The sequence below is a fragment of the Marinoscillum sp. genome, assembly GCF_965229915.1.
Classification (GTDB): Bacteria; Bacteroidota; Bacteroidia; order Cytophagales; family Cyclobacteriaceae; genus Marinoscillum.
On record NZ_CBDDJZ010000001.1, the window covers coordinates 1,587,501 to 1,645,171 of the forward strand.

The 57,671-nt window shown below is 41.7% G+C and carries 48 protein-coding genes and 1 tRNA gene (2 of these 49 cut by a window edge); 16 read left to right on the forward strand and 33 right to left on the reverse strand.

Going from position 1 to position 57,671, the window contains the following annotated elements:
• The 3 genes in view from ACO067_RS06875 to ACO067_RS06885 are tightly spaced (at most 46 nt apart) and all read right to left on the reverse strand, a layout consistent with a single transcriptional unit that may run on beyond the window.
• Positions 1 to 286, reverse strand: partial view of an STAS domain-containing protein gene (locus ACO067_RS06875; RefSeq protein WP_421872312.1) — the 5' portion only. The gene continues 53 nt to the left of window position 1, outside the view; only the first 286 of its 339 coding nucleotides appear in the window; the start codon lies at positions 284 to 286; its stop codon lies beyond the left edge, outside the window.
• Positions 276 to 743, reverse strand: coding sequence for a Fur family transcriptional regulator (locus ACO067_RS06880; protein WP_421872315.1), 468 nt, complete (start codon positions 741 to 743; stop codon positions 276 to 278). Before ACO067_RS06880 ends, ACO067_RS06875 begins: the two co-directional genes overlap by 11 nt.
• A gap of 46 nt (positions 744 to 789) precedes the next feature.
• Positions 790 to 2,991, reverse strand: a complete 2,202-nt coding sequence (locus tag ACO067_RS06885) for a RelA/SpoT family protein (protein WP_421872318.1) — start codon at positions 2,989 to 2,991, stop codon at positions 790 to 792.
• Between the two features lie 69 nt (positions 2,992 to 3,060).
• Between ACO067_RS06885 and ACO067_RS06890 the strand changes: the two genes are divergently transcribed.
• The 4 genes from ACO067_RS06890 to clpX all read left to right on the forward strand — a co-directional run bounded on the left by ACO067_RS06890 (position 3,061) and on the right by clpX (position 6,549).
• Positions 3,061 to 3,142 (forward strand) — tRNA-Leu (locus tag ACO067_RS06890).
• Between the two features lie 87 nt (positions 3,143 to 3,229).
• A complete protein-coding gene (gene tig / locus ACO067_RS06895) occupies positions 3,230 to 4,552 on the forward strand; it encodes a trigger factor (RefSeq protein WP_421872320.1) in 1,323 nt (440 codons plus the stop codon).
• A 91-nt stretch (positions 4,553 to 4,643) separates the two neighbouring features.
• Positions 4,644 to 5,318, forward strand: coding sequence for a ClpP family protease (locus tag ACO067_RS06900; protein ID WP_421872323.1), 675 nt, complete (start codon positions 4,644 to 4,646; stop codon positions 5,316 to 5,318).
• A 1-nt stretch (position 5,319) separates the two neighbouring features.
• Complete coding sequence (gene clpX, locus ACO067_RS06905; RefSeq protein ID WP_421872326.1) at positions 5,320 to 6,549, forward strand: ATP-dependent Clp protease ATP-binding subunit ClpX; 1,230 nt, start codon at positions 5,320 to 5,322, stop codon at positions 6,547 to 6,549.
• Here the strand turns inward: clpX and lpxB are convergent.
• Both lpxB and ACO067_RS06915 read right to left on the reverse strand, forming a co-directional pair.
• Positions 6,535 to 7,638: a lipid-A-disaccharide synthase gene (lpxB, locus tag ACO067_RS06910; RefSeq protein ID WP_421872329.1), complete on the reverse strand. Its 1,104-nt coding sequence runs from the start codon at positions 7,636 to 7,638 to the stop codon at positions 6,535 to 6,537. The two genes, clpX and lpxB, sit on opposite strands and share 15 nt — an antisense overlap.
• Before the next feature lie 2 nt (positions 7,639 to 7,640).
• On the reverse strand, positions 7,641 to 8,060 hold the full coding sequence (locus ACO067_RS06915; protein ID WP_421872332.1) for a 6-pyruvoyl trahydropterin synthase family protein: 420 nt from the start codon (positions 8,058 to 8,060) through the stop codon (positions 7,641 to 7,643).
• Between the two features lie 83 nt (positions 8,061 to 8,143).
• Here ACO067_RS06915 and rfaD point away from each other — a divergent pair, with 83 nt between their 5' ends.
• Positions 8,144 to 9,034: an ADP-glyceromanno-heptose 6-epimerase gene (rfaD, locus tag ACO067_RS06920; RefSeq protein WP_421872336.1), complete on the forward strand. Its 891-nt coding sequence runs from the start codon at positions 8,144 to 8,146 to the stop codon at positions 9,032 to 9,034.
• Positions 9,035 to 9,114: 80 nt separating this feature from the next.
• Positions 9,115 to 11,523 (forward strand): TonB-dependent receptor, encoded by a 2,409-nt coding sequence (locus ACO067_RS06925; RefSeq protein WP_421872339.1) that lies wholly within the window; start codon positions 9,115 to 9,117, stop codon positions 11,521 to 11,523.
• Positions 11,524 to 11,549: 26 nt separating this feature from the next.
• Here the strand turns inward: ACO067_RS06925 and ACO067_RS06930 are convergent, their stop codons facing one another.
• From ACO067_RS06930 to ACO067_RS07005, 16 genes are all read right to left on the reverse strand, one after another.
• A complete protein-coding gene (locus ACO067_RS06930) occupies positions 11,550 to 12,260 on the reverse strand; it encodes a hypothetical protein (protein WP_421872341.1) in 711 nt (236 codons plus the stop codon).
• Entirely contained in the window at positions 12,257 to 15,619 is a 3,363-nt protein-coding gene (locus tag ACO067_RS06935) for a S8 family serine peptidase (RefSeq protein WP_421872344.1), read from the reverse strand. Before ACO067_RS06935 ends, ACO067_RS06930 begins: the two co-directional genes overlap by 4 nt.
• Before the next feature lie 67 nt (positions 15,620 to 15,686).
• Entirely contained in the window at positions 15,687 to 16,475 is a 789-nt protein-coding gene (locus ACO067_RS06940; protein WP_421872347.1) for a Calx-beta domain-containing protein, read from the reverse strand.
• 8 nt (positions 16,476 to 16,483) lie between these two features.
• Positions 16,484 to 17,887: a RagB/SusD family nutrient uptake outer membrane protein gene (locus ACO067_RS06945; RefSeq protein ID WP_421872351.1), complete on the reverse strand. Its 1,404-nt coding sequence runs from the start codon at positions 17,885 to 17,887 to the stop codon at positions 16,484 to 16,486.
• Positions 17,888 to 17,905: 18 nt separating this feature from the next.
• Positions 17,906 to 20,938 (reverse strand): SusC/RagA family TonB-linked outer membrane protein, encoded by a 3,033-nt coding sequence (locus ACO067_RS06950; RefSeq protein WP_421872354.1) that lies wholly within the window; start codon positions 20,936 to 20,938, stop codon positions 17,906 to 17,908.
• Positions 20,939 to 21,308: 370 nt separating this feature from the next.
• Positions 21,309 to 24,713: a PKD domain-containing protein gene (locus tag ACO067_RS06955; RefSeq protein WP_421872357.1), complete on the reverse strand. Its 3,405-nt coding sequence runs from the start codon at positions 24,711 to 24,713 to the stop codon at positions 21,309 to 21,311.
• Positions 24,714 to 25,009: 296 nt separating this feature from the next.
• The gene (locus tag ACO067_RS06960) at positions 25,010 to 26,497 is read right to left on the reverse strand and encodes a SusD/RagB family nutrient-binding outer membrane lipoprotein (RefSeq protein WP_421872360.1); all 1,488 of its coding nucleotides are present in this window, start codon (positions 26,495 to 26,497) and stop codon (positions 25,010 to 25,012) included.
• A gap of 11 nt (positions 26,498 to 26,508) precedes the next feature.
• Positions 26,509 to 29,754, reverse strand: coding sequence for a SusC/RagA family TonB-linked outer membrane protein (locus ACO067_RS06965; RefSeq protein WP_421872363.1), 3,246 nt, complete (start codon positions 29,752 to 29,754; stop codon positions 26,509 to 26,511).
• Between the two features lie 234 nt (positions 29,755 to 29,988).
• Positions 29,989 to 31,911, reverse strand: a complete 1,923-nt coding sequence (locus ACO067_RS06970; RefSeq protein WP_421872367.1) for an OmpA family protein — start codon at positions 31,909 to 31,911, stop codon at positions 29,989 to 29,991.
• Positions 31,866 to 32,501, reverse strand: coding sequence for a 7-carboxy-7-deazaguanine synthase QueE (locus ACO067_RS06975; RefSeq protein ID WP_421872370.1), 636 nt, complete (start codon positions 32,499 to 32,501; stop codon positions 31,866 to 31,868). The genes ACO067_RS06970 and ACO067_RS06975 overlap by 46 nt, the downstream gene beginning before the upstream one ends.
• Entirely contained in the window at positions 32,476 to 33,354 is an 879-nt protein-coding gene (locus tag ACO067_RS06980; protein ID WP_421872373.1) for a bifunctional 5,10-methylenetetrahydrofolate dehydrogenase/5,10-methenyltetrahydrofolate cyclohydrolase, read from the reverse strand. The genes ACO067_RS06975 and ACO067_RS06980 overlap by 26 nt, the downstream gene beginning before the upstream one ends.
• Before the next feature lie 59 nt (positions 33,355 to 33,413).
• A complete protein-coding gene (lepA, locus tag ACO067_RS06985; RefSeq protein WP_421872375.1) occupies positions 33,414 to 35,204 on the reverse strand; it encodes a translation elongation factor 4 in 1,791 nt (596 codons plus the stop codon).
• Between the two features lie 75 nt (positions 35,205 to 35,279).
• Positions 35,280 to 35,729, reverse strand: coding sequence for a D-aminoacyl-tRNA deacylase (gene dtd / locus ACO067_RS06990; protein WP_421872377.1), 450 nt, complete (start codon positions 35,727 to 35,729; stop codon positions 35,280 to 35,282).
• Complete coding sequence (locus ACO067_RS06995) at positions 35,726 to 36,406, reverse strand: oxidoreductase (protein ID WP_421872380.1); 681 nt, start codon at positions 36,404 to 36,406, stop codon at positions 35,726 to 35,728. Before ACO067_RS06995 ends, dtd begins: the two co-directional genes overlap by 4 nt.
• 19 nt (positions 36,407 to 36,425) lie before the next feature.
• The gene (locus tag ACO067_RS07000; protein WP_421872382.1) at positions 36,426 to 36,815 is read right to left on the reverse strand and encodes a YkvA family protein; all 390 of its coding nucleotides are present in this window, start codon (positions 36,813 to 36,815) and stop codon (positions 36,426 to 36,428) included.
• Positions 36,816 to 36,818: 3 nt separating this feature from the next.
• Positions 36,819 to 37,340 (reverse strand): hypothetical protein, encoded by a 522-nt coding sequence (locus ACO067_RS07005; RefSeq protein WP_421872384.1) that lies wholly within the window; start codon positions 37,338 to 37,340, stop codon positions 36,819 to 36,821.
• 56 nt (positions 37,341 to 37,396) lie between these two features.
• On the opposite strand from ACO067_RS07005, the gene ACO067_RS07010 reads away from it, so the two are divergent.
• On the forward strand, positions 37,397 to 37,693 hold the full coding sequence (locus ACO067_RS07010) for an iron-sulfur cluster biosynthesis family protein (RefSeq protein WP_421872386.1): 297 nt from the start codon (positions 37,397 to 37,399) through the stop codon (positions 37,691 to 37,693).
• Here ACO067_RS07010 and folB read toward each other — a convergent pair whose 3' ends face one another.
• The 3 genes from folB to ACO067_RS07025 are packed head-to-tail and all read right to left on the reverse strand — an operon-like array spanning position 37,694 to position 39,762.
• The gene (gene folB, locus ACO067_RS07015) at positions 37,694 to 38,044 is read right to left on the reverse strand and encodes a dihydroneopterin aldolase (protein ID WP_421872389.1); all 351 of its coding nucleotides are present in this window, start codon (positions 38,042 to 38,044) and stop codon (positions 37,694 to 37,696) included. It lies immediately after the preceding gene.
• A complete protein-coding gene (locus ACO067_RS07020) occupies positions 38,044 to 38,826 on the reverse strand; it encodes a DivIVA domain-containing protein (protein ID WP_421872393.1) in 783 nt (260 codons plus the stop codon). Before ACO067_RS07020 ends, folB begins: the two co-directional genes overlap by 1 nt.
• A gap of 24 nt (positions 38,827 to 38,850) precedes the next feature.
• Positions 38,851 to 39,762, reverse strand: coding sequence for a WD40 repeat domain-containing protein (locus tag ACO067_RS07025; protein WP_421872397.1), 912 nt, complete (start codon positions 39,760 to 39,762; stop codon positions 38,851 to 38,853).
• 48 nt (positions 39,763 to 39,810) lie between these two features.
• Here ACO067_RS07025 and ACO067_RS07030 point away from each other — a divergent pair, with 48 nt between their 5' ends.
• Positions 39,811 to 40,416 (forward strand): 4'-phosphopantetheinyl transferase family protein, encoded by a 606-nt coding sequence (locus tag ACO067_RS07030; protein ID WP_421872400.1) that lies wholly within the window; start codon positions 39,811 to 39,813, stop codon positions 40,414 to 40,416.
• Here the strand turns inward: ACO067_RS07030 and ACO067_RS07035 are convergent.
• From ACO067_RS07035 to ACO067_RS07070, 8 genes are all read right to left on the reverse strand, one after another.
• Positions 40,413 to 40,763 carry a hypothetical protein gene (locus ACO067_RS07035; RefSeq protein ID WP_421872402.1) on the reverse strand — a complete coding sequence of 117 codons (351 nt, stop codon included), beginning with the start codon at positions 40,761 to 40,763 and terminating at the stop codon, positions 40,413 to 40,415. The genes ACO067_RS07030 and ACO067_RS07035 overlap by 4 nt on opposite strands.
• A 7-nt stretch (positions 40,764 to 40,770) precedes the next feature.
• Positions 40,771 to 41,526 carry a LytR/AlgR family response regulator transcription factor gene (locus ACO067_RS07040; RefSeq protein ID WP_421872405.1) on the reverse strand — a complete coding sequence of 252 codons (756 nt, stop codon included), beginning with the start codon at positions 41,524 to 41,526 and terminating at the stop codon, positions 40,771 to 40,773.
• Positions 41,527 to 42,534 carry a sensor histidine kinase gene (locus ACO067_RS07045; RefSeq protein ID WP_421872409.1) on the reverse strand — a complete coding sequence of 336 codons (1,008 nt, stop codon included), beginning with the start codon at positions 42,532 to 42,534 and terminating at the stop codon, positions 41,527 to 41,529. It lies immediately after the preceding gene.
• A 78-nt stretch (positions 42,535 to 42,612) separates the two neighbouring features.
• Positions 42,613 to 44,538: a fasciclin domain-containing protein gene (locus ACO067_RS07050; protein ID WP_421872412.1), complete on the reverse strand. Its 1,926-nt coding sequence runs from the start codon at positions 44,536 to 44,538 to the stop codon at positions 42,613 to 42,615.
• Between the two features lie 120 nt (positions 44,539 to 44,658).
• Positions 44,659 to 45,483, reverse strand: coding sequence for a transglutaminase-like domain-containing protein (locus ACO067_RS07055; protein ID WP_421872414.1), 825 nt, complete (start codon positions 45,481 to 45,483; stop codon positions 44,659 to 44,661).
• A 102-nt stretch (positions 45,484 to 45,585) separates the two neighbouring features.
• Positions 45,586 to 47,226: an acyl-CoA carboxylase subunit beta gene (locus tag ACO067_RS07060; RefSeq protein ID WP_421872416.1), complete on the reverse strand. Its 1,641-nt coding sequence runs from the start codon at positions 47,224 to 47,226 to the stop codon at positions 45,586 to 45,588.
• A gap of 56 nt (positions 47,227 to 47,282) precedes the next feature.
• Positions 47,283 to 48,224, reverse strand: coding sequence for an MlaD family protein (locus ACO067_RS07065; protein ID WP_421872418.1), 942 nt, complete (start codon positions 48,222 to 48,224; stop codon positions 47,283 to 47,285).
• A gap of 15 nt (positions 48,225 to 48,239) precedes the next feature.
• On the reverse strand, positions 48,240 to 49,022 hold the full coding sequence (locus ACO067_RS07070) for an N-acetylmuramoyl-L-alanine amidase family protein (RefSeq protein ID WP_421872420.1): 783 nt from the start codon (positions 49,020 to 49,022) through the stop codon (positions 48,240 to 48,242).
• An 80-nt stretch (positions 49,023 to 49,102) separates the two neighbouring features.
• Here ACO067_RS07070 and ACO067_RS07075 point away from each other — a divergent pair, with 80 nt between their 5' ends.
• From ACO067_RS07075 to ACO067_RS07095, 5 genes are all read left to right on the forward strand, one after another.
• A complete protein-coding gene (locus ACO067_RS07075) occupies positions 49,103 to 51,892 on the forward strand; it encodes a putative LPS assembly protein LptD (protein WP_421872422.1) in 2,790 nt (929 codons plus the stop codon).
• A 93-nt stretch (positions 51,893 to 51,985) separates the two neighbouring features.
• On the forward strand, positions 51,986 to 53,674 hold the full coding sequence (locus tag ACO067_RS07080) for a PAS domain-containing sensor histidine kinase (protein ID WP_421872424.1): 1,689 nt from the start codon (positions 51,986 to 51,988) through the stop codon (positions 53,672 to 53,674).
• A gap of 77 nt (positions 53,675 to 53,751) precedes the next feature.
• On the forward strand, positions 53,752 to 53,949 hold the full coding sequence (locus ACO067_RS07085; protein ID WP_421872426.1) for a hypothetical protein: 198 nt from the start codon (positions 53,752 to 53,754) through the stop codon (positions 53,947 to 53,949).
• 37 nt (positions 53,950 to 53,986) lie between these two features.
• The gene (locus ACO067_RS07090) at positions 53,987 to 54,349 is read left to right on the forward strand and encodes a LytR/AlgR family response regulator transcription factor (RefSeq protein WP_421872428.1); all 363 of its coding nucleotides are present in this window, start codon (positions 53,987 to 53,989) and stop codon (positions 54,347 to 54,349) included.
• A 68-nt stretch (positions 54,350 to 54,417) separates the two neighbouring features.
• The gene (locus tag ACO067_RS07095) at positions 54,418 to 55,128 is read left to right on the forward strand and encodes a YebC/PmpR family DNA-binding transcriptional regulator (protein WP_421872430.1); all 711 of its coding nucleotides are present in this window, start codon (positions 54,418 to 54,420) and stop codon (positions 55,126 to 55,128) included.
• A 106-nt stretch (positions 55,129 to 55,234) separates the two neighbouring features.
• Here the strand turns inward: ACO067_RS07095 and ACO067_RS07100 are convergent, their stop codons facing one another.
• Positions 55,235 to 55,693 (reverse strand): hypothetical protein, encoded by a 459-nt coding sequence (locus ACO067_RS07100; protein WP_421872432.1) that lies wholly within the window; start codon positions 55,691 to 55,693, stop codon positions 55,235 to 55,237.
• A gap of 220 nt (positions 55,694 to 55,913) precedes the next feature.
• Between ACO067_RS07100 and ACO067_RS07105 the strand changes: the two genes are divergently transcribed.
• From ACO067_RS07105 to murI, 3 genes are all read left to right on the forward strand, one after another.
• Complete coding sequence (locus ACO067_RS07105; RefSeq protein WP_421872434.1) at positions 55,914 to 56,465, forward strand: hypothetical protein; 552 nt, start codon at positions 55,914 to 55,916, stop codon at positions 56,463 to 56,465.
• A 68-nt stretch (positions 56,466 to 56,533) separates the two neighbouring features.
• Complete coding sequence (locus ACO067_RS07110; protein ID WP_421872435.1) at positions 56,534 to 57,079, forward strand: hypothetical protein; 546 nt, start codon at positions 56,534 to 56,536, stop codon at positions 57,077 to 57,079.
• A 13-nt stretch (positions 57,080 to 57,092) separates the two neighbouring features.
• Positions 57,093 to 57,671, forward strand: partial view of a glutamate racemase gene (gene murI / locus ACO067_RS07115; protein ID WP_421872437.1) — the 5' portion only. It continues 243 nt past the right edge of the window; only the first 579 of its 822 coding nucleotides appear in the window; the start codon lies at positions 57,093 to 57,095; the stop codon falls past the right edge of the window.

A 57,671-nucleotide genomic window follows, 5' to 3' on the forward strand; every position in this document is an offset into this window, starting at 1 on the left:
CCTGAAGCTTGGTGATGATCAACAATTTCTTCACGTGCTCTGAAGGTTTGATTAAAAAGAGTTCTCCTCCTTTATTTCTGAATTTTGTCAGTATGGTTATCAGCACACCTATCCCACTACTGTTAATGTAACGAATGTCCTCGATATCAATGAGACAGTATTTAGCACCTTTACTCAAGGTATTGTTAACAAGTTCCACTAATTCAGGGCCATTGTTTTCCCCGATAAGATCCCCACTAAAAGTAAGTTTTAGCTGATCACCTGCCAGTGTGTGCTTATAATTCATTCTTACTATTTCTTTTGTTTTCACAGTCTTCTCTCTTACAGTTGGCATGAAGAATCAACGAATGTTGAACCACATCGAACTGCAAAAGTTGACCAACGGTATTTTGAATGTTTTGAATCCTTGGGTCACAGAACTCCATCACTTTGTTGCAATCAGTGCATATTAGATGATCATGTTGCCGGTAACCATAGGACTTCTCATATTGAGCGAGGTTTTTACCGAACTGATGTTTGGTCACCAAATCACATTCTACCAAAAGATCCAGGGTGTTATAGACCGTAGCCCTGCTTACCCTATAGTTCTTTTCTTTCATGCTAATGTAGAGCGACTCTACATCAAAATGCCCATTACGTGAATATATTTCTTCAAGGATTGCGTATCGTTCTGGAGTTTTTCGTAAGCCCTTCTCCTCTAAATACTCAGTAAATATCCTCTTAACTTCCTCAAATACGACCACTTGTCACAAATTTTATACAAATATAGATGAGATGATGAAAAATCAATCAGCTATCACGAGTTACAGAAACGACACCCTGCACACGCTCAAGATTTTTAATCAATTGATCGACGTGTTGGGTATCACTGACATATAATTGGATTTCTCCTTCAAAAATTCCTCCCTCTGTATTTATGGTGATAGACCTCATGTTCACTTTCAATTCCCCTGAGATAATACTAGAAACATCGTTTATCAAACCAATTCTATCAGTTCCAATTATATGGAGACCTGCAAGGAATGTATTGTCCTGACTTGAGGTCCATTTAGCCTTAACGACTCTGTATCCATAATTAGATAAAAGCTCTGCAGCGTTTGGACAAGTCGTTCTATGGATCTTGATCCCATCATTTACAGTAACGAAACCAAACACATCATCTCCAGGAATGGGGTTGCAGCATTTGGCAAACTTATAATCCACTACATCCATGTCCTCTCCTATTAACAGAAGGTCATAGTCTTTTTCACGAACCTTCTTAATCTGAGACTGCATCGCCTTGGGGTCTGATACCCGGCGATATTTAGGTTCTTTCTCTTTTTTCTCGTTGAATTTCTTAATTAACGAATGATCAATTTTGCCCTTACCTATGAGATAGAATAGATCGGTAGGGGTCTTTACTTCGAAATGTGCTGTCAGCTGCTCAAGGGTCTCCTGGTTAAAAGGAACTTTCAGCTGTTTCAATTTGCGTTGAACAACTTCTCTTCCTTCGGCAGCATATTGTTTTTTCTCCTCTTTCAGTGATTCTTTGATGCTTGACTTAGCTTTTGAGCTGACTACATATTTGAGCCAGTCTTCATTTGGTCGTTGTTTCTTTGATGTCAGAATCTCAATTTGGTCTCCATTTTTCAGCACATAGTTAAGTGGGACTAACTTCTGGTTGACTTTAGCACCAAGGCACCTCGCTCCTACTTCAGTGTGGATATCGAATGCAAAGTCTAGAGCTGTGGCACCATTGGGCAATGTAATGAGGTCACCTTTGGGAGTGAAGGCAAATACTTCTTCTTGAAAAAGGTTGGACCTAAAATCATCCACAAACTCGATTGCTGAAGCGTCGTTTTGTTCTAGTATTTCTCGGACTTTACCTATCCACATTTCCAATCCCTTATCAGCGTCTGGATTCTTACTCTCTTTATATTTCCAATGTGCCGCATATCCTTTCTCTGCTATCTCATCCATTCGTCGGGTTCTGATCTGGACCTCTACCCATTGACCCTTTCCGCTCATGACAGTGGTATGAAGAGATTCATATCCATTCGCTTTTGGGATATTGATCCAGTCCCTCAACCGGTCTGGATTGGGTTGATAATAGTCCGTCACTATAGAATACACCTGCCAACATGCCGCTTTTTCATTTTCTACTTCAGTGTCTATGATGATTCGAATGGCAAATAGATCATACACTTCTTCGAAGGGCACATTCTGCTTTCGCATCTTATTGTTAATGCTATGTATAGATTTGGGACGACCTTTAATCTCATAATTGAAGCTCTGAGAATTCAGCTCTTCCTTAATTGGCTTAATGAAATTTCGAATGAATTTATTACGAGCGTCCTTTGTGGCATTGATCTTATTGGCAATATGACTGTAGGCTTCCTGATCCGTATACTTCAGGTAAAGATCTTCCAACTCCGACTTGATTGCATAAAGACCTAGGCGGTGAGCTAGTGGTGCATATAAATAGATTGTTTCGTTAGCTATTTTTAGTTGCTTGTCTCTCGGCATGCTACCGAGTGTGCGCATGTTGTGCAGTCGATCTGCCAGTTTGATCAGAATGACCCTGACGTCTTCGGATAGGGTAAGGAGCATCTTTCTGAAGTTCTCGGCTTGTTGAGAGCTCCCCTGTTCAAATACCCCGGAGATTTTGGTAAGTCCATCAATAATTTTCCGAACCTTGACTCCATAGCCTTTCTCAATATCACCAAGTGAGACTTCAGTATCTTCCACAACGTCGTGTAACAGCGCTGAAACGATGGAGGTAGTGCCAAGTCCAATTTCACTGACACATATTTGAGCTACTTCTAAAGGATGAAAGATATACGGTTCTCCAGATTTTCTACGCATGTCTTTATGCGCATCCATGGACATGTAAAATGCTTTTTTGATGACCTTGGCATCTCCGTCTTTGAGGATTGGCTTGGCATGCCTGAGAAGCTTCCGATACCTTCTTATGATCTCCTTTTTCTCTTCTTCTAAATCAACCTCAATCATTCATTAAAATTTTTTTCAACACCCTTTGCAAAATTAATCTTTTATATATCTTTGCACTCCATTTCACCAGCGGATGTGGCGAAATTGGTAGACGCACTAGACTTAGGATCTAGCGCCGCGAGGCATGGGGGTTCGAGTCCCTCCATCCGCACTCAATAAAACAACCCTCTTCCTATTCTTGAAAACAATCGAGATTTGAAAGAGGGTTTTTATTTTATAAACATTAATACTTACCAAATTGGAAATCACACTTGACAAAATCGACAAGACCACTGGTTTAATTAAAGTTAAATTAAACGAAGATGATTACCAACCAGGAGTAAACGAAAAGATCAGAGATTATAGCAAGAAGGCTAATCTCAAAGGGTTTCGTCCTGGAAAGGTGCCCACGGGGTTAATCAAACAAATGTATGGTAAGTCCATCAAGGTGGAAGAAATCAATAAGCTGGTATCTGACAAGCTTAATTCCTACTTGAGAGAAAGTGACTTACTGTTCTTAGGTGAGCCTATGCCTAGAGAAGAGGATTTCGAGTCTATCGATTTTGACACACAAAAGGATTTTGAATTTTCATATAATGTTGGATTTGCAGAGGACTTCACTCTACCAGTCGACAATAAGTTCAAGATCGATAAGCATTCAATCAAGATTGATGATAAGGTGATTGACGAAACAGTGGAGAATCTTCAACGACAGTTTGGTGATACCGAAACGGCTGAGGTGTCTGAAAATGATGACATTATCTATGGCCCTATCCGATCCAAAGATGGCGAGATTGATAAAGAAATCAGCATTGACCTGAAAGACACTGAAAAGGCAGCCACCAAGAAGTTAACAGGTGTGAAGATCGAAGAAGATGTGGAGATCGATCCAAAGAAGCTTTACACTGACAGTCACAAACTACACCATCAGCTTGATATCTCTCATGAGGAGTTTGACAGTCTAAAAGGAAAGCTAACCTTTACAGTAAAGGGAATCTCCAGACAAAAACTTGCTGAGGTCAATCAGGAGTTGTTTGATAAAACTTTCGGTGAAGGTGCTGTGAAAGATGAGAAAGAATTCAGAGCAAAAGTAGCCGAGTCTGTAGAAGGAAACTTTAAAAACGAAGAGGAGCGTTACTTTGAGTACCAACTGAGAGAAAAGCTTATCGAAAAAGCAAAAATTAATATCCCTGATGAATTCTTGAAGGATTGGTTGGTAAAAACCAATGATCAGATTACTCCAGAGATTTTGAAGGATGAATACACGACTTATGCTAATGAGTTAAAGTGGTCATTGATCCGTAACAAAATAGTAAAAGAGCAAGAATTCAAAGTAGAAAATGACGAAGTTGTCAATGAGGCCAAAGAATTGATCAAACAGCAATTTGGACAAGCTGGTCTCATGGGACAGATGGAAGACAAGCTAGACATGTTTGCACAGAATTACCTACAAGCTGAAAATGGTGACAACTACATGAAAGTGTACAACCAAGTTCAGAACAAAAAAGTCTTCGATTATATCAAAGACAATATCTCTGTGAAAGAGAAAAAGGTAACTATGGATGAATTCCGTAAACTTTAAGGAAACTTAGTCCAACCGAAACGAGTTTATTAAGAGTCCTTAGTGCATAAGGACTTTTTTTATTTTTGCCTAGTTAAGCTAAATTGAACACATGATCGATAAAGAAGAATTCCGAAAATTTGCCGTAAAAGGCCAAGGAATCAATGGTTTAACATTTGATTCCTATACAAATACCGTAGAAAACATGACCCGATCAGTAATCGAGGAGAGACCTACCCGGTTTGCTGAAATTGATGTTTTCTCCAGACTTATCATGGATAGAATTATTTTCCTCGGCATGCAAGTGGAGGAGAATATTGCCAATATCATCACTGCTCAGCTTTTATTCCTGGAGTCTGTTGATTCCAAAAAAGACATCCTACTCTACATCAACAGCCCTGGTGGCTCCGTTTATGCTGGACTAGGTATGTATGACACCATGCAGCTAGTAAGCCCTGATGTGTGTACTATCTGTACAGGTATGGCGGCTTCAATGGGAGCGGTACTCATGGCAGGAGGTGCTGATGGTAAGCGATCTGCTCTACCACACTCGAGAATCATGATTCACCAGCCAAGTGGTGGTATGCAAGGACAGTCTCGAGATATGGAGATCACTCTAAAGCAAATGCAAGAGCTGAGAAAAGATCTTTATACGATATTGGCCAACCATACTGGAAAATCATACGAACAAATAGAACAAGACTCAGACAGAGATTACTGGATGAGAGCTTCGGAGGCCAAGGAATATGGCCTGATAGACGAAGTATTGGAACGAAATAAAAAGTAAAATGGCACAGGTAACGTGTAGCTTCTGTGGGAGGAATAAGAAGGATGTAGATCTGATGATCTCGGGGATTCACGCGCACATTTGTGATAAGTGTATTTCACAGGCGCAGCAAATTCTCAACGAGGAGCTAAAGACAAAAAACACAACAGAGAGTCCGAAATTCAACCTCATCAAGCCTGCGGATATGAAATCGCATCTTGATGAATTTGTAATCGGTCAGGATGAGGCTAAACGCTACATATCTGTTGCTGTATATAATCACTACAAGAGACTCATGCAGACCGAAAGCAAGGACGATGTGGTGATTGAGAAATCGAATATTGTGATGGTAGGTCAAACGGGAACAGGTAAAACCTATCTCGCAAGGACTTTGGCCAAGATTCTTCAAGTGCCTTTCTGCATTGCTGATGCGACGGTATTGACCGAGGCAGGTTATGTGGGAGAAGATGTAGAAAGTATTTTGACAAGATTACTCCAGGCAGCCAACTACGAAGTGGAGGCTGCTGAACGAGGGATCGTTTACATCGATGAGATTGATAAGATTGCCCGCAAGTCTGATAACCCGTCCATCACACGAGATGTGAGTGGTGAGGGTGTACAACAGGCACTGCTTAAGTTGCTAGAAGGTACTTCTGTCAATGTGCCACCGCAAGGTGGAAGGAAGCACCCGGATCAAAAAATGATTACCGTAAACACAGAAAACATCCTATTCATCTGTGGTGGAGCATTTGATGGAATAGAGCGACATATAGCCAATCGACTGAACACACGGCCAATTGGTTTTGCGAGTAAGGAAGATTTTGACATGAGTCAAATTGACAAAGAAAACCTACTCCAGTACATCACGGCACAAGATCTAAAAAGCTTTGGCCTGATTCCTGAGCTAATTGGTCGTCTGCCTGTACTGACCCACTTAGACCCATTGAACAGTGACGCACTGAAGCGAATACTGACCGAACCAAAAAATGCGCTGATCAAACAATATGAGAAGCTATTTGATATGGAAGAGGTGAAATTGACCTTTAAGTCTGACGCGCTTGATTACATTGTAGACAAAGCCATGGAGTTTAAGTTAGGTGCACGTGGATTGAGATCCATATGTGAGGCCATAATTACTGATGCGATGTTTGAGATACCTTCTAGTAAGGATGTAAAAGACATGGAAATCACTAAAGATTATGCTGCAGAGAAGTTTGAAAAATCAAAATTCAACAAGCTACGAGCGGCTTAAGTCTACTATGATTTTAGCTGCATTTTTTGAGGCACTTTTCTGACCCAATATTTTACGAATCTCCGAATAACCTTCGGAGATTCTTTTTTTGGCCTGCTCATCAGTGAGAAGAGTTTCTAGTTCAGCAACCACATTGGCAGAGTCGTATTCTCCCTGTATCAACTCTGCTACTACCTTTCTTCCCAACAGTAGATTGACTAATGATATAAACGGAATCTTCAGTAACAATTTTGCTGCTAGATAGGTGAGTAAGCTGGTTCGATAAACAACCACCTGTGGCACTCCAAGAAGGGCAGTTTCTAAGGTAGCCGTTCCGGATGTGACTACCGCGGCATCTGCTACACTCAATACATCATAGACCTTACCAGAAACCACATGCACATTTTCATATCTGATGAGAGACTTATACAACTCTTGATCCAGATTGTCTACTGCCGAGACTAGAAAGGTATATTCTTCAAATACCACTACCAGTCGCTCAATGACCTCTATGGAGTTTTTCACTTCAGAGGGTCTGCTACCAGGAAGTACAGCTATTACTTTTTTATTTTCAAACTGGGCTTTGAACTGTTGATCGGCTTGATAGTTATTAATAGCATCCAGCACTGGATTTCCTACATAATCCACTTCCAGTGAGTGTTCCTGGTAGAAGTTTTTTTCAAATGGTAGAATAACCAGCATCCTATCTACCACCTTTTTGATCAGTTTGACGCGAGCCTTATTCCATGCCCATATTTTGGGTGAAATGTAATAAACAGTTCTTATTCCTATTTTCTGAGCGTATTTGGCGATACGCATATTGAAACCAGGCGAGTCGATCAAGATCAAACAGTCCGGCCTAATCTCCTGGATATGACGCTTACACTCCTTGAGCCGACCTAAAAGTCGAGACAGGTTAACTAATACTTCTGAAAATCCAATGAAATTAATAGAGCTGTAATCTGCTAAGACTTCAGCTCCTGTTTGTCTGATATATGATCCTCCCCAAGCAAAAAACTTAGCGTCTTGATCAATCGCTTTGATCTCGTTAATTAAACTGGCCCCATGAAGGTCTCCAGAGCGCTCACCGACGAGGATAAAGTATTTCATTGCTATTCCCCAAAGTACTCTACGTAGTTTCTTGGTGTTTCGTAAAGTTTGAGTTGATGCAACTCACCATATTTGGCAATCTCCTCCACACCGGGCTTGAGTATTCGCCAAAACTCTATAATTAACGTTTCACAGCTCGCCAGCTTGTCCGTCATGAAGTCTACATCCAGATTGAGATTTTTATGATCTACTTTTTCGATGATCTCATTTCTTATGAGAGTACTCAATTTCTTTAGATCCACCACAAATCCAGTGTCCGGGTCTGGAGTACCCTTGACAGTTACAATCAATTCGAAATTATGACCATGCCAGTTTTCGTTGGCACATGGACCAAATACCTCCACGTTCTTTTCCTTACTCCAAGCCGGATTATAAAGCTTGTGAGCCGCATTGAAATGCTCCTTCCTACTTACGTAAATCATACTTCTGTAAATTGTGGCACAAAGATAAAAGGAAATTGATGCATACCCATGATGCCTTTTTTTCAAAAGACTAATTTTGACGTATGATAATAGTCACAGGCGCAGCGGGATTTATTGGGAGTAATCTCATCTTGAAACTAAATCAACACAACTTTCACCATATTGTCGCTGTAGATAAATTTGATAACCCCGATAAGAATTCAAACTTAAGTAAGGCGAAGGTTTTGGCTACTATCGACAGAGATAGTTTCATCGCCTGGGCGAGAGATAATGCGGAGGCTATAGAATTTATATTTCATCTAGGAGCAAGGACAGATACCTTGGAGCAAAACATGGATCTTCTTCGTGAACTAAATACCGAATATACCAAGCGAGTTTGGGAGTTGTGCACGGAAGAACAAATACCCCTGATCTATGCGAGTTCAGCAGCTACTTATGGAGATGGTTCACTTGGATTCAGTGATGACAAGGATTTGTTACCTAGGCTTAAGCCATTAAATGCCTATGCTCAGTCCAAGCATGAGTTTGATTTGTGGGCTATAACTCAGGAAAATCAACCTTTTTACTGGAGTGGCTTGAAATTCTTTAACGTGTATGGACCTAATGAAGAGCACAAAGGCAAGATGGCGTCAATGATTCACCAGGCATTCATACAAATAGAATCTACAGGCAAGGTACGACTATTCAAATCTCACCATCCAGACTATGCTCATGGAGAACAAAAACGTGACTTCATCCATGTGGATGAAGTCACTGATACTTTGATCAAGCTTATGCATCATCGAAAGAACCCTGGCATCTATAACCTGGGCACTGGCAAAGCCCGATCGTTCAATGAAATGGTGCGCCAGGTATTTGAGTCACTCAACAAGCCAGTGTCTATAGAGTACATTGACATGCCAGAACATCTCAAAGATGCTTATCAGTACTTTACTGAGGCGGAGATGACTCAATTATACCCATCTATATCATAAGGAAGGTCTTTTTATTCTGGTCCTTTCAATATTCTCAATTATTATTGCGTTTTAATTACCGTCAAGTACTAACTAACAATATGCGAATTACTCTTTACCTCTTTGCGGTGATTTCTCTGTACACTGCTTTTAGTCAAGTAGAACCAAGTGAAATTGCTAAAAAAATTCAAGATTTTCATGAAGTCAATCCTCCGGAAAAACTCTACATAGACTTCAATAAATCAAGTTATGTCAGTGGAGAAACTATTTGGATGAAGACTTATTTAATGTCTGGATTCTTCAATCAACTTAGTCCACTTAGTAGAGTCATATATCTCGAACTGACAGATAGAGATGGGGCTGTTATTCAAGAGATCAAAGTGGAATCTAAAAGTGGAATCGGAGTAGCACAAATAGATTTAAACAGGGACCTTCAAACGGGCATTTATTTGCTAAGAGGCTACACCAACTGGATGAGAAATTTTGGAAAGCAATATTTCTATCAAAAAGAAATAGCAATCTACAATGTCTTCCAATCTCAAGATGAATTGGTGAAGCTGGACACTCAAATAGTGAAAGCAAATTTCTACCCAGAAGGTGGAAATCTCGTCAATTCAATCCAATCTCGTGTTGCCTTTCAAGTTTTTGACCAAAATGGGTATCCAAGACAAGGAGAGTTTACAATAACTGACTCCAATGGAAATGAGTTAGGGAAAGTTACCTCTGACAATGAGGGTATGGGACTATTCAATCTAAAACCTACAAGTGGAGAGTCCTATTGGTTAAACTCTGGTGACTCCAAATTCAAACTACCTGCTGCAGCCGAAAAAGGTCAGGTTCTGTCCCTTCTAAATATTCCCACTTTTGATAACATTAGAATTCAAATTCAAAACAATGACTCTCAAGTCAACAACCTAACGCTAGTAGCTCATTGTAGAGGTTTACCTACGGCGGCAACCGTTTTGCCTCTACAGAACAACGTAGCTGGTGCGTCTATTTCGAAAGAGAATTTCCCTCCAGGTGTTAATACTATAACTATTTTCAATGAATCTGGTGTTCCACTCATTGAAAGGCTATTCTTCATTGAACCTGAAGAATCTTTAAAAGTTAATATTCAGTTGAAAGACTCCTCCCTTAGTAAAAGGGAGTTGGTAGAGCTATCAATCACCTCAATGTTCGCTGATGGAGCTCCTGCAAAAAGTTACCTGTCACTATCTGCCACCAACGATTGGGAGGTGGACTTAGATCCCAATGAAGACAACATTGTATCTTATATGTATTTATCAGGTGATCTACCAGGACTGATCAATAATCCAAGAAAGTATATAAATAAGAATAACGACAGTAGATGGAAAAATCAGGACCTATTGATGATGATCCACGGCTGGACACGATTTAAATGGGATGAGATTTTAAATGATACATTTAATAGAACATACCCGATAGAACAAGGACTTTATACTACCGGAAGGGTGGAAAAAGCTCTTAGTAGTAAACCTGCCAAGGATGCAACCATAGTCTATACTGTACAGCAAGAGGAACTAACGATTGGCCAGGTAGAATCTGGAGATGAAGGGCAATATGCTATCAATGACCTTTATTTTCACGGTGAGAAGTACATTGTACTCGATGCTAAGAATAAATCCGGTAAAAACACTGTCAAACTCATCCCCGATACTGTTATCACAAAACCCGATTACCAACAACCGGTACGATCATTTCTCCCAGAACAGAATGACGAACAGCAAGATGATTTCATAGCAAAGAGTTTGAAAAGACAACAAGTAGATGCTGCCTTTGACTTTGAAGAAGATCTGGTAATGTTGGAGGGGATTGAAATCACAGGTGAAGCGGTAAAAGAAGAGGAGAAGGTTAATAACATCTACGGTAAAGGTGACTACACCCTGTCTACTGCGGAGATGGCAAGCTCCTCCACCTATAACCATCCACTTGAGCTCTTACGAAACAGAGTTTCTGGAGTTCAAATTACTGGCTCTGGTATCAACTGGTCTGTACAAATTAGAGGACAAGGATCAATCAACTCAAGTACTACACCCATCATCTTATTAGACAATGTGGAAGTCTCACTGGACTTATTGAATAGTGTACCTCCTAATCAAATCAGGAGTGTAGAGGTGTACAAAGGCGCAAGTGCCGCTATTTTTGGCGCAAGAGGAGCGAATGGTGCTTTGGCATTTTTCACCAAAACTGGTGAAGGGCTTTCTGTCATCAACAGTTACTCAGAGGATATCAAAGTAGTAAAATTAGATGGGTATCAAGAATACAAGGAGTTTTATTCTCCTGATTATAGCGTAAAAGATGAACGCCATGTTAAGCCTGATTATCGCTCAACAGTCTATTGGAATCCAGATTTGGAGACAACCGAAGATGGAGAAACATCTGCCAGTTTTTATACAACTGACGAACCAATGAATATTACTGTCATTGTAGAAGGAATGACTCAGAATGGTTATCCTGTTTATGGAGTGAAGAAATTTAAAGTGAGGTAACATAGTTACCTCACTTTATTTTTTTACTATAGCAAAGACTCAATGTAAGCACTTAGTTGTGCCACATCTGTGGCGTCATCAAAATCAACTGATTTCTTCTTCAAGTAAGCCTTAATATCCTTCTTTTTAGCTTGAAACTTGCTATAAAAATTACCTCTGTTCAACTTGAAGTCATCTAGGTTTCCGTCTCCATCGATAAAGAAATAATCTTCTGATTGTACAAATTTATCATATGCGCTTTGACCATAATCTGGTGGTGTAACCGAGATTTGATTCACTTTTAATTTTTGGTAAATTTTAAACTCACCTTCATAAATAATCCTGTAAAAACCATCAGCTTTTAGATCATTAGAACCTATCAAATCACCTTTTTTGAAGTTGTAACTGACTGTCTTATCAGAGCCTTCAGGTATCATACCAAATTCAAACCCATCTAGGATTTTTGAATCTATTATCAGCGGACTTTTACCCTCTCTTTGAAACTCAAGGTTATCATCATAAGCATTGTAACGAACCATCACACCATTGATGGTATTACCATCTCGAACAAAAAACTTTCCAGGAAACCACTTGCCAGAACCTATATAAGGACTCCCCTCTACTTTCTCATATTTCTTCATCATGATGGGTTGTCCACCCACCTGGTTCACATTTGCAATTTGACTATATGCATTTATTGTTAACACACTGAAGACTACAAGTAATCCAATCGTCAAATAATTTCTCTTTCTATTCATTGTTTAATAAATCGTTTACTTTCTACTAATTGTTCGTTTCTGTAAATATTAAAAATGTATACGCCATTTTTCAAATGAGCTATGTCGATTTGCTTTATAGTGTTATATACGGTTGATTTCGTTACTATTTTGCCGGCAAGAGACCATATTTCAATCACATCGTTGGGCTGAACTCCCTTTACATTTAATGCGCCCTGGGCAGGAACCGGGTATAAATTGACACCCGCTCCTTCTGTGCTTAGAACATATTCCACTGCATCTGAGATCCTACTGGAACACGATTCACTATCATCGACCAAATAAGCAGCGATGTATGTCTTTCCATTATGCAGATCTGACAAAATTCTACCTTCTTCTCCATCAATTACTATGCCATCCTCAAACCATTGATATTTGTCTTTTAACAATGAAGCAACTAATCCTTCCTTCGTTTGAATCAGCTCGAACGACTCCAGTCTATTGTCAACAATTTCTACCAACTTTGTAAAGGATTCTTTTTGATTTTCATTTTCAATAGTTAACGTTATTTCGTAGAACCCTGGCTCAGAATACCAGGTTATTGGCTCAGGTTGTGTAGCTCCAAACGAAAGATCATTCCCAAAATCCCAAGAATAAGAATCCACCACTCCATCTGATAAATCCACTAGTTGAATCACTGAATTGGCGCAAAATTCACTCGTTTCAAAGTCCGGAAACAATAAATCCACACAGTTTAATTCAAGTACATTTTCACTAGAAACAACAGTACTCTTCGTTCCAACATTAAAAACCCCATCAGTCAGTACTACCAGATTCTCGATATTTAAAGACTCGTAGCATCGTTTCTTTCTATTTAGAAATTGGATGAAGGACTTATTCTCAGCGCTAGCTCCGCTCATGGTCGCCCCAGGAGATAAATTCAAAACATGCGCTATCTGCAGTGTATCGCCTTCAGCAATACTCAATGTGCCTTTAATATCAAGGGTATCCACTAAAAGGAATCCATTCATTTGGCATTCCGCATTCACTTCTGCCTTGACCATAGTAATTCGTCCAGTTAGTTCCGAAATTCCATCAATTACGAAATAATCGGACGTTTGAAGAGAATCTTCAACCTGAAACTGACTTTGTTCCTCTAATATCCAGGTGTTTGATTTAGACTCTAGATTATCCGAAGTAGAAGTAAAATTCGAATTGATCGTAATGTCATTCTCTTCAAGGACTACAGAGCATTCTTCACCAATCGAGAATTCATTTAAAACTATTTGTCTATTAATGAATGCAAATTCACCACTGACAAGTGTTAGTTGATCCCCGTTTACATTCGAAGTAATAGTATGAGTATTTGACGATACAATATTTAGATTAGTACTGGCAGTCCAGTCAAACCCTAAATCTATAGGCTGATCCTGAGTAGGCATCAAAGTCAATGTGCCATTTTTAAATGTGAGCCCTCGTGTCTCCATTGAAATCTGTCCTCTAACCACTAATTCATTTCCTGATAAATCGATAGTTAAATCGTTATCTGCATACAGAAATAAATTTTCGATTTCTAAATTCTCATCAAGAGTAACAGTTGTAGGGGCCGATAGGCCGTTTTTATCAAAAATCAAGCTGGGTGACTCTAAAGTTGTTTCAGAATTGGTTTGCCCTCCTGTATTTGAAGACCAGTTTCCTGGATTATTGATAACGTTATTCGAAGCACCTACCCAATATATTACATTATTCAGATCACCTCTAAACTGTCCTCCAGTTATTACTAAAGCATATTTTTGACTTGATAACAGCCCTTTGTGTGAAACTGTTATAGTATATTTTCGAGCTTGTGGGTTCTTAAGTTCTACCTGTTCCACATTATCCACGACATTATCTCCCTTGGTCGCAGACTTAAATGGCTCTTCTTTCTTGAGAACCCAAGGCAATTCGGTATTCCCTTCTTCATCAAAAATCCTACAATCAAGATCATTTACAAGATTGGGCAAAACAGAATTATTTCCTATTACCTCACCAGAGGGATCTGTCCACACCAGTGTTGCTCTTATTGGTTCTTCCCCATTTGAAAACAAACTGAAGGTATGGGTTTCACCATTCTTTAATTCGTTATACACAAAAACCGTGTCTTTATCATTTTCATGAGCCATTACATCTATTGCATCAGCCACATTCAGTACTCCCCAGCCAAATCTATAATCTGGACCGGGCGCGGCTCCAACATCCCTCGCAGTATGTATGGCCAACGCTTTCAATTCCGCAGAAGTGAGGTAATCACCGTTACCATAATCAAAGGCATACTGTTGAATAACCCCAAGGCTCCCTGTTACATTGGGAGCAGACATTGAGGTTCCCTGTAAGGTTGTATATTGATCATCACCAGCTGCTGATGTTGAATATACACCAACTCCATCGGCAACTAAGTCTGGTTTTATCCTACCATCTTTTGTTGGCCCCCAACTACTGAATGAACTCATCACAGCGGATTCAGAAGATACAAATTCATCGAAACCAGTAATAGCTCCTACTGTAATTATGTTTTTGCTTACTGCCTTAGGCCCAATTATACCATAAGGGCCATCAGCAGGTCTAGATCCATCTCCAGCATCTGATCGATCATTTCCAGCGGACCAAACAATAGTATATTTTGGAGCATTATAAGCTATTTCATCAATGGCTTTGCTATCTCCAGTATAGGCACCAAACCTAGTGTCAGTTTCTGATTCATCACCGTACCATGCCCAACTTGATGTTGATGAATTATAATTCCATCCTAAGATGTATCCATAAGAATGATTAGACAGGATTAATCCATCGCCAGCTTCAGTGGCCATCGGCCCTAGATCATTGCTAAATGCATAGTAAGAATGAATGGTGGTCTCAGGTAACATTCCTCTAGCCTGAGATACTACCCCACCAGCACCAATTGTACCACTTACATGTGTCGCGTGTGTGCTATAACTATCTCCTTGTTTGTTTTTAATTCTTCCGCCCGCAAATTCCTGATGAGAGTTTAAAACCAAGCCCCCATCCCAAACTCCTATGATCATATTCTGACCTCTCAAAGGGAGACCTAAACCCGTGTCCTGTTGTACAAATTCAACTCCCGTTGTTTTTCTTGCCTGATCATTGTGCAAACCTATAAATCGAGGGTTGCCGTTGACTATATCATGGATGGCGTAGGTAAATTCACCGTCATAGTAGATGGATTTCTCATTGGGATGCGTTAATAGGTAATCCTTGATTCGACCCTGCCTTTCCTTTGCCAGCAATTCTTGCTCCTCAGCAATTTCTACCAACTTAGCTTTATTGAATTCTTGAGCAGACAATAATCCGACAAGCATCCATGCCATGCAAGTATAAACTCCAAATCTTAATAGCGTACTCATAGCTGTAAGTAATAAAGGCCATGCTCCAAAGAAGCATGGCCTTATTTTAATTAATATATTTTACCAATTAATTGGCCGTGATTACTGTAGTTCCTGGGAAGATTACCGTTCCATCTTGATAGAACAAATAATCCGCAGTGATAACGCCAGTTGCCTCATCATAAGTTCCCGCAGCTTCGTATTCATAGTTAGCTGTACAACAATCATATGATTGTTTTGCGGCGATAACAGTACCACTGGTAGCACCGGGTGCACTTGGAGTAAACTCCCATACCACATCAGCACTTGCTCCAACGTAGTCTCCAAAAACAACTAGTATGTCGCAATCACCACTGTCGTTTGCTCTTCCAGTACCAAGGTTAGAACCATATCCAACATCTTCTACAGAAACATCACCATACCATACTGAAGTATTAGAAGGACAATCGTCATTCAAAATACCTACGGTAACGCTAGTATTTGCAGTAACTCGTACTCCACCACTAGCATCAGTTAATGTCAATGTGAAAGTTCTTGCTTGAGGCTCGAACGCATTGTTATCAACAACTGTGAAAGGAATAGATGCACTGTATTCTCCAGCTGGAATAGTCACAGAAGTTGCAGAAAGTGAAAAATCCACTCCTTCTACTGCATTGGATGTTTCCATATCAAATGAAACAGTGACTTCACTTGATTGTGCTTGCGAAATATCTACAACGATACTTCCATTTCCATCTGCCTCACCGATCTGCAGGCTCGTTACGTTGAATGACACGAACTCATCGGTAAGCAAAGTATCGGTCCCTGGATCATCAAAACATCCTGTAAGGAATACTAAGAGAACCAATGGACTTAATATTTTAGTTATATGTTTCATAATTAGTATCAATTATATCCTGGGTTTTGATTCAAAACATTGTCACTTAGTTCAATTTCCGCTTGCGGAAGTCTTGGAAGGACTTTGTAATTGCTGTAAGGCAAAGTACCTACACCAGCTGCTGCAGGTTTAGTAATATCTCTACCTAACCTTTTTAAGTCGAACCATCTGTGACCCTCAGCCATGAACTCAATTCTTCTTTCGCGAAGAACATTATCAACAGTGGCACTCACACCTCCAGCTAAACCACGAGCAGCTCTGAAAGCATTCAAAAATGGATCTCCAGCACCTGGCCCTAGAGCCTCAGCAGCAATTAGATATCCTTCAGAAAGTCTCAAAATAGGAATGTTCTCCTGGAAGGGCAATGTTCCTTTGTTTCCTTGCCACTTATCAAATTCCTCACCTAGAGATTCAGTATTGAATAAACCTCTTCTCACATCACCAGCTTCAGACTCGATTTCAGCAATCAACTCGTCACTTGCAACGATGATGAATTGAGAACCACCAGTATTATTCATTAGCAATGAATGCAAACTGTTGTTAGGTCCATCAACACTGCTCCAGTCGTTAACTAACAGATCTGATTCGAAAAGAGATTCTGGATGAAATACATTTGCAGCATCATCCCAAGATGTTAAGTAATTAGCAGCACTAACCAAATCAGAACCATTTCCCGCAATTACTTGCTGCGCATAGTTCGCTGCATCAGAATCTCTACCCCAGTACAGATAAACCCTAGCAAGAAGTAATCTAGCTGCATCTGCATTTGCTCTAGCTACCCCATTAGATCCTGGAGTTGCATCTGGAAGGTCAGCGATTGCGTCCAGAAGGTCTTGCTCAATCTGCTCATAGATTTCAACGTTAGTAGCTCTTGCTCTATCATCTGCATTACTCAGACCCAAAGTAGGCTCCGTTCTTAGGATAACTGATTCGTTAAATCCATTTACTTCCTGACCTGGTTCATAACCATAAACTCTAGCCAAATCGTGATAAAACAAAGCTCTCAAGAACTTAGCTTCTGCAACCAGTACATCTTTGTCAGCTTGAGTACCTTCAACTGATTCATCGTTAATCAGATTAATCACGATGTTACACTCATTGATTGGAACGTACCGATTAAACCAAATACCTATTCCTGAATTCTCAGCATTTACGTATTCTAGTTCGTATCTACCAGTAAGCTGTGCCAATTCCATATTATCAGCAAGAATTTCTGGTCCGATCATCATCGTTTGGCCATAGTAACCAAAGTCATTTACACTTTCGTATGCTGAAAACAAAACTGCTTCAAATCCATCCACGTCTGCCAATACAACTTCTTGTGGTAGAGCCGCTTTATTTTCAACTTCCAAGTCTGTACAACTAGTCATTGCCAGTGTTACAGCTGTAAGTATGTATAGTAATTTTTTCATTGTCTCTAATTTTTATGATTAAAGTCCGATGTTAAGACCAACTGAGAATTGACGTCCTAGTGGATACGCTCCGTAAGAAGATGTTCCCGTTCCGTTATTGTTAACAACAACTTCAGGGTCAATTCCATCATACTTAGTCCAAGTAACAAGGTTCACACCCTGAACGAAAATTCTTGCTGACCTCATGTTGATCGCATCAAGCAAAGCTGATGGGAAGTCATAAGACAACGTTAAAGTCTTTAATCTGATATAAGACGCATCTGACATGAATCTGTTAGTACCGATGAATCCATAATATTGATCAACTCCGTTGATTACACCATTTGGTGTTACCATTGGCACGTTTGTTTGATCACCAGGATTTTGCCATCTGTCCATGATATCCACTCTTTGGTTACCTACACCTCTACCCGATAGTAGGTTGTACAAGTCACCATTGAAGGCATCATTACCAAACTGGTACTGGAAGAATACATCTAGCGTGATTCCTTTAAATGAGAAGGTGTTGCTCCACCCACCATAACTTGTAGGAATAGCGCTTCCTCTTACTGCACCATCGTCAAAAGTACCCTGGTAAGCCAGCTCACCATCAGCTGTTCTGATCATCGCTCTACCGTTAGCTGGGTTCACACCTGCATAGTCAAGTAGGTAGAAGAAACTAACCGGCTGTCCAACTATAAGTGAAGGAATGTTTCCACTGAATATAGTATCTGAATCGATTAGTTCAACAACTTCGTTTTCAAGGAATGTAGCATTAAAACGTGAATCCCAACGGAATCCTCCAGCATCAACTACAATACCTCCAACCTCAAGGTCAATACCTTGGTTTCTAACTTTACCTATGTTCGAGGTAATGTTGTTGTTGGCAATACCAGCATTCTGGAAGAAAGGCACATTGAAAAGAAGATCATTGTTATTAGTTCTCCAAACATCCACTGTACCAAACAATCTGTTGTTCAAAAGAGAGTAATCCAAACCAATGTTGATTGCTTCTTCTTCCTCCCAGGTCAACTGATCGTTACCCAACTGAGCGATAGTCACTGTAGAACCTCCAAGGTACTGTCCAGTAGCTCCACCATAAGTGGTTTGTGTCTCGTAGTTTCCGATTTCTGCGTTACCAAGCACACCGTAGCTCGCTTTCAATTTCAAGTCATCGATGAAACTAACACCTTCCAGGAACGACTCAGAAGAAAGTCTCCATCCAGCAGAGAATGCATAGAATGTTCCATATTTAGTTTCACTACCGAATCTAGAGTGTCCGTCTCTTCTCAAAGTAGCACTTACTAAGTATCTATCATCAAAATCGTAATCAACTTTTCCAAAAATACCTAGTCTCTTGTACTCCTCGAAAAAACCTCCAACAGAAGACGGCTGTCCGTTTCCTGGCAGTCTAAAGAATGGGTTCGGGAACTGGTTAGCTCCTAAACTTGCTCCTTCTCTTTCTTCGAACTTGTACTCATAACCAACCAACGCTTTAACAGTGTGCACATCAGCAAATGTCTTGTTAAAGTTCACGTTATAGTTAGTGTTAACGTTCACTGTTCGTCTGTTGTTGATGAAAATCGACCCACCACTAGCAGCAAAAACTGGGATAGTAGATGGTCTTTGGTTATCATCTCTGTTCATAGAGAAGTCCACACCTATGAAACCAGATACTGACAAGAATGGTAATACCTGATAAGAAATAGATGAACTAGATACCGTCTGCAATGTGCGTCCCAATCTTACTTCCTCGTTCACACCTTGAAGGATATTATACCCAAATAAGTGAGAAAGTCCATTCGTTGGATAAGGGTTGTAGTTTCCAGCAGAGTCAACTGCAGGTGAAATTGGCATAGCTTCGAAACTAGCCACCCAAGGACCGTTCACGAAGTTACCGTTGGCAATTGTTCCGAAAGTCTTGATATAAGCAAGAGACAATTTCGCTCCAATAGTAAGCTTCTCGTTAGGTCTGTGACTTAGGTTCAAACGACCAGTCAAACGCTCAAAATCAGATTGGATAACCTGACCTTCCTGATAGTTGTAAGATCCACCAAAGAAGAAAGTAGTTTTTTCATCACCACCACTCATTGAAAGATCGTAAGTTCTGAATCTAGCATCCTGGAACATAGCATCCAACCAATCGTATTCATCGTAGGAGCTTGGATCTTCAGGATTTCCGAACAATGCATAAGCACCTGTATTTGGATCGTTAGGATCCTGGCCTGCATTAATTTGCGCCTCAGCTTTGATAGTTGTGAATTGTTCCGCATCCAAAACATCATACAGGTTGAACGGCTGGACAACACCCTCCTGAGCGGAGAAGTTTACTTGTGTCTTACCTTTTGAACTACCTGATTTGGTAGTAACAATGATAACACCGTTTGCAGCTTGTGCTCCATAAATAGCAGCGGCAGAAGCGTCCTTCAAGATATCGATAGACTCGATATCGTTAGGGTTGATTGAGTTCAATGGGTTTGCTGAACCTTGGGTAGTTTGACCCAAGCTCGCCACTTGAACACCATCAATGATGATCAAAGGATCGTTACCTGCGTTAATGGAACCAACACCTCTAATACGGATGTTCATAGCTCCTCCAGGCTGACCAGATGCAGCGCCAATTTGAGTACCAGCTACTCTACCTTGAATAGCTCTGTCAAATGACTGCATTGGCAAATCCTTGATTACATCACCTTTCACTGATGCAACTGAACCTGTTACTTCTCTTTTCAACTGCGACTGGTAACCAGTTACAACAACTTCTGTCAGTTGCTGAACATCTGATTGCATGTCAACATCGATTACTGATCTAGAACCAATCTCAACCTCTTGAGTGGCCAAACCAATAAAAGAGAAAACAAGTGTTCCTCCTTCTTCCGGCACACTTAACCGATACTGTCCATCCAGATCAGTTGTCGTACCAGTAGTAGTCCCTTTCAGAACCACGTTTACTCCAGGAACTGTTCCTCCCTCATCGGAAGATGTAACAGTCCCTGAGACTGTCCTTTGTGCTGATGCCGAGAAGGCAACAACCAAAGAAAACATGAAACTCAGTAGTAGAATCCTCTTCATATTTTACTGTTTGTTAAGTAAGCATTATGTTTCTAATCCCTAAAATAAAGCATGAAAACGTTATTTTCAGAGAATTTCTTAACCTTCTGAATATCAGAAGTGTTTGAAGGATTTTCAAATATTGACTGATTTTAATAGAAAATTCTGAGTAATTCGCTTTTTCTATTGCAACGCCAAATATTCAATGTCGCGACATACTTTAGCGAAATAAAATATTGACAAAAAATATTTAGAGAAAGACAAAATTTTTATCAGATCAAAGTCAACCATAGCCAGATTAACTCATCCGTAGATTATTTTATGTTTTTGCTATTCATTTAGCTCTAATTCTACTGTTACACATTTTCGTAATTACTTATTAGGCTAATAATTACTCTTTCAGTACTTTAAACTGAATTGATTGCTCCGTATTTTGAAAAAGAACAATAATGTAGGTAGCAGGTGGAAGAGTTCTCCAATTGTCTGATAATACAATTCTATTTTCTAATTCACCTATGCGGCGATCAATCACCTTTTGACCTTGTAGGTTATAGACTTCTAATTTGTGATATGGTTTAAAAATATCCAGCGTGATGTACTCTGCCGATGGGTTCGGATATGCTTTTACCGTCATATTACTATCAGCTGATGCAACTACAGCGATAGATGTAGCCCGGACTGCACATTGTCCAATTGTGACGTCTCCAGAATATAGTCCACTTTGTACTGCCTCGTACAGTTGACCGGTGGCACCTTCTATAGTTTGATCATTTAAATACCACTGGTAGGCATCACCATCACTCAGAGTTAACTGTACTTTTGTACCAGTACCTTGCTGCGTTATGATTGGCTCATGCAGCGCTGATATAATGAATACTGTATCAACTGATACAATGTTTAAGTCCGTGTCATTCGCACTTAGCACTACTTCATAGCTGCCAGTAGATGGAAACTCCACTACATGAGGACCTACACCAGTGGCTTGAGTAGGGATAGCATCTTCACCAAAAAACCACGACAAGCCGGCGACTGAACCGGTAGATTTATTAGAAAACTCATAGGTTACACCTTCACAACCTTGGGAACCTGCCACCTGTTGTGAAGAGAAGGCAGGAACTACACTCCCCTCCTCCGGCCCGAGAAGTTCAAAATCATCCAATGCCAACCCTGTATCAGTTACAGCCACATCAGAAAGAAAAGTGAATCTAAAGGACACATTTTCATTGCCTCCTAAAAAACTAACATTAGAAGACTTCTGCTCAAACCCGCTGGTTGTCCCGGTAAATATGGGAACCTGTGGTCCAAAAACAGCATCGGGATCGGACTGACCGTCATACCAGCCAGTACGGACCTCATCGTCAAGTTTATTCCATGTTTGTCCTCTATCGATTGTATATTCCACAATGAATCCATCCCATAAGTTCTCAAAGGAATACTTAGCATAAAATGAGATTTCATATGAACCTAATAGTGAAAAGTCAAACTCAGGAGTGTATAGGTAAGCCTCAGAATCATTTTCATATTCATTAACCGTTGGTCCAGTTACCCATGCATTATCTCCTGAATTAACACCATCCTTACCCGCTACCGCAGAGGCTCCCAAAACAAAACCTGTCCCCGATACTGTAATAGGTATGAAATCCGAGAGACTGGATTCAAAATCTCCACCATCATCCAATTGATAGGTACTTCCTTTGCGATTTATCACGGTTATATAATTCTCCCTGCTGAAGTCCGATGAGCCATTTGGATGAGTGACTGATAAACTCACATCAAAGCTTCCACCCTGTGTATAACTATGGACTGGATTCCTTTCAGAAGAAGTCGTGCCATCACCAAAATCCCAGTTATATGCGGTAGCACCACTTGATGCATAAAAAAACCTGACCTCCCCATTAGGAAAATTGAATGTTGTATCTGGAGAATAAAAGACCGCTTTTGGATCTGTGGTTTTGATCTGGAAATTATCGACCAGGAAGCCCTCGTTATTGTACTCGTCCGAGGAGCTAGCCAATAATAGATGTGATATTTTGAACATGACCACATTACCCACAAGATTATATAAGGGATAGGTAGCTGTTTTTAATTGGTGGACATCTTCCGAATCTCGCGTAGTGCCACCAAAAAAATCACCATAAACCAATTTACTGTACCAGTTTGCTCCAAGATCATCAAATGCCCGACCTAGTTTATTCCATGTCACTCCAGAATCAAGACTGTAGTACACTCCCACAAAGTCGAAATCACTGAATTCGGATAGATAGTCAAAACTGAGCTCATAATCGACCTCATCATTTCTTAGATCAAACAAAGGACTGATCAAAGCACTTTCAATTGATTTTGATGGTTTAGCAACGGGTTCACTTAAGGAAGTTGCCCAGGCAGTCGATGAATAATCATCAAATTTGCTACTGACCGTTCCTAGTTCCCATAATTGATCACTCTGGGTAGATCCAGCACTAACAAATGAAGCCGCACCTGCTTCAAAGTTGCCTCCATCTGAAGATAGAAAAGGTGGCATGATCAAAGAAAGAGTCTGGAGTTTGGTTTCGTAACTACCCTCTTCAGGTATTCTGTAAGACTTTCCAAGCGCATCCTCCAAACCATCAAAATAATAGAATAAGCTGCTAGCCTCTTGATCTGGTGTGACTTCACTGGTATAGATTCCATGATCTCCTTTAGTCAGGATAACACTAGTGGTATCACCGTTCTGATAAAAATAGTTTAGTGTGAATTCTGTATCTACGAGTGATGTATCAGACTCAACTTCTACTTGAAAATGAAGTGGAGTTGAATTGCTAGCCACGAGTAATGGGTCGTGGCTGATATCTGTTCTAAACCAACCCATTTCGGCAAAGAAGGCCAAAGTAAGAGGTCCGGGGCTATGCAGCACTTCCGATGGAGCAACCGCAGGTGTCATCAGCGCATTTTCTGTATTGGAAAAGGTATTCTCGTCCCAGTGAGATATGCTAGATCCAAGATCATAGGGATTCGGAGCATATACTCGAGCCGGGCCGCCATTGCTTTTGTTTACCAAATCGCTACTTACGAAAACATTGTTACTGGTAAGAAAAGCCCCAACTTGCGTGGTATTGTTTGGCAGATCAATAATGTTGGTTTTTCCTGAATTTTCTAAGAAACTTGTATAAACCATTGGGAAATTAGTGCCGCTCAGATCCCACCTGCCAGTATCATCATCCTCATTGTATTCTTCACCGGAAATAAACCCTAAGCCATGCCCAAGTTCATGGAGAACAACACTCACCAAATCATATTGTCCACTGCCCTGACCATCCAGGCCCAGATACCAATTATTGAACTGACTATTGAATGATGCCTCAATATCATACTCAGAGGATGCGTTGAGTCCCTGGCCAGCCAGCTTTTCAGCAAGAGCCACGGGATACCAGGTATTGGGCATTGGTGCGTTGGCAAAATCACGATAAAAGACAGTGGACTGAGCAGCGCCCAAGACACCATCGCCCAGGTTTTCCCAAGTTGCTTTCACCCTAATCTTAACATCGGTTTTAAGAATAGACTCCCAAATATCCACAGCATACTGAAAAGCTTCTTTGGCTTCCTCTGAAAACCCCACATACTCCACTTCAAACACCGGATCAGCAGCACCGGCATTTGTTCGGTATTGACTGTTCATTCTTTCTGGTCTTGGGACATAATGCTCGTGGGGTTCTGTCTCTGCAGGACAGATGATAACAGGGCCTTTAATACTTTCCTGCCCTTGTGTGTGGTATACGCCTAGAGTTAGTAATAGTGCGAACAGCGGCTTAATTCTCATTATTCTAATGGGTTACTTCGTGAATCGGCTGAGCTAAGACGCCACCGTGCTAGCTCCAGCTTTGTTTAGACTAACTGATTATTTGTTCTTTCTATAAATATAAGTAAAACCGAGGCTTACAAATGACTACTTAAAAGCATTTAACAATTACTTGAACTAATCCCACTAGTCAAATACCGTAATCAATAAGAATATTTTAAGCATTGAACAGATTCAACGATTACCTCCTCATGGATTTTAAACAAAAAAAGGAGACCACAATGGCCTCCTTTTTCTAATAATATTAAGTGATCTCCTTATTGATCCCACCAGATTTTTGATGTCCCTTTGTCACCATTTCCACTTAAGTTGGAAACAGCAGCACTGTAGTTGCCACCATTCAAAGTAGCCTCTTCTGTAGGGTACAGATATCTAGTAGGGATGTTACCATCATTGATTGCATCAGTAGCCGGAGTCAAAGAAGGAATCCCTGTTCTTCTCCATTCAGCCCATGCATCAAATCCCTGACCAAATAAGCTTACCCACTTCTCTTCAGCGATCACAGTAGCCAGACCTGCGGTTCCAACATCAGCTACTCTTGCTGCTGCATAAGCTGCAGCATCAGCAGTGATACTTGTTCCGAAGTGTGCGTCTAGTGAAGCATAGGACAGAGTGATACCATCTGTAAGTAATGCAGTGGCATCTTCTGATGTCCATCCCATAGCAGCTGCTTCAGCTCTGTTAAGAGCAACGTAAGATGCAGTCATCATAGGAAGTGGAGTAGTATTATTCCAGTAATTATCATTGCTGATAGATGCAGCACCAGCACCTGTACCATTGGCATAGCCATAAGGCACACCATCTAGTGTTGGGTCTGTAGAGTACACATTGATTCTTGCATCCAAAACAGAGTTGGAAGTTGGGTTCAGAGTGGTATCAGTAGTGTTCCCTTTTAGCGCATCAGAAAACTCCTTAGACATGAAGTAGTCAGGAGTTCTATTTTGGTTCCAAGGGTTTCTAAATCCTGCGATATCCTCAAAAGTAAACCAAGCCTCTTCAGCAACAGTTTCAATTACACCAGCTGAGTGACTCAATGCTGCATTGAACTCAGTAGCGGCCATACCAGACGCAGTTGGGTAAACTCCAGAAAGCTGCAACGAAGCCTGAAGGATCGCTGAGTTTGCAAGTTTAGCCCACATATCTACATCTCCACCGTAGATGATGTCTCCAGAAGGAGTAGTAGTGGATGCATCTAGCATATCTCTACCAGCTTTAAGCTCAGCAATGATGCTATTATAAATTGACTCTTGTGTATCATAAGCAGGTTCGATGTTATCCGTTCCTTTGAAAGCCTCAGAATACGGAGCATCTCCCCAGTTATCAGTTACACGTTTCATGATAATTGCCTTCATGATCATTGCCACACCAGTCTGGTTTTCAACAGAACCCTGAGACAATACTGCAGGTGTTAAGTTTTCCTCCACTTTAAGGTATTCAATGATTTCATTCAATGAAGACAATGAGCCAACATAATATGTATACCAAGATGTAGGCACCTCTTCATACTGCATAGCAGTAGTATAAGTTACCTGAGACTGATACTGAACATACAATGTAGGTTTCATCAACCCATCTCGACCAGTAAGGGTAGCATAATCCATGATTGCTCCTGAAAGCAATCCAGCTGTATACGGAGACGCTGCTCCGTTCAAGTTTTCGTTTGTATCTCCGAAATCGATGTTCTCACAAGCAACGAATAGTTGTGAAAGAACAGCAACGGATAGTATATAAGTTAATTTTTTCATTTCGATCCTAATTAAAATGTTAGCTTAACATTTACACCATAACTTCTCGTGTTCGGAAGCTGTCCATCCTCACCGTAAGTCTCAGCTAGAGAAGATGGATCCCAGTTGTGTACATTGTCCTTAGCAAGGGCAAGGAATCCAAGGTTTCTTCCAACCACACCTACTGTTGCACCTTTGATGAACTTACCATTGATAAGGTTTCCAAAGTTGTAAGAAAGGCTGATCTCTCTAAGTTTCACATAACTAGCATCATGTATAAACTCTTCTGCAAGTCTGTTACCATAGAACTGACCATAGTAAGAAAGTGCTTCAACGTAAGTGTCAACTGTTTCGCCATTAGCGTCAACTCCAGTTACGTGAACTCCACCACCATCATCAACTGCATCTCTCTTAGGGTTACCCTTATCGTTGGTACCTGCAGTTTCTTCAAACAATCCGGAGTAAGTACCCCAAGATTCTGACAATGAGAAGAATTTACCACCTTTTTGATAGTCAATAGAAGCAATCAAGCTGAATCCTTTATAGCTGAAGCTATTGATGATACCACCTGTGAAATCAGGAAGCACACCACCTAAGAATTTGTTAGGCTCAGTCACATAAAGACCGTTAGCATTCAAGATTCTATTGCCATTATCGTCAGTAGCGAAACCAGTTCCTCTAAGTTGTCCCCATTCACCGCCAAGTTTGTGAACTACAGAAACAAAACCGAATGCGTTACCTTGTGACTGGTATCCTCCGATAGCATCAAGTCCACCCGGAAGTGTCTCAATGGTTGTCTTGTTCTTAGCAAAGTTCACCATCAAGTTCCAGTTGAAACCTGAGTTAGACTTGAATAGATCCGCATCAAGCGAAAGCTCAACACCTCTTCTTAGTACCTCACCAGCGTTAGTCAGGTAATCATCATATCCAGAACCACGAGAAACACTGATCGGAACAATATCATCTACACGGCTCTCTCTATATACTGTAGCGCTAAATCCGATACGGCCTTCCATGAATCTTAGATCCAATCCACTTTCCAATGAAGTATTCAAAGAAGGTGTAATCTTAGGATCTACAACTCTTGTAGGAGTATACTGAATTACGTATTGGCTCTGGAACGCCTGGCTACCTGCTCCATATGTAGGGTTGATCAACAATGGATCTACATCACTACCTACCTGTGCCCAAGAAGCTCTCAACTTACCGTAAGAAAGGAAGTCTAGAGGAGCAACCTCAGAGAAGATAAAGCTTAGTCCTATTGAAGGATAAGAGTACCCGTTGTTGTTAGCAGGTAGAGCTGAACTCCAGTCTTTTCTAAGAGCAGCATCCAAGTACAAGAAATCTTTGTAACCAACAGATAAGTTACCATAGATACTCATTACTTTTTGTTCGTATACATAAGTACCAGGAGTAGGTACTATTCCTGCGTTAGCAAATGTATACACATCAGGAATAATCAAACCACCGGTTTTTGCACCAGTTGGCATTTCAGCACTGAATCTATCGTAAGTATTGTGACGATAGTTAGCACCCACAAGAGCTTTCACGTCGATTTCTCCGAACCGCTCATTGTAAGTCAAGCTACCTCTGAAGTTATCTTCTACCCAGCTAGTACGTCTTTTGCCAAAACTGTTTGACCAGGCGTTGTACAACTCAGGAGCTGCGGAGTTAGCCAAGAAGAAAGGCAAGAAATACTCATCTTTTCTCTCTTTAGAGTTTCTTGAACCCATGATGTTCAAGTCCAAATTGTCAAGAATAGAATAGTTAGCAGCGATGCTTCCAACTAAATCATTCTCGTATCTGTTTCTGTCAATTTGATCCATGAAAGTGTATGGATTGAACCAGAAAGCAGCTTTCTTATAACCACCACCAAGAGTATAGTAGTCAGGCCCCCACCAGTTCCATGAAGCAGAGTGCCCATCAGGTGTTTTAAGATCTTTCAGTTCTTCAAGGATTCCAGAGTTAGTCTCTCTAGCGAACCAAGAGTTGAATGAACCTGAAGTTTGGTTACCATATCCATCGTCAAAATCACCATGTCTTGTAGACGTAGCATAACGAATGTTGGTAGTAACACTCAACTTGTCAGTAACATCATATGAGAAGTTACCTGTTACGTAATCCTTATCATAAGTGGTGTAAGGTGTAATACCACTTTGATTCAGTTTAGAGTAAGAAAGTAAAGCTGTTGCTTTCTCCCCACCTCCAGAAACTGTCAAAGTGTTCTTCATTGTCACACCTGTGTTGTAAAAGTTCTTTACGTTATCAGGTCGTGCTTCATATTTAGCTGTTTGTCCATAGTAAGGACTATCTGGCCACCATGCATACCATGGCACATATTCCTCACCATCAAACTTAGGTCCCCAGCTCTCATCTGCGTAGTTGTTGTCAGCATAGATATAACGTTTGCCGTCAAACTGAGACCACATAGAAGGGAAAGCACCGCCGAATCCTCCGGCATCATAGTCAAATGTAGCGAAAGATGCTTCTCCATCGTATCCTCTACCATATTCGTTTTGGTACTCTGGAAGGAAAGCAACTTTGTCCCATGTTGTAGAGTTGTAGAACTCAACATTCAGACCACTGTTTCCTTTTTTAGTGGTGATAACAACCACCCCAGCATCAGCTCGCTGACCATATAGTGCTGTTGCGTTAGGACCTTTCAAAACGTTGATTGAGGCAACGTTGTTCATGTCTACACTGTTCGGGTCAGTAGTTGGGATACCATCGATAATGTATAGTGGGTCATTGTCATCAGTCAATGACATTGCACCTCTAATACGAATTTTACCGAATTCACCCAATTTGGAACCTGCCTGGCTGTTTAGCTGAACACCAGCTACTTTACCAGCAAGAGCTCCCTTTATGTCAGTATTCTGCGTGATGTTCAGCTGCTCTTCGTTTACTTCCTGAGAAGCATACGTAAGCGTTCGCTCTTCACGCTCGATACCAAGAGCTGTTACAACAACCTCTGTGAGTTGTTTCACATCGCTCTGCATGGTAACATCGATTACCGATCTGGAACCAACTTCGACTTCTTGAGTCGCCAAACCAATAAAGGAAAAAACCAAAATGCCGCCTTCCTCTGGAATGCTCATTCTGTACGTACCATCAATGTCAGTGGTGGTACCATTACTGGTTCCTTTAAGAACCACATTGACTCCCGGAATGGTGCTACCGTTGTCTTCAGACACCGTTCCGGATACTGTCCTCTGTGCCCATGCTCCTGTCGTTAATAAACAAAGGAACACTGCACTAAGAAGTAGAATCCTCTTCATAATGTGCGTTTTAAATTGTACAAAGTATGTTTCAACTCCCAATTTATAAAATTCACATGATATGACGCAAATGAATGTTTGTTAGTGAATCCTCAGAAAAGAGAATAATTCATAAGTGAATTGATAATTCTAAAAATTATTTATTGAAATATCTTCAATACTGCAGAAAACGGGCCTATAATTCAATTAAAACAACTTGAAATTGAAATATAATTTTTTTTAGTTTCATCCAAACTAACGAATGATGGTCACATTGATACGTCGATTCCTTTCTCGTGAAGATTCTGTATCATTCGAAGCGATTGGTTTTTGGCTACCATAACCCTTATAAGCGATTCTTGCCTTGTCTATTCCGGCATTCACCAAATAATCATACACCTCAAAAGCTCGTTTTTCTGACAGATCATTATTGTAGGCTTCTGTGCCGGTATTGTCAGTATGTCCTTCTATTAGAAACTCCAAATTTGGATTTCTAGTCATGAAATCCATCAGATCACTGAGCTCGGCCTTTGATTTGGCATCCAACTTATAACTATCTATTTCAAAAAAGATATTCTCTAAAACGACCGTTGCACCTGGCTTGATAGGATCCAGATAAATATCTATGGTATCTGGATGCAAAATGGAGTTGTCGGTAGCTGTGAAAGTCAAATCCTCAAAGAGGTAGTTCTTTTTTTCAACAAAAACTCCGTATTGATTACCTTCTGTTAGGACTAAGAAGTACTTCCCGGTAAGGGAGTCAGCACTTACCACATAGCTATCTGATTCTTCCTCCAGATTGGTCATTTTAAAAACCGCCCCCAAGGGCTCTTCGGTCTCTCTATCAAGCACTCGACCTGTCACATAACTAGCTCTATTAGTAAGCAAGGTATCTGTGGGTATTTTGAACCTGATGATATCGGTATGTGTACTACTTCTCCCCGCATCATTTTCAGAAGCATAGTACCCGTTAGTACCCAGCGCATTGATAAACAAGGAGATTTCATCATTCATGGTATTGATCGGATAGCCCAAATTTCTGGGTTCGCTCCAGTGTTTAGCCTTTTGTGTAACGAACAAATCCAACCCACCTAATCCATAATGACCATCCGAAGAATAGAAGAGTGATTGCCCGTTTACATGAATGAAAGGCGTGGTTTCATCCTTAGGAGTGTTAACGGGTTTGCCAAGATTCGTGGGCTCTGACCAACCATCGGTTGTTCTACTTGTCACCCATAAGTCTCTTTTACCTTCTCCACCTGGCCTGTTGCTTGAAAAGAAGAGTGTCCTGCCATCGGCGGATAATGCTGGTTGAGAATCCCAGTACTTACTATTGACTGTTTCTCCAAGATTCTCTGGAGTGGTCCAGTTATTGCCATTTCTATATGAAATGTATAGATCACAACTGCCATATGATTTTCTACCCTCACAAGCAGTGAAGATTAGTGTTCGTCCATCGGCAGAAATGGTGCAGGCTCCTTCATTGAGCGGAGTATTAATTGCTCTTGAAATAGACTGAGAAGGAATCCACTCTCCGTTGATGCGGGTACTGATAAAAATATCTTCGTCTGATGAAGGGCTGTTGCTATTGCGCTTGGTATAGATGATCTTGGACTCATCTACGGTGAGCACTGGAAAATACTGCATATCAAACGCATTGATTTCTTTGGGAAGTATCTCCTGATCCAGTTCTGTAGCCTTAGCCATACTGGTCACTGCAAATCTCAAACTCAAGAGCAACAATGAATCTGGATTGCTTTGTTGCTCTGCAGCTGCAAGACCCTCCGCATAATTTCCACAGGAAAAGTTCATACCAGCAGCATTCTGCCACATTTTCTCTGAGATCTTCTCTTTTGGGATCACCGCCAGTGCACGATTGTAATAAGCAGCAGCTGAATCTTTTTTCTGATACAGGTTGTAAATCGTGGATAGTTTCAGATAGGGTTGTGGATAATTGACATCTACATCAATAGCTTTCTTCAACATTTCCACGGCTTCTATGAATGACCTTTCACGAATGAGCTCATCAGCCTTCTTGGTCAGTTTGATTGCACGCTTGCTGTAGTCCTGTGCTACAAGCAAACCAGAAACAAAGATCAGAACTATGAATACAATTTGTTTTTTTAAGTAGCTCATGGAATATCCATGTACTTGTGAGTCTGTAAAGATATCCTCCATTTTGGATTTTTCTTTACGTATTCAACGATCATAGGAGTCATTTGGTCTCTTTTGGACCATTCTGGCTGCAAAAAAAGATTTACCTGATCAGCACATTTGGCAGCATGTTCCTCTGCCCATTTAAAATCAGATTTATTGTAGATAATCACTTTGAGCTCATCGGCTGCCTGATAAAACTTCTCTCTTGGAGCCATGAATTTCTTTGGTGAAAAGCACAGCCAATCCCAGTTTCCTGTCAAAGGATGAGCTCCTGACGTTTCGATATGCGTCTTCAGACCTGCTGATTGAAGAGCTGCGGTGAATTCCTCCAAGTTATACATCAATGGTTCACCACCAGTAATCACGACGATTTTTGCACCACTATTTTCGGCAATTCCCACCAAATCACTAATGGATACCTGTGGGTGGGCTGATGCATCCCATGATTCTTTCACGTCACACCAGACACACCCTACATCACAACCACCCAGGCGAATAAAATAAGCCGCACTTCCGGTGTGTAGTCCTTCTCCCTGCACTGTGAGAAAGGATTCCATCAAAGGCAGTTTCTGTATTGTTAGTCCATTATCCTTCGGGATGCTGGTCTTCATAAGCTTTAAGCGTATTCAATAAAAGAGAAGCGATGGTCATCGGGCCAACGCCACCTGGTACAGGTGTAATGAAGGTAGTTTTAGGGGAGACTGTGTCAAAAGCAACATCTCCGGCAAGTCGAAATCCTGATTTTCTCGATTTGTCATCAACACGAGTGGTCCCTACATCCACAATCACGGCTCCTTCCTTCACCATCTCTTCTGTAATTAGCCCTGGCTTGCCAACTGCAACTATCAGAATGTCGGCCTGACGTGTATGACTAGCCAAATCCTTGGTGTGTTTATGACAAAGGGTGACAGTAGCATGTCCACTTTCAGTCATCATCATTCCTAATGGAGCTCCTACTAAACGACTGGCACCAACTATTACGCAATGTTTGCCCTCCGTTTCTACTTGATATCTCCTAAGCAATTCCATCACACCAAAAGGAGTGGCTGGAAGTATCAGTTGATTTTTGGATACAATGGATCCAAAGTTTTGGTTCGTGAAACCATCCACATCTTTTTCAGGTTTGATGCTCTCGGTAATCTTTTCTACAGATATGTGCTCTGGTAATGGCAACTGCACAATGAACCCATCGATATCTTCATCTGAATTCAGGTTGTCAACATGCTTGAGCAACTTAGCTTCTGAGATGGTGCTGGCAAAGTGCATTAACGTAAAATCAAAACCCACTGATTTACATGCTGCAATCTTACCATTGACATAGGTATGACTTGCTCCATCTTCCCCAACAATGATGATCGCTAAGTTTGGAGCTCTCAAGCCCTTTGATTTCAACTCTGCAACTCGAGTTGATATTTCATTTTTAATATCTGCGGCTACTTTCTTACCGTCTAGTATTGTTGGCATTTTTTATTAGTTTGAGATTTAGGTCAGTGGGTTGCTGATGTCTATTCCTATTTCAAATTTTAAGAGTCCAATTTAAGCACAGCCATAAATGCCTCTTGTGGGATTTCCACATTACCCACATTTCTCATGCGTTTTTTACCTTTTTTCTGTTTCTCCAGTAGTTTACGTTTACGGGAAATATCTCCACCGTAGCATTTGGCCAATACGTTCTTTCTCATGGCCTTTACCGATTCACGAGCAATGATTTTCGTTCCGATTGCAGCCTGAATGGCTATTTCGAACATTTGTCTTGGAATCAACTCCCGCAGTTTTTCACAGAGTCTTTTGCCCCATTCGTAAGCCTTATCTCTGTGCACAATTGCTGAAAGTGCATCAACCTTATCACCATTTAGCATGATATCCAGCTTCACCATCGTGGACTGACGGTAGCCGATTAGCTCATAGTCTAAAGATGCATATCCACGAGAGATGGTCTTTAGCTTATCAAAGAAATCAAAAACAATTTCAGCCAAAGGCAACTCAAAAGTCAGCTCTACCCTATCCGAAGTTAGATAAACCTGATTCTTAATCTCGCCACGCTTATCCATGCACAAAGCAATCACTGGCCCGATAAATTCCGACTTGGTAATGATTTGCGCACGTATGAATGGTTCTTCTATATGCGATATTAAATTGGGTTCAGGCAACTCAGAAGGAGCACTTACTTTCTTGATAGAGCCATCATCCTTCACTGCATGAAACTGTACTGATGGTACCGTGGTAATCACAGTCATATCAAACTCACGCTCCAACCGCTCTTGTACGATTTCCATATGAAGCATGCCCAAAAACCCACAACGGAAACCAAAACCAAGCGCTGCAGATGTCTCCGGTTCCCAGACCAGTGAAGCATCGTTGAGCTGAAGTTTCTCCATGGAGGCACGTAGCTCTTCAAATTCACTCGTCTCTACTGGATAGATACCTGCAAAAACCATCGGCTTTACATCTTCAAATCCCTTTACCTGACGTGTAGTAGGACGGCTCACATGGGTGATGGTATCTCCTACCTTCACTTCTTTAGCCACTTTGATACCTGAAATCAGGTAACCTACATTACCTGCCGAAACTTGCTTTTTTGGTTCGTGCTGTAGTCTAAGCACGCCTATTTCGTCAGCCTCGTATGTTTTGCCCGTATTGACAAACTTCACTTTATCTCCTGCATTCAATGTGCCATTAAACACTCGAAAGAATACTTCAATACCGCGATATGGGTTAAAAACGGAGTCAAATATCATCGCCTGAAGTGGCTCTTCAGGGTCCCCAGTCGGGGCTGGAATCCGATTTACGATGGCTTCTAATATTTCCTTAATGCCAATCCCCTCTTTGGCCGAGGCATGGATAATGTCTTCTTTCTTACAGCCAATTAAATCGATGATTTGATCAGAAACCTCCTCTATCATGGCACCTGGCAAGTCGATTTTATTCAAAACTGGAATCACTTCCAGGTCATGCTCCAAAGCCAAATACAAGTTAGAAATAGTCTGTGCCTCAATTCCCTGTGCAGCATCGACTACTAACAGAGCACCTTCACAAGCAGCAATAGATCGGGATACTTCGTAAGAAAAGTCCACGTGACCAGGTGTGTCGATCAGGTTGAGGGTGTATTCCGTTCCTTCATGTGGGAAGTACATCTGGATCGCATGACTCTTGATGGTAATACCACGCTCACGCTCCAAATCCATGTCATCCAAAAGCTGTGCTTGCATTTCGCGATCTGACACAGTTTCGGTGGTCTGGATCAGACGATCGGCCAGCGTACTTTTCCCGTGATCAATGTGTGCGATGATGCAGAAATTCCTAATGTGCTTCATACCTAATTAAAAGTCTGCAAAGGTAGTATAAGATTGGCTCAATAATTAAGTAATAAGCAAAAGGTTTTCAAGGTATTACACCTTGTTCTTGGTATCTATCAGTATGGTTACCGGACCATCATTTACCAGGCTCACTTTCATGTCTGCACCAAACTCTCCGGTCTTCACTGGCTGACCATATTCCGCTATTTTCTTGACAAATGTTTCGTAAAGTGGAACGGATACATCAGGCTTGGCTGCCTTGATATATGAGGGACGATTTCCTTTTTTGGTGGAGGCATGTAGTGTGAATTGACTGACAACCAGTATCTCGCCATGCACATCCAAAAGGCTCTCGTTCATCACCCCATCAGCATCTTCAAAGATTCGCATGTTGACGATCTTTCTAGTCAACCAATCAATATCTTCATCGGCGTCCTCATCCTCAATTCCTAACAGCACGAGTAGTCCCTGACCAATTGCACTTTTTATGAATCCATCTATGGTGACTGACGCTTCACTTACTTTCTGAATGACTGCTATCAAAATCCTGGTGATTTTATACGGTCCATCATATCGTTTGAGTTCCAAACCCTGGTGCCCTTCCGCTGATCTCGGGCAATCATGAACATGCTTTTGGCTACATCGGAGGCTTTGATTGACCAGAGCCTTCGCTTCAAACCAACCATGAAGAAACTTAGCACGGCTGATAACCCTTTGGCAATCTCTTCACCCAATCGAAACTCCTTCCGATCCCCAATTAACAATGACGGTCTGAAGATCATCAAGCCAGAAAGCTTCATTCTCCTAAGTTCATCTTCCAATTCTCCTTTTACCTGATTGTAAAACAAAGGAGAGCCAGAGCCAGCCCCAGCAGAGGTAACCACTAAATACTGTCTGAAACCCGAACTTTGGCTTGCTATTTTGGCTAGTTGTAAAGGATAATCCAGGTCTACTTTTTTGAAGTTTTCTTTGGAGCCAGCTATCTTCATCGTCGTGCCAAGGCAGCAGAAATAGTCATTGGCGTTGAGCTGGTCTTTAATCCCTTCCATTTGGTCAAAATCCTCTAATATGATCTCTTCAATGCGATCATTATTGAGATTAAGCGATCTTCTAGTCACTAACTTGATCGTACTATAGTAAGTCGTATCCAAAAAGACATTGACCAGTTCGCGACCTACGAGACCGGTGCATCCTATTACGAGGGCGGTATTATTTGACATATTTAGCTTTTAGATTAAATCAAGCGTTGGCCTCTTCCCACACTCTAAACCTGGCAATATCATCTGCCATGCTTTTGAATATGAAATAGACTAACGAAATATCATCTGTTAAGCCTAAAGCTGGTATAAAATCAGGTATTAGATCGACTGGCGTGATAAAGTAAACCAAACCGAAGACCAATGTTAACAAAGTTGTGGCTGAAAAAGCCCGATAAGAGCCATTAATATGTGCTCTAACCATTCGAACAATCACCTGCAGCTGATAGATAAACGTAGACCTTTCCTCAGAATCGGTATTGAGCTTATCTACTTTGGTTTTCACCTCAGCAATAAGCCCCTTCACCTTGTCATTCTCAGTGAGAGTTTCTTTGGCTTTTTTGAATATCGTATCAATCTTAGGATTACTCATATATCAAAACAATTCTCTGATTTCACTTTTGATAAAACTCAATGCTCCGGAGATCGTGTCAGTCTCATTGGCCATGTTTTTTTGAAACACAGTCTTCGCTAAATCAAGACTTGTGGCACTTTCACCAAGCTCGTTGGCTGATTCATTGATTAATGAGATCAACTGCTCCACGGCACTCTTCACGTAAATCCACGCATCATCCGACATGTAAACCTGCTGAGAGAGATTATGATTCAGTTCATTCCGAATTTCTGAAACCATCAAGCCTTGCAGCTGACCGGCAGTCATGTCTTTTTCGTTTAACCTGGGTATTAGATTATTGGGTGAAATACGCTCCAAAAGCAAACAGATTCGCTCATAGGCCTGCATACGTACGGGCAGCACCGTTTCCTGATTTTTGTGTCGCAATGTCAGGTGCAATTCATCCAACTGCTTATTAAAAAATGACCGAACCATCAGGTAGGTACTGTACAGTATCAATGCTGCAGGAATCGTAATTTTTAACAAGTCGTAAACCATCTCCATATTCTTGATGTTAGCCGTTAGGTTAAGAATCAAAATTAAGTATTTTCTTTGGCCTTATGAATGCACCTGTACAGATAACTGAGAAAGCTCAGAAAGAAATCAAAGACATTATCGACAATAAGAAAATCCCCAAAGGATATGGCTTGCGCGTGGGTGTGAAGGGTGGAGGCTGTGGGGTTTCCTTTATTCTCGGGTTTGATAAGGAGAAGGAGAATGATCAATCCTATGACGTTGATGGTATTCCGGTGTACATTCAAAAGCGCGAAATGATGTTTCTCATTGGCAAAGAGGTAGATTTTTACGAAGGTGCGGATGCTCGAGGGTTTGTCTTCGTGGACCAGCCAAAAGAGTGATTAACCTTCTAGTGTAACCGTGGCGCGGTGGCAAAGGCCTTTGATCGGGGGATTGTACTTGCTCACCTTCACCTCCACCAGATTCACTTGTGGAAACTCTTCTTTGAGCTGGCGAATAATCTTCCCTGCCAGATGTTCCAGAAGCTGAGCATCAATGTTCATCACCTCGGCAATTACTTCATAGACCCGCTCATAATTGACAGTACCTTCCAGCTTATCAGCCATTGCCGCTTCGGAGAAGTCCACATCCAGAGTCACGTCCACACTGTATTTGTTACCGATTTTGCGCTCTTCTTCATAGTATCCATGCCGTGCATAGAACTCCATGCCTTCTAAAGAAACCTTACCCATTACTCTTCTAGTTCATCAAAAAAGGACCCACCATCTGAACCACTATTTGCAGGTTTTTTGCTCTTTGGTGGTTTTGTTTCAGTCTTGAGAGTCTGTTTTGGTTTTTCCTCAGCTGGCTGTGAGGCTGCCGGCTTGACCACCTCAGGTTGTTTCAGTGGCTCCATTTTAACGGATTTTACATGAAGATTCTCCTTATTGATTCGCTCCTCAGATTCCCTCACCAAAGCTCGCACGCGCTTGGTGTGATCTTCCATCTTGAAGTCGCCCTTCTGTTTGGCTGTCCGATTTACACGATCCAGGATATCATCAGAGAAGTTTTTCAACTCAGAAATAATATTGTCCCGATGGTTTTCTAACGTGCGGTAGTTCTGCTCTAGCTCTTTGATGGCTTCCTGCATCTCTTCGATAATTTGTCGGGCTTCCATCTCTGATTTCTCAATGATATTCTTAGCCTTCGATTTGGCCTCCGACATCATGGCCTCTGCGTTCATTTGAGTCTCCTTCAGGTGAAGCTCTGCGGCCTTATTGGCTTGGTCTATGAGGTTGGCTCCAGTATCTTCAGCGGTTTTCAGTGTTTTGAAAAGAGAGCTCTCTACCTCACGCAGCTTTTGTACTTCTTTCTCTGCCTGATCAAGCTTGATTTTGTAGGCTTTGTTCTCATCCAAAACCCGCTCCCATTCATTGGAAAGAGACAGCAAAAAAGCACTCACCTCATCCTTGTCGTACCCACGAAGCTTCTTCTCAAAATTCTTTTGTCGTATTTCTAACGGAGTGATTTTCATATTCCTACGTTTCTACCAATAAAATTAATTTGAATGGTCAATTTCCCAAACTGAGATGGTCCTATCATCGCTACAAGATACTAACCAATTGTGATAATCCATCCACAGCAACTTATTCACTGAAGTAGCATGACCGGCATGCCTTGCCTTATCTATCACTTTCAGCAGGCGAAACTCTTGTGCATCCCATACTTTCACGGACTTATCCATACTGCATGTTGCAAAGTATTGCTCATCTGGACTAAAGTCTAAATGATTGATAGCATACATATGTCCAACTACCTCTTCGACCAGCGCATAATCATTGTCGATATCCCATACTTTGAACCGGGCATCTCTGCTTACACTCATCAGCACAGGCATCTGTGGATGGTAACGCAATCCAAACACAGAAATTTCGTGCGCCTTGTATTCCTTTTTCACTGTTAAGGTCTTAGCATCCAATATCCTGATATAATGATCACTTGCTCCTACCGCCAGCTCTGTTGCTTTTGGAGCTACGGCGATCGTCCGAAGATTCACTTCACTGAGCTTGGCAGTATTGACCAGTTGCAAGTCCCAGTTGACCTGATACAGATGGCCGGACCCAGTCGCTACATAGATAAAATCCGAAGTAACCTGAATATCAAAAATCGAGGCACCGGTTAGCTTCAACGACCCTACTTCTTTTTTGGATTCCACATGAATCAAATGAATGCCACTAAAATTCTGACCCACCACCAGCAATTCATGCTCCTCAGAGTATGCAAGTGCATAAACAGAATTGGGCACCTTCACGATCATCTGTCCGGTCTCTGGATTGGTTAGATCCCAACTGACCACCATACCATCACCGCCAGCAGAGAAAAAAGTGGTCTCATTCCATCTGCACAAAGTGTACAAACTATCTTTGTGACCAGTTAAAGTATGTTGCTTTTTTACCTGAATTGCACTCATAATCAATAAATTCGATGTAAAATTAACTGAAGGTTATCACAATAAGCCATGCCGCTATTATTATCTAAGCAAATAGGCCCCTGTGCTGCTTATGCCGTCTGGAACATCCAGGAAACCAATCAAGCATTACTCAAGATGATTGATGAACCGGTGCCCGATACGATGAATCCTACACGTTTGGCCGAGTGGATCGTGGGAAGAATATTGGTAAAGAGTCTTTGCGGGCAATTTGGCATTGAATATAAGGGTATCGAAAAGCTAGATACTGGCAAACCCCATCTGATCGGTTCCTCTATGGAGATCTCCATTTCCCATTCGTTCCCAATGGCTGCAGCCATGATTCACAAAGAAAGCTCCTGTGGTATCGACCTGGAACGTATGCGAAGCAAGCTGATTCGCATTCAGGATAAGTTTGTCAATGAAAGCGAACACAACTACCTGGGGGATTTGCAAAAACTATGTGCTATTTGGTGTGGCAAAGAAGTTCTCTACAAAATCTACGGACGGAAAAAACTCAGCATGCGTGATGAAACCTTCATTGAATTTGAGTCGGATGATGTCATGAACGGCACAATTCGTAAGGACAATAAAGAGTCGAGGCACCGTATTCACTATGAAGCAGTAAAAGACTACTATCTGGCTTACAGCATTTAGGGCTTCTTTTGCTTGCGCTTTCCTGCCAGCACTCTGAATGCATCCGTCAGCAGATAAGTACCTACCAGACCTGTAACACCACCAGTTACTAGCAATGTCTGACCCAGTTGATCCCTTTCCCTACCGAGCATCAGCCCTCCGGCTATCACCGTAGAGTATCCCAGAGTGGAAACAAGTATTCCTGATTGAAACCTGGATTTGCTGTCTTTCATTCTGAGGTTGATGTCATTCACGTCCACTCTCAGCGCCAGAATCTCTCTTCTCAGGCTGTCATATGCAGGAGTCTCCTGTGCTTGCATGCGAAATACACCTCCCAGTAGTATGATGGCAAGTAATATAAATCTCATAGTAACATTAGTTATTAATCCAGCTCTTGAAAGCAGTGACTCGTTCCTTACTCACGATGATTTCATCTTCCTGATCGATGCTCAATAGAATCTTTAAGCGCTGCCCCGGATATTTGATTAATGTAGAAACAAAAGGTAAATGAACGATGTATTTCCGACTCACCCGAAAGAAAAGTTCAGGGTTGAGGTAATGATTCATTAACTCATCCAGATTGTAATCAACAAAATATTTTTTCTTGGACTGATCCACAAAACTAACCGTCTTATCTTCTGAGTAGAAGTAAGCAATCTGATCGATTGACTGATGGAATAGTTTAGTGCCGATTTTACCAAGAAAATGCTCCTTGTACTGACTTTTGGGACTTTTCTTGTAATAATCAAAAAGCTCCAGACGGTTCATCTTTCTGGTCAATGTCTGGAACTTATTCATCGCTTTGGCTACATCCACTATTTCCACCGGTTTGAGCAGATAATGGAGGCTATTCAGATCAAATGCTTTGATGGCATATTGGTCATAAGCCGTAGTGAAAATGATCGGCACGTCGGGATTGGCGTGTTTAAAAATCTCGAAACACACTCCATCGGCCAGTTCCACATCCATGAACACCAATTCCAAAGATGAACAGTCTGAATTAAAATAATCAATGGCCTTGCTCACCGAGTCAATTTTACATACCACGCGAGTATCCAGGGATATTTCGTGCAGAAGCCTTTCCAGCCTATCCGCGGCAAAGGGTTCATCTTCAATAATGGCTACATTCATTTATTCACTGGTCAAAAGCGGAAGCCATACGGCAAATACAGATCCGTCATTCAGTATTTTCACTTCCTTGTCAATGAAGAACTGATACCGCTTCTGAATGTTTTGCAGCCCTATTCCTAATGATCTGTCACTGGAAGTGGTTTTTGGTTGAATTGTATTTTCAACGACCACATACTCGGCCTCCGTTCGGATGGAGACCGTCAGATTTTTGGATGAAGAAATTTCGTTGTGTTTGATGGTGTTTTCGACTAGTATTTGCAGAGCTGCAGGTAGTATTTTCTTATCCAGGTGAGCGTCTGATATACTCAGACTAATGGTTAAATGGTTCTGAAATCTAGCCTCCAGTAGATAACTATATGATTTCATAAACTCCACTTCATCGCTCAATGCGACCAAATCCACCGTTTGGTTTCTGGTAACATACCGATACACTTTTGACAACCTGGCAAGAAAGTCACTGGCTCTTTTTGGATCCTGGGCGATTAGTTCATCTAAGACGTTCAATGAATTGAATAAAAAATGTGGGCTAATCTGCCTTTTTAACGCATTGTAGTTGGCGAGTAGATTTTCTTTTTCTGCCAGCTCCATATTAATCTCAGTTTTTCGGAGTAACTGCTGGTAAAACACGATGGCATTGACACAGTGAAGAAACAGGTTAACTCGGAAAACAAACCCAAGAGATAGTTTGAATGCGAGTGCAGTGGATTGTAAGCCTATGGATACAGATATCCATGTACTCAGCACTGACAGAGTCGCCACCAACACTAGACTTGCCAGAAACGATATCAGCAAATAAGGTGGAATGCGTTTTTTGGTAAAACGTATTGTACCAAACAGGAATCTGTTGCCTTCCCAAATGAGTAAGACCAAAATACCTATGAGGGCCATCAAATAGACCTCCTGTACCGACTCACCCAGCAATTGATCTCCTTCTGTAAACTTTATGTTTAAATAAGAGTAGACCGCCAGGAGCAAGACATACAAATACCTATAGGTAGACTTAAACATCTCGGTGGGGGGTATTATTAAAGAAATGGGAGCTGCCACTGCAGCTCCCTAAATCTTTGTAAATCAAATTAGCATATTTTATGGTAAAATGACCTGATCTATGGTGTGAATCACTCCATTAGTAGCCAAAATGTCTGTACCAACGATAGTCGCATTATCCAGACCTACACCAAGGGCTCCATCACTTCCTTCAATCGTCAGATCTGAATTCAATGTGAAACTCGTACCATCCAGGACGGTTCCTACGGTTACACTACTGTTTCCATCCAATAAGTTTGGAATATCAGTAGAGAATACTCGTCCACTGACCACATGATACTGCAACACATTAGCGATGACATTCAAACCACCTGCAAAAGACACCAGATCGTTGATATCTGCGTCTCCATCATCATCCTGATCTCCGGCCGCATCATATAATGCCTGGAAGGCCGCATCAGTAGGTGCAAATACGGTGAAAGAGGCATCTGCATCACCTAGTACGGTTATGAGATTAGGTGCATTTGCATCATTTTCCACAGCCGTTAGTGCTGCTACAAGCTGACCAAATTCCGCATCTGTTGCCTGTGAAGCAGCTACTGCGATCTCCACGATATTACTAGAAGGTGGCACTAGTGTGCGATCAATCACATGAACTATGCCATTATCAGCAGTGATGTCTGTAGCAACTACCTCAGCTATACCATTGAGAAAAATCCCATTCGAGTTAATCGATAGATAAGAGTCTCCGCCTAATGACGATACGGCACTTCCAGTACCAAGACCCGCTACAGCTTCTGCATCTGCAGTAAAATCCAAAACATGATAAAGAAGAACATCTGCGAGCTGTTCTGCAGTGTAATCATCCAGGCTTGTGATCCCTGCTGCCTCAAAAGCATCGTTAGTCGGAGCAAATACGGTAAACTCAGCTTCGGCATCAATCAAAGTACTGAGCAGGTCTGCTTTCACCACGGCACTGGTTAGTGTGGTGAAATCCACGTTAAAATAGGCTGGCTCCACCACTGTATTCACAATACTAGCCTCAAGTGACGGAACCAATACCCCGTCGATAATGTGTACTACTCCATTCACGGCAGTGATATCAGGCATGGTAACTGTAGCATTATCGATCATCACCTCTGATCCCGTAGTTACTGTCACGGATTCATCAGTAAGCATTGTGGCGATTTCCTGTCCATCTGATAGATCTGATGACAAGGCGACAGTTCCCGAAATTACATGATACTCCAGTACTCTTCTTAGTACACTTTCAGGAATGTCATCAAGTTCTTCTTGTCCTACTATTCCTAAGAGATCAAGGAAAGCCTCGTTTGTAGGGGCAAATACTGTGAATTGACCAGAGTTATCACTCAGAGCAGCTACCAGATCATCAAACTTAGTCAGCGCCTGTACAAGCACACTCAAATCTTCTGTTGCTACGGCCAATTCCACAATATCACTAACCGGAACGAAAGAAGGAACCAATACAGCATCAATAATATGAACCACGCCATTGGTGGCTTCTATATTAGCGGTAGTCACTGTACTCATATTGATCATCACAGTGGACCCGTTAATAGAAACGGTTACACTTTCTCCCTCTAGAAGTGTCTGTAGCGATTGTCCATCAGACAAATCTGTTGATAAGGCTGCACTACCCACCACATGGTATTGGAGCACTTGCTTCAGTAAATCTGCGGGTATATCATCCAACCCTGAATAACCCAACACTTCCAATAATGTAGCGAAGGCGTCATCAGTCGGAGCAAATACTGTCAAAGATGCATCTTCATCACCTAGTGCAGCTACCAGATCATCGTAGTTACCTACAGCTGCTTCGAGCGTGCTGAGTGATTCGGTCGATTGTGCCAGTTCCAAAATGGTAGAGGTGGGTTCCTCCATGTCATCGTCCATGTCATCCATATCATCGTCATCACAACTCACCGTGAAAGTAAGTAGTGGAATGAACAATACCAGTAAATACCTCTTAAAGAGTCTTAAAGCGGTTAATTCGAGCTTTTTCATGATTTAATTGATGTTTTTGGTTTACATCAGACAAACCATGGAACAGCGTTTTTTGAATTAATATGATGACCGAAACGACTAAAAATTCCACCGAATAGACTATAAAAAAGTCTGGATCAGCTACTCAAAACCAGTGAACTTATCGTCCAACAGTTTGAGAATGGTTTTGATTTCGTCGCTTTTGTGATAATCTCCCAGCTTCTCGAAAGAAACAATCAGGTTTCTCAGAGATCTCAAGATGATGTTCAAATTGGAGCATGGCTGGTAAAAAAGATCCTGGGGAGGGATATTTAGATGATCTAGATAATTATCTATGTCCTCTCTCGAAAAGATCAACCCCTTATTGAAAGCATTGATATAAAACTCGGTGGGTTCGCTCTGGTATTTGAGAATAAACAGGTTGGGCAGGTTGACTCCATAGATCGGAATCTCCAGTTTCTTAGCAATGAGCAGATACACACTACAAAGCGATATTGGATTCCCTTTTTTTGATTCCAACACGGCATTGATCATGCTGTTGGCTGGTGAATGAAAGTTCTTGGTATTTGCGCGGAATTTGAATTTGCTAAACAGCACACTATTCATGATTCGTACCTGATCAAATGGCAACAAATCATCGGATAACTCACGCCATACTTCTGAGTATAGTTGATGTACCTCCTGTCTCAGTTCATCAAGGTCCAAATCCGGGTATTGATAAGTAGCAACCAGCCACAGTCCTTCCAGTAGATCTTCCTCGCGATTTTCTTTCCAGTCTTCCAGCCTTTCCTGAAGCAACTCAAACTGTAATGTATGGATTAAGTCTTCGATCCGTCGCTGGATCATTGGGTTGAAGTTTGTCTCCCACTCCCGTTCCAGAAGTGGAATCACCCCAGTACCGATCTCCATGAGTTTACGCTCCACATGAGACACGATTTCCTCATCTTCATCCTCCAGGAGGGTCACTAATGCTTTTAATTCGCTATCCTTTATCAATTGAAATGAACGTGTAATGTTTAATGTCTATCCACTACGGCACCATACCAGAATAGCCAAAGTAAACCAATTCTACGTTTGAATCACTCCTACATTCATCGATTTTTCAATCGGAGCATTATTGGCTGCTTCAATCCCGGTGGAGATCACTTTTCTGGTATCTAACGGATCAATTACTCCATCGACCCAAAGCTGAGATGCCGCATAGTAAGGACTCAACTTCGCATCATAGCTCGCCTTGATCTCGTCAAGCATCTTTTGCTGATCCTCTTCAGAGATTTCCTTTCCTTTGGCTTTCATTGCCGACACTTTAATCTGAAGCAATGTTTTGGCTGCCGACTTTCCGCTCATTACTGCTATCTGAGCATTTGGCCAGGCGTAAATCAATCTTGGATCGTAGGCTTTGCCGCACATGGCATAGTTGCCAGCACCATAGGAAGACCCCAGCACAATGCTAAACTTTGGCACCACAGAGTTAGAAACTGCATTGACCATTTTGGCACCATCCTTAATAATGCCTCCGTGCTCGGATCTACTACCTACCATGAACCCGTTCACATCATGCAAAAACACCAATGGAATTTTGCGCTGATTACAGTTCATGATAAATCTGGCTGCTTTATCAGCAGAGTCTGAGTAGATCACTCCACCCATTTGCATTTCATTAGATCCATTTCCCTTTTTGGCTTTCACTACCGTTCGCTGATTTGCCACGATACCCACACTCCATCCATCGATTCGTCCGTACCCGGTGATGATGGTCTTTCCATATTCTTCCTTGTATTCCTCAAATTCCGAATCATCGACCAGGCAGCGAATGATATCCAGCATATTGTAAGGTGTATTGCGATCGTTGGGAAAAAGGCCATAGATCCTGGATGGATCCTCTTTTGGTGGTTGAGGTTTCACACGATTAAACCCAGCCTTATCATTATCTCCTATACGATCAAATATTCTTTTAATCGCATCCAGACATTCTTTATCTCCAGGATATTTGTTGTCAGTCACACCAGATATTTCACAATGGGTAGAAGCTCCTCCCAGCGTTTCATTATCTACATCTTCACCAATGGCTGCCTTGACCAAGTAGCTTCCTGCCAGGAAAATGGATCCGGTTTTATCTACAATCATGGCTTCATCAGACATTATCGGCAAGTACGCACCACCAGCCACACAGCTACCCATGATGGCTGCTATCTGAATGATGCCCTCAGAGGACATCCTTGCATTGTTTCTGAACTGACGTCCAAAATGCTCCTTATCTGGAAAGACTTCATCCTGCATGGGTAGAAACACGCCAGCACTATCTACCAGGTAAATGATCGGAAGCTTGTTCTCAATCGCAATTTCCTGCGCTCGTAAGTTTTTCTTTGCGGTCATTGGAAACCATGCTCCGGCCTTCACTGTAGCATCGTTGGCTACCACCACACACTGCCTGCCAGATACATAGCCAATTCCTGTTACCACACCTGCTGATGGACATCCGCCCCACTCTTCGTACATACCATCTGCTGTGAAAGCACCTACTTCCAGGAATGATTCCATAGAATCCAGTAAATACTCGATTCGCTCGCGCGCGGTTAACTTTCCTTTTTCGTGATGCTTATCAATTTTCTTTTTGCCACCTCCTAGATGTACAGTGGCGAGTTTTCGTTTTAGCTCAGAGACGAGCAGTTTATTGGAATCTTCGTTTTTATTGAATTTAATATCCATAAAGATACTTTTGGGGTGTTTGGGTTAACATGTTGGTTTGGAAGACTGTTTTGGGGTCAGTCTTCCTTTTTAAGATCGCGCATCACCTTTTTGTGGCTCTTACCAAGAGGTGCAAAGAAGTGTTTTGGGTAATAGTTCAGGTGATTGGCCAGACTATCAAAATCTGAAATGGTTTTTTGTATGGAATTGTACAAAGAATCATCTGATATGAATTTACCTAGAGTACCATCAGGGTCCTTTAGTTGGGTAATCGTCATATTCAGGCTGTCCATGGTCGTTCGCACAGAGGCCAGGGTCTTGTTGATTTCCAGGTTGTTAAGAGAGTCTAAGACTCCTTCAGTTTTGTTCAAAAGAGGATCAATATTGTCCAATTTGGCATCCAGCTTGGCGATGAGCGAAGAAGTGCTGGACATGATGCTGGCAAGCTTCATCTCGTTTTCGTTGATAATTCCATTGACACTCTTGGTCATGATCCTGACCTCATCTAATGTTTCATTGATTTTCTCTCCACTTCCTTTCAACCCAATCAAAATTTCATTGACCCTAGTAATGGTCGTATTCAAGTTACTGGCCACAGGTTCTGCACTGGCAAAAAGCTCACTCAGTCCCTTGTCCTGAAAAGGGATGAGCGTATCACCAGGCATAATCGGGTTGTCCAGAGGGCCTACATCCAGAATGATCCCTTTACTCCCTAAAAAGTCAGTATTGGACAAGGAAGCCACAGTAGAGTCACCAAGCTCTATACTTTCATCTATATCCAACTCCACCAAAATAAGGTTCTCTGCATCTTGTAGCAGCTGAATACGACTCACCCGCCCCACAGCTAAACCATTGATAATTACAGGGTTGGATTTATTCAGACCGTCCACGTTATCGTAGAGGACATAGTATTTATTGGTAGGTGAAAAAAAGTCGTTTCCCTTCAAGAAGTTAAAACCGTAGTACAAGAGCACCCCTGCTATTAGTGCTATTAGTCCTACTTTGAATTCTTTTGACATGCGGTCAATTTTTATTTAGTTCATCGATTCCAGTTCCTGCTTATAATCTCGAAAAGCCCTAAAAATACCTGAAGCGATGTATACTTGGTTTAGGCGATCATTGAGGTCCTTTTCTTCTTTCGCATTACTAAGGTAACCCACTTCAAACAAAACACTTGGCATGGATGTTTTGCGCAGCACCAAAAAAGGAGCTGGTCGCACACCTCTACTATTGCGACCAACGCGTGTTTGCATCTGATCTTCAATCTTTTGCGCCAGCCGAAGACTGTTCTCCTGAAAGGCACTTTGGTATAGAGAAAATAGAATATAGGACTCTGGAGAGTTCGGATCAAAGCCATCGTACTTTTCCTCGTAGTTCTCTTCGAGTAGAATGACAGAGTTTTCACGGCTCACCACTTTGAAGTTCTCATCCATTTTTTCCACACCCATTACATAGGTTTCCGTACCATGGACACGTGGATTGCCCACCCAGTTGGCATGAATGGATATAAAAAGGTCAGCATCTATTTTATTGGCCACATCTGCACGTTCATCCAGCTCAGGAAAGCTGTCGTCTTTTCGTGTGTACTCGATGGTGACGTCTGGTAAGTTATCCTTGATGATTCTACCCAGCTCCAGCGCAATACCAAGAGCTACATCCTTTTCTTTGGAAATGGAACCATGCGTGCCAGGGTCCTTGCCCCCATGGCCAGGATCGATAACGATCTTATCAATTTTATAACTCCTAACACCTACTGGATTGAAGGCGCTCAGTACCAGCAAGACAGAAATCCCAAAAGTGACTGCAATATTTCTCACGGCTACTCGGTTATATACTAAAATCCCATAATTTTACGCAAAATTGTAAATTTTTCACCACTAAATAAAATCTGGAGGGCTTGAGGAGAACTGCGTTTGTATTTATTTTATTGTTGGTCGCATCCAAAATTACCGCGCAGGTAGATTCCCTATCCCAACAGTCCAAAGAAAGACCTCCTTTGGAGCATCCGGAGGTAGAATTTTCTGGTGATCCATTCATACCGGGACAAGACAGCATAAATAATGCCGCAATTGCTGACTCCTTGATCACACAAGCCGATTCAGCCAATATAGTCAAGGACAAACCGCGTAAAAACGATATTGAAACAACCATCAATTACAACGCGGAAGACTCTATGATCTTTGATATAGAGAATAGAAAGTTGTTCCTATATGGAAATACCCATATTGACTATGGTAATATCTCGCTGGAGGCAGAACAAACGTCAATCAACTGGAATGAGCGCATCATCAAAGCACAATACGCAACGGACACATTGGGACGAAAGCGCGGTAAGCCGGTCTTTTCTCAGTCCAGCGATGTATACGAGACAGAAGATATCCAGTACAACTTCAAAACCAAAAAGGCTATCATCAAGGGGGTGATTACTGAAAAAGACGGAGCTTTCATGCATGGTGAAGATGTGAAAAAGAATAGTGAAGATGAGTTGTTCATCAGAGGTGCCAAATATACCACATGCAATCTGTCAGATCCACACTTTTTTATTGAGTCGGATAAGATCAAAGTGGTTCCCGGCAAACAGGTCATCTCGGGCCCATTCAATATGAAGTTTCGGGAGGTGCCTACCCCACTTTGGTTTCCTTTTGGGATGTTCCCACAACCAAAGGAAAAAGCATCAGGCATCATTTTCCCATCTTATGGTGAAGAAACCCGGCGAGGTTTCTTCTTGAGAAACGGTGGATATTATTTTGCTATCAGCGACTATGTGGACATGCGCTTAACAGGAGATATTTACAGTAAAGGAGGCTACGCAGTTGACGCTACGACCAACTACAAAGTACGCTACAAATTCAATGGTGCTCTCAACTTGTCCTATACCAAAAATATCACTCAGAGTGAACTGCAGGAATCTGAATCCGATTCCTTCTGGGTAAGGTGGAACCTGACACCAGAAACGCGCGGCAATTCCAGCTTGAGTGCATCCGTTTCGGCGGGATCCACCAACTACAACAATCAAAACAACTTAGTACTATCAGACCCAACCAGAAGTATCACTTCAGAGTACACGTCTAGTTTGAGTTATAATCAGCGATTCAGAAGACTTCCGGTCAATTTTTCTTCCAACTTCCGATTGCGACAAAATGTACAGACTGGGATCTATGATGTGACACTGCCCGATTTAGCGGTGAACGTACAGCGGATCTATCCATTCAAAAAGCTCATCAGCAACTCCAAGTCGCCATTGGCTAAAATCAGTTTCAGTCACAACTTTGTAGCTAAAAATGAAATATCCAACCGACCTATCAACTCCACCGGATTAAATTTCGATGTGGTCAATGAAAGTGACGTTTACAAAGATACACTGACCTTTAATCTGGAAAACTTCGATGAGATCTATGATCGGGCAAAAATCGGAGGAAGACATTCCATTCCAGTGTCAACTTCATTTAACATGCTGAAGTACTTCACTGTAAGCCCTAGTTTCAACTACCAGGAAGTATGGTACACCAGAGAGTTGGATTACACCTATATCCCGGAGGAAAATGGCGTGCAAGTGGATACGGTCCAGGGATTCAGCAGGGCCGGAAGCTGGACCTCTGGGGCTTCAGTTAACACGAGGCTTTACGGTATGTATTATCTGAAGGCCATACCTGGAGTAGAGGCGATCAGGCATGTGATTACTCCAAGTGTAAGTTTCACCTACAATCCTGATTTTGGAAGTGAAAAATATGGAGTATATGAAACCATACAGGTAGACTCCACGGGCCGTACAGCTCGTGTATCCAAATATCAAGGATTTGCCTATGGGAGCCCTACCGGATCAGAAAGTAAAACGGTTGGACTATCCATTACCAACAACCTGGAAATGAAAGTTCGCACCCGCAAAGACACCGCAAACGAATTCAAAAAGGTGAAAATATTCGATAACCTCTCCATGAACACCGGGTATAACTTTGCCGCAGACAGTTTTAAACTGAGCAACATGAGCTGGAATGCACGGACCAGCTTCTTCAATAAAAATGTAAGCCTGACGCTTTCTGGAAATTTCGATCCATATCAATATGTAGAGAATGGCACTGAGCAAGGTAGACGGGTGGATCGATATGCATGGAATAATGGAGGTGGACTGGGTACTCTAGACCGACTTAGCACAGCAGTAAGTATCAACTTGCGACCTAAAAATGCCAAGAATAACAAGAACGAAAACAATCCAAACGACCCCAACAACCCAAACAATCCGAACAATGCTTTTGGTAATCTGAACGATGACCTCAACAATAGTGAGTTTGGGACTGAAGAGGAAAAAGACTACATCCGCCGAAACCCTGAAGAATACGTGGATTTCGATGTGCCGTGGACATTGAGAATTAGCTATAACATCAACAGGTCTAAAAGAGGGTTGGCTGATCCGGAAATAAGCAGTCATGGCTTACAGTTTAGTGGTACCCTCGGTCTTACGGAAAAGACACAGATCACCTTCAACAGTGGGTACGATGTAAAAAATAAAGACTTTACTCAGACTCGTCTGGGAGTAGTAAGGGACTTGCATTGCTGGAGTTTGAACTTCTCCTGGGTACCTTTCGGTAGGTATCAGTCATTTGCGCTGACCATCCGTCCTAAATCCGCATTGCTACAAGACCTAAAGCTGGAAAAACGTAGAAGCTTCCAGGATTTCTTTGGCAGATAAAAAGAAACCAAAATTCTTTTTGCTTAACTGTTTGTTATGGCCTAACTTGAATTTTTGGTAAACACTTTCATACCGCCAAACAACCCCACACCATTGACCATACCAAAAAATCAAATTGGCATTTATTATTGGACCGAGTCTCTAGAAGATTACAGATACCTGAAATCCGAACTGAAATCCATTAGTCATCTGGAAGTGATCCATGTGGAGAATAAGAGCTTTTTCGATACGCTTCAGTACACTAAAAGTCTCATCATAGTCGACTACTCGCTACGTCAACATGTGAGTCAGCTTCCTGTGTCTATTCCTAATACTCAGATAATTCTCACCTCTTCAAAGCATCAACCATCCGAACTCGGAGAGCTGGTATTTATCCGTTTGGATTCACTGACTCAATTGCTTAAATCCATTGTACGCATGCCTGACAGTGAAGAAGTGATCGCTTTGGAGCTATTCAATACGCTCATACACAGTGTACCTGACCTGATCTTTTTCAAGGACCTCCATTTCAATTACCTGACTGCCAACCACGCCTTTTTGGATCACTTCAAACTTGATAAATCAGAACTGATCGGCAAGAAAGATGAAGATCTTTTCCCTTTAGATATTCATGCCACCTCCATCGAGTCTGATCGCTACGTGCTGGAAAACGCTCGATCTATCAAGTTTGAGACTAACTATACTGACAAAACAAATACCAGGAGATACCTAGAAACGATCAAAACACCTGTATTTGACTCCAATGAAGAACTGATCGGTATGGTAGGGATTTCCAGGGATGTGACTATCAAAAAACAACAAGAGTCACTCCACCAGCGCAACTCCCTGCTCCTTAACCAATCTGAGTTACTTACAAAGTCCGGTAGTTTCGAATTGCTCATTGATCAATCACGCATCCTATGTTCGGATCATCTGCTGCAAATGATGGAGCTAGACCAGGATGACCTGACTTCACAGGCAGATCTGATCTCTACTATCCATCCTGCGGATCAACAGAACTTCATCAACACCCTCCACCAAACCATAGAAACGAGGCGAAAGAATAGTATTGAACATCGGATCATCTCATCCACAACCAAACGCACCATCTACTGTCGCACGATTATGAGTGCAGAGTTGATCCACAAAAACAGGATGGTTTTCGGCACAATGGTAGACATAGGAGAAGCTCGCACTAATCAGCAGGCAATTCTGAATGCCCAGGAAAACGAACGCAAAACCATTGCTGCAGACCTGCACGATGGATTGATCCAAAAACTAGTAGCCGCTAACATGCATCTGTCAGTTTTGGAACTCCACCAAGAAGCACAGAGCAAACTAGCGATAGCTTCAGAGCTCATCCGGTCGGCCATAGAGGAAACCAGACAGCTTACTCGCAATCTATCTTTAAGAACCATTGATAATTTAGGGTTAAAAAATGCCCTTCTTGAGACTATTGACTCATGTCCACTAGACTCTGAAGTCGACTACACATTCGATTTTGATGAGCAGCAAATTAATCATGAATTGTCCACTCACATTTATCGCATTTTTCAGGAGGGTCTCGCCAACATCATGAAATATGCCAATGCCACAAGAGTGAACCTTTCGCTGATCAGAGATTCAGAAAACCTAACGCTCAATATTAAGGATGATGGTGTAGGTTTTGACGTCAATGGCTACCAAAACGGTAACGGTTTGAAGAATATTCAGCAGCGAGTGAGCCAAAGCAATGGCATCTTCTTACTAGACTCCAAACCTGGTCAAGGTACCTCACTAACCGTTGTCTTGCCTACACTTTAATATCATTTGAAACCTTAATTGGTCATTTCGTCAACTTTTACTTGCTTTTTTAATGCAAAATACTATCATTTGATAGTATGAAAAATGATATTCAAGGAGTAATCTGGTTTGACCAGGAATTTCAAGGCGGTTTGATGGAGGATTTTGAGGCGTACACTATGGTGAACAAGGAGCCTTCTCTTTCCATGTATCTTTACGTGTCCTCCCCAAAACAGATTGCTGAAATCGCTCGAACACTCAATAATTCAAACCTTCGTAGCTGGGGTAAAAATTGAGAGAGTACCTTTGTCACTGGTCTAACCACAACCAGTAATGACTAGTATCAAAAGCTATAGCTGTATTATCGTAGAAGATGAGGTACACCATCAGGAGCTCTTGTCCTTCTACCTAAAAAAACTCGGAAACATCCGCCTTCTGGGGATGTATGCAGACACAGTCAATGCCAGCATCCAGATAGAAAAGAAAAAGCCCGACCTGATATTTCTAGATATCAATATCTCTGGTTTGGAGGGTCCGGAGTTTATCGAACTGCTCGAATACCAGCCTAAAATCATCATGATATCTGCGCATTCAGAGGAGTTCATGAATAATCATTACCAAATTCCTTATTTAGCTTATGTCCAAAAACCCATTAGCTTGGATAAGCTACAAGACGCCATCGCTCTACTGGAGTGAAATTCCTGAGGAGAATACTGTAGAAATCATCCAACTTCATATTTTTGTGCTCCAAAATAGAAGATACTATGGGTAGAGCATTTGAATATCGACGAGCAGCCAAAGAAGCGCGATGGGACAAGATGTCCAAGCTGTTTCCAAAATTGGCCAAAGCAATCACAGTAGCGGTAAAAGAAGGCGGACCAGAGCCCGAAATGAATGCGAAACTTCGCACTGCCATTCAGAATGCCAAGGCTCAGAACATGCCAAAAGACAACATCGATAACGCGATCAAAAGAGCAAGCGGATCCGATGCGGCAGATTATACTGAGATCACTTATGAAGGCAAGGGACCTCACGGAGTACTGGTGTTTGTGGAGTGTGCCACAGACAACACCACCAGAACTGTGGCCAATGTGAAATCCTACTTCAACAAAGCCGGTGGTGGATTGGCACCAAATGGCTCACTGGAATTCATGTTTAGCCGTAAAGCCGTCTTCGAATTTGAAAAGCCAGAAGGAATGGATCTGGAAGAATTGGAGCTTGATCTCATTGATGCAGGTTTGGAAGAAATAGAAACCAATCAGGACATGGTCTACCTTTATGCAGACTACACCAACTTTGGCACCTTGTCAAAAGCCCTTGAAGACAAAGAAATTGAAGTGAAAAAAGCGAATCTTCAGCGATTACCTACCAGCCCCGTTGAGTTTACAGACGATCAAATGGAGGAAATCGAAAAGATGCTGGATAAGATTGAGGATGATGATGATGTGCAGGCTGTATTTACCAATATTGCCTGACTCAACCTCCCAGGAAACCAAAAGCCCTTCGATTGACAAATCGAAGGGCTTTTTCTTTACATAAAATTTAAACCCAGGAGGTAACCTCCAGAATATCTTCTAGTGCCTACAACTGCACCATTCTTCGGCCTGCTTCATTCACAGCATAGTTCTTATAATTCTCAAATTCCTGATCATCCATTGCCGTAAGGGAGCTGCTCACCTCACCAGGCATCTCAGTACCTTCAGAGTCCCACCACTGATTGGCAAGTTCTTTGGCATTGCTCTCGTCTATATCAAATAAGTGCAGGTGTGCATCAGAAATAACCCAGGCCTTGTCTTGAGCCGAATATTTCTTAAAGATCATGTTGCGAATATTAGTTGCTGTCTGGTCTCCCGATTTAAAATGAGCTTCGGTGTAAGTCATCGTTTCAGGCTCGGTCATTTTACTATCCCAGAATTTTTTGGACGAGATCACCTGCGCTGTGGAGAGCAAATATGCGGACTCTCTGTCAAGGATACTCCCACTTAAATCACATGATGCTTTGAATTTCTTTTTAGTCTTTTTGTTAAATAGGCCAAACATAAATGTTTCGAGTTTTGATCAGTATGGTTTACTCCAATTATACTCAAAAGGTTACTCCTTCATGTCTCTTTTTTAATGAATACACGTTCATTGATCTTCAAAATCGGACACTTGGACGAATGTAAATAGAATCAAATAAAGCGAATTCAAGAAAAATTGGTTAAGTTATGGAATGGTGCTAAAAGCCCATTGAAGTACAAGAACCCCAACTACCCCAAAAATGAAACAACTTCGATACCTTAGCATTCAAGGACACAACGCTCCAGCTTACTGGTTTAAAAACTACGATGCTCACAATTTCAAGTCCACAGTAGAATCAATTACACTCAGTCAGGCGTTATTGATCTCTTCCATTTACAGAACAGACTTCTTTTATTACTCGGACAATCCCGAAGACCAATCTATTATTTTGCGGGCCTGGTGTGCATTTAAGCGGCTGGATTATAGCAGTACGAACCTGGACAAATTCGTCCGAGCAGACACGCGTGGAGAGTCTTTCCAGATTTATTTTGATACGTTGTTTCATCTGATGCATCACCCGGCACACCTGGCCAGGTACAAAGAGCGCTTCAAAGAACTGGTACAGATCGACCCTCGAAACATCATCCTCAGAGACCTGATGGCTTGTGATCTGCATTTATCCGAGCGGTACAAAAAAGAGGAATTAGATCATGTCAGTCTCTCAGACCCTGTTGCAAAAGCGGCCTTTCTGCCATGCCGACACTTTAGCCTGATAGCTGACAAAGGTCTGGCAGATATGATTTACAATTAAAGGACTGGACTTCCAAATGGCAGAATATTTATCCTAACTTAGTCGTTAATGTTTTAAACACATTGACTATGATAAGACTCTGTATTTTTAGTGTTTTCGTATCAGCATCGCTACTGACTAATGCCCAGATGGGAACCCCTTTTCCGCAGTTGGAGGGTGAAAGCCTGGTCCATGGAATGGTTAATATCCCTGAAGATGTCCAGGGCAAGCATACCTTAATTGGCCTTGCATTTTCTAAAAAATCTGAGAAAGACCTAAATGGATGGTTCAATCCGGTTTACCAGCAACTGATCAAGGAACCTGAAGCAGGATCTTTATTTGCCTTTTCATATGATGTGAACGTATTCTTCGTCCCAATGCTTACTGGAGCCAAACGACCTGCTTACGAGTCGGTGATGAAAAAAGTAGAGAAAGACGTAGACAAAAAGCTGCATCCAAACATCCTGTTTTACAAAGGCAGTATGAAGGATTATAAAGATGCACTGAACATCGATGACAAAGATGTGCCATACATTTACCTCCTCGACCCTGATGGTAAAATTGTTTACATGACCAAAGGTGCCTACAGTCAGGCCAAACTACAAAAAGTAGTAGATAAATTACCCTTCGAATAATAGTTAAAAATCGATGCAGGAAGGACCAATAGGTGTATTCGATTCCGGATATGGTGGGCTCACGGTTCTCAAGGAAATAGTGAAGGAGCTGCCTCAATACGATTACCTCTACCTTGGAGATAATGCCAGGACTCCTTACGGCACCCGATCCTTCGAGACGATTTATGAGTTTACAAGAGAGTGCGTATTGAAACTCTTTGACCAGGGCTGTCCACTCGTAATCCTCGCATGCAACACTGCATCTGCCAAGGCTCTGCGAAACATTCAGCAAAAAGACCTCCCAATCATCGATTCTGGCCGCAGAGTGTTAGGTGTGATTCGCCCAACTGCTGAGGTGATCGGCACGTATAGCAAGACCGGTCATGTAGGAGTATTAGGAACCAGTGGTACCATCTCTTCTGGATCCTACGAGATGGAGATTCAAAAGCAATTTCCAGACTTACATGTCCACCAGCAAGCCTGCCCTATGTGGGTACCCCTAGTGGAAAATGGTGAACACAACAGCCCGGGAGCTGACTACTTTGTACAACAGTGCCTGGATCAACTATTCGCTCAATCAGACAAAATAGACACCATCCTACTAGCATGCACG

Coding starts and splice junctions, on each gene's coding strand:
- ACO067_RS06925 (WP_421872339.1), top strand. CDS start 9,115: ATGCGAATTACTCTTTACCTCTTTGCGGTGATTTCTCTGTACACTGCT.
- ACO067_RS07020 (WP_421872393.1), bottom strand. CDS start 38,826: ATGAAAATCACTCCGTTAGAAATACGACAAAAGAATTTTGAGAAGAAG.
- ACO067_RS06960 (WP_421872360.1), bottom strand. CDS start 26,497: ATGAAAAAATTAACTTATATACTATCCGTTGCTGTTCTTTCACAACTA.
- ACO067_RS06930 (WP_421872341.1), bottom strand. CDS start 12,260: ATGAATAGAAAGAGAAATTATTTGACGATTGGATTACTTGTAGTCTTC.
- ACO067_RS07005 (WP_421872384.1), bottom strand. CDS start 37,340: ATGGAGATGGTTTACGACTTGTTAAAAATTACGATTCCTGCAGCATTG.
- ACO067_RS06915 (WP_421872332.1), bottom strand. CDS start 8,060: ATGATTTACGTAAGTAGGAAGGAGCATTTCAATGCGGCTCACAAGCTT.
- ACO067_RS06995 (WP_421872380.1), bottom strand. CDS start 36,406: ATGTCAAATAATACCGCCCTCGTAATAGGATGCACCGGTCTCGTAGGT.
- ACO067_RS07030 (WP_421872400.1), top strand. CDS start 39,811: ATGCCGCTATTATTATCTAAGCAAATAGGCCCCTGTGCTGCTTATGCC.
- ACO067_RS07035 (WP_421872402.1), bottom strand. CDS start 40,763: ATGAGATTTATATTACTTGCCATCATACTACTGGGAGGTGTATTTCGC.
- lpxB (WP_421872329.1), bottom strand. CDS start 7,638: ATGAAATACTTTATCCTCGTCGGTGAGCGCTCTGGAGACCTTCATGGG.
- ACO067_RS06965 (WP_421872363.1), bottom strand. CDS start 29,754: ATGAAGAGGATTCTACTTCTTAGTGCAGTGTTCCTTTGTTTATTAACG.
- ACO067_RS07105 (WP_421872434.1), top strand. CDS start 55,914: ATGAAACAACTTCGATACCTTAGCATTCAAGGACACAACGCTCCAGCT.
- ACO067_RS07010 (WP_421872386.1), top strand. CDS start 37,397: ATGAATGCACCTGTACAGATAACTGAGAAAGCTCAGAAAGAAATCAAA.
- ACO067_RS07045 (WP_421872409.1), bottom strand. CDS start 42,534: ATGTTTAAGTCTACCTATAGGTATTTGTATGTCTTGCTCCTGGCGGTC.
- ACO067_RS06955 (WP_421872357.1), bottom strand. CDS start 24,713: ATGAGAATTAAGCCGCTGTTCGCACTATTACTAACTCTAGGCGTATAC.
- ACO067_RS07025 (WP_421872397.1), bottom strand. CDS start 39,762: ATGAGTGCAATTCAGGTAAAAAAGCAACATACTTTAACTGGTCACAAA.
- ACO067_RS07065 (WP_421872418.1), bottom strand. CDS start 48,224: ATGTCAAAAGAATTCAAAGTAGGACTAATAGCACTAATAGCAGGGGTG.
- ACO067_RS06885 (WP_421872318.1), bottom strand. CDS start 2,991: ATGATTGAGGTTGATTTAGAAGAAGAGAAAAAGGAGATCATAAGAAGG.
- ACO067_RS07090 (WP_421872428.1), top strand. CDS start 53,987: ATGACTAGTATCAAAAGCTATAGCTGTATTATCGTAGAAGATGAGGTA.
- ACO067_RS06945 (WP_421872351.1), bottom strand. CDS start 17,887: ATGAAAAAATTACTATACATACTTACAGCTGTAACACTGGCAATGACT.
- ACO067_RS07050 (WP_421872412.1), bottom strand. CDS start 44,538: ATGAAAAAGCTCGAATTAACCGCTTTAAGACTCTTTAAGAGGTATTTA.
- ACO067_RS06935 (WP_421872344.1), bottom strand. CDS start 15,619: ATGAGTACGCTATTAAGATTTGGAGTTTATACTTGCATGGCATGGATG.
- ACO067_RS07110 (WP_421872435.1), top strand. CDS start 56,534: ATGATAAGACTCTGTATTTTTAGTGTTTTCGTATCAGCATCGCTACTG.
- ACO067_RS07100 (WP_421872432.1), bottom strand. CDS start 55,693: ATGTTTGGCCTATTTAACAAAAAGACTAAAAAGAAATTCAAAGCATCA.
- folB (WP_421872389.1), bottom strand. CDS start 38,044: ATGGGTAAGGTTTCTTTAGAAGGCATGGAGTTCTATGCACGGCATGGA.
- ACO067_RS07095 (WP_421872430.1), top strand. CDS start 54,418: ATGGGTAGAGCATTTGAATATCGACGAGCAGCCAAAGAAGCGCGATGG.
- clpX (WP_421872326.1), top strand. CDS start 5,320: ATGGCACAGGTAACGTGTAGCTTCTGTGGGAGGAATAAGAAGGATGTA.
- lepA (WP_421872375.1), bottom strand. CDS start 35,204: ATGAAGCACATTAGGAATTTCTGCATCATCGCACACATTGATCACGGG.
- ACO067_RS06900 (WP_421872323.1), top strand. CDS start 4,644: ATGATCGATAAAGAAGAATTCCGAAAATTTGCCGTAAAAGGCCAAGGA.
- ACO067_RS06970 (WP_421872367.1), bottom strand. CDS start 31,911: ATGGAGGATATCTTTACAGACTCACAAGTACATGGATATTCCATGAGC.
- ACO067_RS06940 (WP_421872347.1), bottom strand. CDS start 16,475: ATGAAACATATAACTAAAATATTAAGTCCATTGGTTCTCTTAGTATTC.
- ACO067_RS06975 (WP_421872370.1), bottom strand. CDS start 32,501: ATGAAGACCAGCATCCCGAAGGATAATGGACTAACAATACAGAAACTG.
- ACO067_RS06980 (WP_421872373.1), bottom strand. CDS start 33,354: ATGCCAACAATACTAGACGGTAAGAAAGTAGCCGCAGATATTAAAAAT.
- ACO067_RS07085 (WP_421872426.1), top strand. CDS start 53,752: ATGAAAAATGATATTCAAGGAGTAATCTGGTTTGACCAGGAATTTCAA.
- ACO067_RS07040 (WP_421872405.1), bottom strand. CDS start 41,526: ATGAATGTAGCCATTATTGAAGATGAACCCTTTGCCGCGGATAGGCTG.
- ACO067_RS07000 (WP_421872382.1), bottom strand. CDS start 36,815: ATGAGTAATCCTAAGATTGATACGATATTCAAAAAAGCCAAAGAAACT.
- ACO067_RS06950 (WP_421872354.1), bottom strand. CDS start 20,938: ATGAAGAGGATTCTACTACTGAGTTTCATGTTTTCTTTGGTTGTTGCC.
- ACO067_RS07060 (WP_421872416.1), bottom strand. CDS start 47,226: ATGGATATTAAATTCAATAAAAACGAAGATTCCAATAAACTGCTCGTC.
- rfaD (WP_421872336.1), top strand. CDS start 8,144: ATGATAATAGTCACAGGCGCAGCGGGATTTATTGGGAGTAATCTCATC.